Consider the following 55,318-nt stretch of genomic DNA (forward strand, 5'->3'; position numbering starts at 1 on the left):
ATCCGAGATACGCTTCAAGCCGGTAGCCCACTACATCGCCGTTCAACTGATCGTGATGGCAGCGGCCAATCCGATTTCTGCTACCGGAAGGCGATTGACAGAGTTGCGGGCCGGGATCGGCGGGCTGTTTCTGGATCGCCGTCCAAGGCCTACCAGGCCAAGGACGGTGAAGATCTCAAAGACTCGCTACCCGGTGAACCGCAAGGCCGCTCCGCTTAAGTGAACAGTATTACGCCAAACGGCGGGTTTTTTCATTCATGCACAGCGAATCAGAGCGGTTTGCCGCGATTGCCGTGGGCGCTGACGAAGGCCTGAACCTTGGCCAGTTCGTTGGGCAGCACGGTGCAACGCTCTTCGCGCTGGAACAGGTCGGTCAGGTGCGGCGGCAGCGCCGGAACCGCGTCGATGCCAGCCTTCTCCACCGCTTCCGGGAACTTGACCGGATGCGCGGTACCCAGGGTGACCATGGGCACGGCCAGGCTGCGGCGGCATTCGCGGGCAGCGCGCACGCCGATGGCGGTGTGCGGGTCGAGCAGTTCGCCACACTCGGCGTAGACCTCGGCGATGGTCTCGCAGGTCTGCTCGTCATCCACGGCCAGCGAGTCGAACAGGCGGCGGGCTTCGGTCCAGCGGTCATCCTCGACGGCCAGCTTGCCGGTGGCCTTGAAGTTGTCCATCAGCTCGGCGACGGCCTTGCCGTTGCGGCCGTGCAGGTCGAACAGCAGGCGCTCGAAGTTGGATGAGACCATGATGTCCATCGACGGCGACAGCGACGCGTGCAGGGTGTCCTTGTCGTAGCGGTTGCCGGACATGAAGCGGTGCAGGATGTCGTTGCGGTTGGTCGCGACGATCAGCTGGCTGACCGGCAGGCCCATGTTGCGCGCCAGGTAGCCGGCGAAGATGTCGCCGAAGTTGCCGGTGGGCACCGAGAAGGCCACGGAACGGGCCGGCGCGCCCAGCTGGATGGCGGCGTGGAAGTAGTAGACGATCTGGGCCATGATCCGCGCCCAGTTGATCGAGTTGACTGCCACCAGACGGGTGCCCTTGAGGAAGCCCTGGTCGGCGAAGCTGGCCTTGACCATCTCCTGGCAGTCGTCGAAGTTGCCTTCGATGGCGATGTTGTGGATGTTCTCGCCGAGGATGGTGGTCATCTGCCGGCGCTGCACCTCGGACACACGGTTGTGCGGGTGCATGATGAAGATGTCGACGTTCTCGCAGGAACGGCAGCCTTCGATGGCGGCCGAACCGGTGTCGCCGGAGGTGGCGCCCATGATCACCACGCGCTCGCCGCGCCTGGTCAGCACGTGGTCGAGCAGGCGGCCGAGCAGTTGCAGGGCGAAGTCCTTGAAGGCCAGGGTCGGGCCGTGGAACAGCTCCAGCACCCACTCGTTGCCGTTCAGCTGGCGCAGCGGCGCCACGGCGTTGTGGTCGAAGACGCCGTAGGTTTCCTCGAGGATCTTCTTGAAGTCGGCATCGGCGATGCTGCCGGCGACGAACGGGCGCATCACGCGGAAGGCCAGTTCGTGGTACGGCAGGCCGGCCCAGGAGGCGATCTCCTCGACGGTGAAGCGCGGCAGGTTTTCCGGCACGTAGAGGCCGCCATCGCTGGCCAGGCCGGCGAGCAGCACGTCTTCGAAGTTCAGCGCGGGCGCCTGGCCGCGGGTACTGATGTAGCGCATTTTAGAAACCTTTCATGAAAGCCGATAAAAGCGCTGGAGGCCGGAGGCTGGACGCAAAAGCGATCTCGTCCAGCCTTCAGCCTGCAGCCTCAAGCGAGCTGCTCTACGCGGATGCGTACGACGCTGCCGACCACGTCATCCAGCGCTTCCAGCGCGGCGATCGCTTCGATGATGCGGGACTCGAGCACCCGGTGGGTAACCAGGATCATCGGCACCAGGCCGTCATGCTCTTCGACTTCCATCTGCATGATCGACTCGATGTTGATGCCGCGCTCGGAGAGGATGGTCGCCACCTGGGCCAGTACGCCCGGATGGTCCTTGGCCTGGATGCGCAGGTAGTAGGCGCTTTCGCAGGCTTCGATCGGCAGGATCGGGTGGTCGGAGAGCGAGTCCGGCTGGAAGGCCAGGTGCGGTACGCGGTTCTCCGGGTCGGTGGTGAGCACGCGGACAACATCGACCAGGTCGGCGACCACCGACGAGGCGGTCGGGTCCATGCCGGCGCCGGCGCCGTAGAACAGGGTGCTGCCGGCGGCGTCGCCGTTGACCATCACCGCGTTCATCACGCCGTTGACGTTGGCGATCAGGCGGTCGGCCGGAATCAGGGTCGGGTGCACGCGCAGCTCGATACCGGCATCGGTACGGCGCGCCACGCCCAGGTGCTTGATGCGGTAGCCCAGCGCCTCGGCGTAGTTGACGTCGGCGGTGGTCAGTCTGGTGATGCCTTCGGTGTAGGCCTTGTCGAACTGCAGCGGGATGCCGAAGGCGATGGACGCCAGGATGGTCAGCTTGTGCGCGGCGTCGATGCCTTCCACGTCAAAGGTCGGGTCGGCTTCGGCGTAGCCCAGGGCCTGGGCTTCCTTCAACACGTCGTCGAAGGCGCGGCCTTTCTCGCGCATCTCGGTGAGGATGAAGTTGCCGGTGCCGTTGATGATGCCGGCCAGCCAGTTGATGCGGTTGCCGGCCAGGCCCTCGCGGATCGCCTTGATCACCGGGATGCCGCCGGCCACCGCGGCCTCGAAGGCGACGATCACGCCCTTCTCGCGGGCCTTGGCGAAGATCTCGTTTCCGTGCACGGCGATCAGCGCCTTGTTCGCGGTGACCACGTGCTTGCCGTTCTCGATGGCCTTCATCACCAGCTCGTAGGCCTGGGTGTAGCCGCCGATCAGTTCGATGACGATGTCGATTTCCGGGTTGTTCGCCACTTCGAAGATGTCGGCAGTGATGGGGGTGCTGCCGGTATCGGACTTCGGATTGGGACGACGGGCGGCAATCTGCGCAACCTCGATACCACGCCCGGCACGGCGGGCAATCTCCTCGGCGTTGCGTTTGAGTACATTGAAGGTACCGCCACCGACGGTACCCAACCCGCAGATTCCCACTTTGACCGGTTTCACGCTGAAACTCCCCATCATCACAGCAATAAAAGCCGGGCATTGAGCCCGGCCACTTGAAGGAACCGCACCTTACGAAGCGGTGCTTTATTAGTCAATCTGGGCGGAACGCCCGTCTCACTTGGTGTCCAGGGCCAGCTTGGCGATCTGGCCGGCCGACTGGTAGCCCGGCAGCATCTGGCCGTTGGCGAGGATGATCGCTGGAGTGCCCTGCACGCCGACCATCTGTCCCAGCTCGAACTGCTTGTCCACGGGGTTGTCGCACTTGGCCGACTTCACTTCCTTCTCGTGGAACATGTCGTTGATCGCCGCCTGGCGGTCCTTGGCGCACCAGATCGACTGCAGCTGCTGGTCGCCCGACGAGCCCGGCCCCTGGCGCGGGAAGGCCAGGTAGCGCACTTCGATGCCGCGCTTGTTCAGCTCCGGGACTTCGGCATGCAGCTTCTGGCAGTACGGGCAGGTGGTGTCGGTGAACACGGTGATGTGCGCCCTGGTTTCGCCCTTGGCCGGGAACACCACCATCTCCTTGGCCGGGATGGCGTTGATGGTCCTGGCGATCGAGGCGCTTTCGGCCTGCTCGGTGAGGTTGACCGGCTGGCCGTCCTTCACCTGGTAGATGTTGCCCTGCACGACGAACTGGCCGTCGGCGCTGGCATAGAGGACGCGGCCGCCCTTCAGCTGGACCTGGTAGATGCCTTGCAGCGGGCTGGCGGAGATCGACTCGATGGGCAGGTCGGGCTGCAGGGAATGCAGGGTACTGCGGATCGCCTGGTCCGGCTCGGCGGCCAGTGCGAGGGTGCTGGCGAGGCCGAGGGCCGCGGCAGTCAGAAATCGGTACAGACGCATGAAAAACTCCCGTGATCGATCGATGAAGACTACCACAGCCGGCCCTGCGGGCCGAGCCGCCAGCTTGTAGCCGGAAGCTTCCGGGGCTGGTCGTTCGTCGGGGCGAGGCGCTTTCGGGCGACAGACTCGTAGGGCGGGTGCAACCCGCCATGTCGGCACAGGAGATATCGGCGGGCTTCACCCGCCCTACGCGCCTTTTCTCCAGGCATGAAAAAAGCAGCCCGTGGGCTGCTTTTTTCCGGATCGACTGGTAAGCGCGAGGCTTAGACCAGTTTTTCCTTGATGCGCGCTGCCTTGCCGGACAGTTCGCGGAGGTAGTACAGCTTGGCCTTGCGCACGTCGCCGCGGCGCTTGACGGAAACGCTGTCGACCAACGGGCTGTAGGTCTGGAAGGTACGCTCCACGCCTACGCCGTTGGAGATCTTGCGAACGGTGAAAGCGCTGTTCAGGCCGCGGTTGCGCTTGCCGATCACGACGCCTTCGAAGGCCTGCAGACGCTGACGGTCGCCTTCCTTCACTTTAACCTGGACGATTACGGTGTCGCCGGGGGCGAACGCCGGAATCTCTTTGCTCATCTGTTCAGCTTCGATCTGCTGAATGATCTTGTTGGTCATGCTGTGCTCCTAAGGCAGGCTTCTGGCCGGCCATCGATACGTTAACTATCGTCCCGCTGGCGGATGTACTCCTCCAGCAGCTTCTTCTCTTCTCCAGAAAGCGAGCGGCAATCCAGAAGATCGGTGCGTCGTTCCCAGGTCCTTCCAAGGGACTGCTGCAAACGCCAGCGCCGGATGTGTTCGTGGTTGCCGCTGAGCAGCACCTCGGGAACACGTTTGTCGGCATACACCTCGGGTCGGGTGTAGTGCGGACAATCGAGCAGGCCATCCGTGAAGGAGTCCTCCTCTGCGGAATCCGCGTGTCCCAGCGCGCCGGGCAACAACCGCGTCACCGCGTCGATCAGCACCATCGCCGGCAGCTCACCGCCGGACAACACGTAATCGCCAACCGACCATTCCTCATCGACATGCTCTTCAATGAAGCGCTCGTCGATGCCTTCGTAGCGCCCGGCGATCAGGATCAGTCGTTCCTCTTTCGCCAGTTCGCGTACCGCCGCCTGCGTCAGCTTGCGGCCTTGCGGCGACAGGTAGATCACCTTCGCCGGTCCGCCTGCGGCTTGCCGGGCATCGCCCAGTGCGCCTTCCAGCGGCTTGATTTTCATCACCATTCCCGGACCACCGCCGAAAGGCCGGTCATCCACCGTCTGGTGACGGTCCTCGGTATTGCTTCGCGGGTTGAAACACTGGAGCTGGATCAGCTCCTGCTTGACCGCACGACTGGTGATGCCGTAGTCGCTGATGGCGCGGAACATCTCCGGAAAGATGCTGATGACTCCTATCCACACGGGCTGTTACCTCCACCCACAGGGCTAGAAATCCGCGTCCCAGTCCACCCGCATTTCGCCGGCTGCCAGGTCCACCGCCTGCACGCACTGCTCCGTATAGGGGAGAAGGCGCTCACGCTCGTCCAGGCTGCCCGCACAGGGCTTGACCACCATCACATCGTTGGCGCCGGTCTCCAGCATGTGGTCGATCATTCCGAGCAGCTGCCCGTTCTGGTCGATCACCTTGAGACCTTCCAGCTGGCTCCAGTAATACTCGCCGTCGTCCAGCTCCGGGAGCTCGCTGCGCGGTACCAGGATCTCGAAATCCGCATAGGTGCGGGCGACTTCGCGATCATCCAGTCCCTTCAGCTTCGCTACCAGGACATTGCCCTGTACGCGGCCTTGAACCAGCTCAGCCTGTCGAACCTCGGTGCCACGCCGTAGCGTCCAGCGCCGGTAGTCCAGCAGGTTGTCCAACGGGTCGGTAAAGGAATACACCTTCACCTCGCCACGAATGCCGTGCACCGAAACTATCTTGCCGAGAACGATCATCTCCTCGGCGGGAGCAGGCATCGTGTTCATCGATCTCAGGCAGCCTTGGCGGCTTCCTTGATCAGCTGAGCAACGCGCTCGGACGGTTGAGCGCCCTGGCCCAGCCAGTAGTTCAGACGCTCCTGGTTGACCGAGAAACGAACTTCGGCGCCAGTAGCGACAGGGTTGAAGAAGCCGACGCGCTCGACGAAACGGCCGTCACGAGCGTTGCGGCTGTTGGTCACGGTCAGGTGATAGAACGGGCGCTTCTTGGAGCCGCCACGAGCCAGACGAATGGTTACCATGCGTACGTTGTTCCTATGGTTTGCTTGCAAAAAAGAAATGCAGCCCTCGAGCACGGGGCTCGAAAGGCCGCATATTCTATGAGCTAAAGCCCCGCGCTGCAAGCCGCAGCTGGTCGGCACGCCGCTCCCGGCGGGGCCTGTGAATCACATCTTCGGCATGCCGCCGCCCGGGAACATGCTTCCCATGCCGCGCATCATCTTGGCCATGCCGCCCTTGGCGGTGACCTTCTTCATCATCTTCTGCATCTGCTTGTGCTGCTTGATGAGGCGGCCGACGTCCTGCACCTGGGTGCCGGAGCCCATCGCGATGCGGCGCTTGCGCGAGCCGCTGATCACTTCCGGGTCGCGACGTTCGGCGGGCGTCATGGAGTTGATGATCGCCTCCATCTGCTTGAACTGCTTTTCCGCTGCGTTCTGCGCGCCGCCCATCTGCGACAGGTTGACGCCGCCGAGCATCGGCAACTTGTCCATCAGGCTGCCGAGGCCGCCCATGTTCTTCATCTGCTGCAGCTGGTCGCGGAAGTCCTCGAGATCGAAGCCCTTGCCCTTCTTGATCTTCTTCGCGAGCTTCTCGGCCTTGGCCCGGTCCATGCTCTGCTCGGCCTGCTCGATCAGGCTGAGCACGTCGCCCATGCCGAGGATGCGCGAGGCCACGCGGTCCGGATGGAAGGGATCGAGCGCTTCGGTCTTCTCGCCCATGCCGAGGAACTTGATCGGCTTGCCGGTGATGGCGCGCACGGACAGCGCGGCACCGCCACGGGCGTCGCCGTCGACCTTGGTCAGCACCACGCCAGTCAGCGGCAGCGCCTCGTTGAAGGCCTTGGCGGTGTTGGCGGCGTCCTGGCCGGTCATGGCGTCGACCACGAACAGGGTCTCGGCCGGCTTGATCGCCGCGTGGACCTGCTTGATCTCGTCCATCATCTCGGCGTCGATGTGCAGGCGACCGGCGGTATCGACGATGACCACGTCGATGAACTTCAGCTTCGCCTCGCGGATCGCCGCCTCGGCGATGGCTACCGGCTTCTGGCTGGTGTCGGAGGGGAAGAAGGTCACGCCGACGTCATGGGCGAGGGTTTCCAGTTGCTTGATCGCCGCCGGACGGTAGACGTCCGCGGAAACCACCAGCACCGACTTCTTCTTGCGCTCCTTGAGGAAGCGCGCCAGCTTGCCCACCGTGGTGGTCTTGCCCGCGCCCTGCAGGCCGGCCATCAGGATCACCGCCGGCGGCGCGACGCTCAGCGCCAGGTCCTCGTTGGCCGCGCCCATCAGCTCGACCAGCTCGGCCTGGACGATCTTCACGAAGGCCTGGCCCGGAGTCAGGCTCTTGGATACTTCGGTGCCGACCGCGCGCTCCTTGATCCTGGCGACGAAGTCCTTGACCACCGGCAGGGCCACGTCAGCCTCGAGCAGGGCCATCCGCACTTCGCGGAGCGTATCCTTGATGTTGTCCTCGGTCAGCTTGGCCTTGCCGGTGACATTGCGCAGCGTTTGCGAGAGGCGGTCTGTAAGGTTTTCGAACATGCGCTTTCCTATCGGGCTCGTCCGAGCCGGGGGTGGGCGTGGCAGCAAGCGCGGGATTATAGCGAAGAGCCGTGGCGGCCAACACCGCCGATGATCCCTCCGCCGGCACCAGCGGGCCGGATGCAAAGGAGAAGCCTTCCCAGGCGCTTTCTAGGGGGACCGGAATGTGCCACACTCTCGGCCTTTCGGACCCTGTTCCAAGGACTTATGCACTCTCTGCTGCCCAGTCTGATCGCTGCCGTTCTCTATCTCGGCACCACGGCCTACCACGCCGTGAGCCTGGCCCGCCGGACTCCGCCGTACAAGCCCCTGCTGCTTCTGCTCGGCCTGCTGGCCTTCCTCGCCCAGGCCTACAGCCTCTACCACCAGCTGCTGACGCCGGCCGGCCTGGTGCTGGACTTCTTCAATGCCGCCAGTCTGATTTCCGCGGCCATCACCCTGCTGACGGTGCTGGCCTGCCTGCGCATCCCGGTGGAGAACCTGCTGCTGCTGCTCTACCCGATCGGCGCACTGGCCACCCTGATGGCGCAGTTCGTCCCCCACGGCACCGTCGAGTCGATCAACGAGCAGGCGGGCATCCTCGCGCACATCCTGCTGTCGATTCTGGCCTACGGCGTCCTGACCATCGCCGCGCTGCAGGCGCTGTTGCTGCTGGTGCAGGACCATCAGCTCAAGCACAAGCATCCCTCCGGGCTGATCCGCAACTTCCCGCCGCTGCAGACCATGGAAAGCCTGCTGTTCGGCTTCCTCCTGGGTGGCTGGGTGCTGCTGTCGCTGTCGCTGATCTCCGGCTGGCTGTTCGTCGAGAACCTGTTCGCCCAGCACCTGGCGCACAAGACGCTGCTTTCCTGCCTCGCCTGGGTGGTGTTCGGCGTCCTGCTGTGGGGACGCCACCAGCTCGGCTGGCGCGGGCACAAGGCGATCCGCTGGACCCTCGCCGGCTTCCTGCTGTTGATGCTGGCCTACTTCGGCAGCAAGCTGGTGCGCGAGTTCATCCTGCACATCTGAGGAGGCGGGGCACGTGGGTGAGATCCATCCTGGCTACCTCATCGGCCTCCTGATCCTGCTCATCCTCTGTTCGGCGTTCTTCGCCAGCGCCGAGACCGGCATGCTCGGCCTCGACCGCTACCGCCTGCGCCACCAGGCCAAGCAGGGCAACCGCGCGGCGCGGCGCACCAGCTGGCTGCTGCTGCGCACCGACCGCCTGCTCGGCACCATCCTGATCGGCAACAACTTCGTCAACATCGTCGCCTCGGCGCTGGCCACCCTGCTCGCCCTGCGCCTGTGGGGCGAGGCCGGGGTGGCCGTGGCGACGGTGGTACTGACCCTGGTCCTGCTGGTCTTCGGCGAGATAACCCCGAAGACCTACGCCGCCCTGCGCCCGGAAAAGGTCGCGCTGCCCGCCAGCCTGCCGCTGTACGTGCTGCAGAAGCTGTTCGCCCCGCTGCTCTGGCTGATGAACGGCTTCAGCAACGCCCTGCTGCGCCTGTTCGGACTGGACCCACGTCAGGGCAGCCGCAAGCCGCTGAACAGCGACGAGCTGCGCAGCGTGGTCAGCGAGTCCAGCGAACAGCTCAGCGCCAACCGGCAAGGCATGCTGCTGAGCATCCTCGACCTGGAAAAGGTCACGGTGAACGACCTGATGGTCCCGCGCACCGAGATCCAGGGCATCGACCTCGACGACGAGCTGGAAACCATCATCGGCCAGCTGCGCAACACCACCCACACGCGCCTGCCGGTGTACCACGGCGACATCAACCAGGTCGAAGGCATCGTCCACATGCGCCAGATCGCGCGCCTGCTGACGCACAACCAGTTGACCAAGGAAGGCCTGCGCGCCGCCTGCCTGGAGCCCTACTTCGTCCCGGAAAGCACGCCACTGTCGACCCAGCTGATCAACTTCCAGAAGCAGAAGCGGCGCATCGGCATCGTCGTCGACGAGTACGGCGAGGTGATCGGCATCATCACCCTGGAGGACATCCTCGAGGAGATCGTCGGCGAGTTCAGCAACCAGGACGCCCTGCGCAACCCGGACATCCATCCGCAGGCCGACGGCACCTACGTGATCGACGGCTCGGCCAACCTGCGCGACATCAACCGCTCGCTCGGCTGGCAACTGCCCAGCGACGGGCCGAAGACCCTCAACGGCCTGGTCACCGAGGCGCTGGAGCAGATTCCCGATTGCGCCGTGTGCCTGAAGATCGGCCGCTACCGCCTGGAAATCCTCCAGTCCGGCGAGAACCGGGTGAAGAGCGTGCGCATCTGGCTGGCCGGCGGCGCGCCGGGCGCTGGCGGCCACCAGCAGGACGGGTTTGCCTGAGGACCGCGCCTGCCAGCCCCCATCTGCGCGCCTCGCTGGAGGACGAGTCGCGGGCATGGCCCGCTTACAAGGGTTCGCATTACACCGAGCCGACCTGTAGGGCGCATGACGCGCCAGCGTCATCCGCCGGCCTTATCGGAAGCGCTGCGCTCTGTGCAGGAGCGGGCCATGCCCGCGACCTCCAGCTGCTCCGCCAGCCGCTCGCCCCACACCCGGTAACCCAGCGCCGAGGGATGGTAGCCATCCACCGCCAGATAGCGTGGCTGCATCTCGATGGTCGCCGTGCAGTGGCGGGCGCCGGTGCGCCGGGCGAGGCCGTGCATCTGCCGGTCCAGCAATGCGGCGCGCCAGCCGAGGAGCACCCGCAGCAGCCAGGGCAGCGCGGAGAAATGCTGCAGCGGAGGAACCGCAGCGCAGGCCACTTCGGCGCCCTGCCCGCGGAAATGCCCGATCAGGCAGCGCAGGGAATCCTGCCAGCGGCGCGATGAGCTGAAATGCGTGGTGTCGTTGACGCCGAATACCAGCAGCACGAGGTCGTACGCCTGCCCGGCGCTCAGCGGCAACAGACGCTCGCAGGCCTCGCCGACGGTGATGCCGTTCTCGCCCAGCGCGCGCCAGGCAACCGGACGCTGCAGGCGGATAGCCAGGGCCTCGGCCACCCGGCCGGCCAGGGCCAGGTGCAGGCAGGAAGCGCCGACACCCGCCACCGTCGACTCGCCAAGCAGCAGCAGACGCAGCGGCGCGCCGGGAAGGTCCGCGCCGGCCAGTCCCTCGCAGGCACCCGCCGCCGGCGCCAGGCGCAGCGCCGTGCGGCGGGTGTGCATCGCCATCGGCAGGACCAGCGGCAGCAGCGGCAAGGCCACCGCCCACCATGCCAGTCCCGCCCAGCGGCTCACAGCTCGATGCTGACCGCCTGCGCCGAACGGGTCGCCTTGGCCCGCGCGGCGTCGGTCGATTCGTCGCGCGCCAGGGCCACGCCCATGCGCCGCTGGCCGTCGACTTCCGGCTTGCCGAACAGGCGCAGCGCGGTGTCCGGCTCGGCCAGCGCGGCGCCGAGGTTACCGAAGGCGACCTGTTGCGAGGTGCCCTCGACGAGGATCACCGCCGAGGCCGACGGGCCGGCCTGGCGGATCACCGGGATCGGCAGGCCGAGGATGGCCCGCGCGTGCAGGGCGAATTCGGAGAGATCCTGGGAAATCAGCGTCACCAGCCCGGTGTCGTGCGGCCGCGGCGATACCTCGCTGAACCATACATCGTCGCCCTTGATGAACAGCTCGACACCGAACAGCCCGCGGCCGCCCAGCGCCTCGGTCACCGCGCGGGCGACGCGTTCGGATTCGGCCAGCGCCTTCGGGCTCATCGCCTGCGGCTGCCAGGATTCGTGGTAGTCGCCCTTCACCTGGCGGTGACCGATCGGCGCGCAGAAGCTGGTGCCGCCGGCATGGCGCACGGTGAGCAGGGTGATCTCGTAGTCGAAGTCGATGAAGCCCTCGACTATCACCCGGCCCTTGCCGGCGCGGCCGCCTTCCTGGGCGTAGTCCCAGGCGGCCTGCAGGTCGGCGTCGCTCTTCAGCACGCTCTGGCCCTTGCCGGAGGAACTCATGATCGGCTTGACCACGCAGGGATAGCCGACCGCGGCCACACCCGCGCGATAGTCCTCGAAACTGTCGGCGAAATGGTAGGGCGAGGTCGGCAGCCCCAGTTCCTCGGCGGCCAGCCGGCGGATGCCCTCGCGGTTCATGGTCAGCTGCGCTGCGCGGGCGGTGGGCACCACGGTGTAGCCCTCGGCTTCCAGCTCGACCAGGGTGGCGGTGGCGATCGCCTCGATTTCCGGGACGATGTAGTGCGGCTTCTCCTGCTCGATCACCGCGCGCAGGGCGGTGCCGTCGAGCATGCTGATCACGTGGCTGCGGTGCGCCACCTGCATGGCCGGGGCGTTGGCATAGCGGTCGACGGCGATCACTTCGCAGCCCAGGCGCTGCAGCTCGATCGCCACTTCCTTGCCCAGTTCGCCGGAGCCGCACAGCAGCACGCGGGTCGCGCTCGGCGACAGGGGGGTTCCGATACGGGTCATGACTTGAACCTCGAAAGGGGTGGGAAAAGGCCTGTCAGTGCAGCAGGCCCTGGGCCTTGGCCCGTTCATGACAGCGGGCCAGGACGGCCCGCCGCTCGCTGTTGTCCATTCGACCCCAGCGGGTGATCTCGTCGGCGCTGCGCTGGCAGCCCAGGCACAGGTCGTCGTCATCCAGCGCGCAGACGTGCACGCAGGGCGACGCGACCGGGCGTTCGTCGCTCATCAGTCTTCCTGTACCGCCAGGTCGCGGGCGAAACGCCGCGAGTTCTGCACGTAGTGGGCGGCGCTGAGCTCGAGGGTCTTCTTCTGCTGCTCGGTCAGCTCGCGCACCACCTTGCCGGGCGAGCCCATCACCAGCGAGCCGTCGGGAATTTCCTTGCCCGGCGGGATCAGGGTGTTGGCGCCGATCAGGCAGTGCCTGCCGATCTTCGCGCCGTCGAGCACCACGGCGTTGATGCCGATGAGGCTGTTGTCGCCCACTGTGCAGCCGTGCAGCATGGCGTTGTGGCCGATGGTGACATTCCTGCCGATGACCAGCGGCGTGCCGCTGTCGGCGTGCATCACGGTACCGTCCTGGACGTTGCTGTTCTCGCCGATGTGGATCCACTCGGTGTCGCCGCGCAGCACGGCGCCGAACCAGACGCTGGAGCCGGCCTCCAGGCGCACCTTGCCGATCACCGCGGCATTCGGCGCGACCCAGCTGTCGGGGTGGGCTTGCACACGGTCATCGCCCAGACGGTATTTCATTGCACACTCCTCGTTATTGTCGTCAGCCGAGCCGGACGAACTGTTCCGGCGGCCGATGCAGGTCGATCTGCTCGTCGAACAGCAGGTTCAGCAGCTCGACCAGCATGATCGCCGACAGGCCCCAGATCTTGTAGTCGCCGAACTGGTAGCTGGGCACGAACCAGCTGCGCCCGGAATAGTCGATGCGGTGGGTGGTCTGCCGCGGATCGGAGCGGAAGAACTCCAGCGGGACGTTGAACACCGCGGCGATCTCGCCGTCGTTGGGCCTGTACGGCACCGAATCGGGAACGAAACCGACGAACGGCGTCACCTTGATGCCGTGCCGCGAAACCAGCGGGCTCAGGGGCGTCACCACCTCGACCAGGCCGGGCGGCAGGGCGATTTCCTCCTCCGCCTCGCGCAGCGCGGTATGCACCAGGTCGAGGTCCTCGGGATCGCGCCGTCCGCCGGGAAAGGCGACTTCGCCGCTATGGGTGGAAAGGCCGGTGGCGCGCAGGGTCAGTACCAGTTCTTCGCTGCGGGTGATCGGCAGCAGCACCGCGGCCTCGGGGAAACTGCGGTCGTCGTAGAGGTCGCGTGGGGTGTGCGCCGCAAGGCGTTGGCGCAGTTCATCCAGCATGCAGTCGGTCCTGCGAGAAAATTCTGATCCTTCCAGTTCGGGAATCATGGCACGAAAGTCCTCCGCCGCCCAAGCCCAGCCCCTTGCTGGCGGTCCCTTGCCGCGAGCAAGATTGATCATCATCGGACAAGGAATCAGCATGAAATACTGCAGCCAGTGCGGCGCCAGCGTGACCCTGCGCATCCCCAGCGGCGACAATCGGCCTCGCTACGTCTGCGACAGTTGCCGGACCGTGCATTACCAGAACCCGCGGATCGTCGCCGGCTGCCTGCCGGTGTGGGAAGGCCGCATCCTCCTCTGCCGCCGCGCCATCGCCCCGCGCCAGGGCTTCTGGACGCTGCCGGCCGGTTTCATGGAGAACGGCGAGACCCTGGAACAGGCCGCCGCCCGCGAGACCCTGGAAGAAGCCTGCGCGCGGGTCACCGACCTGCACCTCTACACCCTCTTCGACCTGCCGCACATCAGCCAGATCTACCTGTTCTTCCGCGCCAACCTGGCGGACCCGGAGTTCGCCGCCGGCGAGGAAAGCCTGGAGGTGAAACTCTTCGCCGAATCGGACATACCGTGGGGCGAGCTGGCTTTCCCGACCGTGGGCCGTACCTTAGAATGCTACTTCGCGGACCGCATCCGGCAGGACTTCCCGGTGCGCAACGAGGCCATCGCACCCATGCAGGCCAACTATAAGAAAGAGTGAACCGGAACACTGCCACCGGGTCTTTCGTTTGAATCTGGGGATTCCACTTCGATGCGCTGGCTGCTAGCCCTACTCTGCTTGACCTTTGCCACCCTGACGCAGGCGAACGCCACGCCGACGCTGGAGGGCTCCATCGACAAGGTGCTGGTGCTCAAGGGCGAGCACAGGCTGCACCTGCTTAGCAAGGGCAAGATTCTCAAGAGCTACCGGATTTCCCTCGGCAAATCCCCGCGCGGGCCGAAACTGCGCGAGGGCGACAACCGCACGCCGGAAGGCTTCTACTGGATCGACTGGCGCAAGACCAGCGAGAACTTCAACCTGTCGATGCACATCTCCTACCCCAACGCCCGCGACGTGTCGCGCGCCCGCGAGCAAGGGCTGCCGGCGGGGGGGATGATCATGATCCACGGCACTCCGCTGGATGACGAATACCCGGAGTGGTACTTCTCGACCCTGGACTGGACCAACGGCTGCATCGCCATGACCAACTCGGACATGCGCGAAGTCTGGAACCTGGTGAAGGACGGGACGCTGATCGAGATTCGTCCCTGATGCGAAAAGGCCGCTGAAAAGCGGCCTTCCTGTTTCCGATCGCTGTTCGGCGAATGAAGCGGAGATAAGGAAGGCGGATAACACCGAAGCGTCATCCGCCCCACATAAAGAACGTCTCAGAACACCATGTCGGACAGCCGCCAGACCTCGAAGGCCGGCGTTTCGTAGGGATGGGCGATCTTCAGCGCCTTGACCGCATCGTGGATGCGCTCGTCGGCCACCACCATCTCGACCTTCCACTCCGCCACCTGCTCGACCGAGCCGGCCTGGCCGATGAACGGGTTGCTGCCGTCCAGCGGACGGAACTGGCCCTGGCCGAGAACCTGCCAGCAGCAGCTGTCGTAAGCCCCGATGCGCCCCGCACCAGCCGAGAAAACCGCATTCTTCACCGGCTCCAGATGGCTTTCGGGAACATAGAAGCAGAGTTTGTACATCAAGGCTCTCCGTCGAGAATCGTTTTTTCAGCGCAGAGGCGAGTGCCATCCAATAGTGGCACTTCGCCAATGAACCATCATTAGACACGCACGGCGGTTGGACTGCTGGAAGCCCGTCACGTTCTCCACAGCAGCGATATTTTCCGGCGCTCAGCGAGCGAAAAAGCCCTTCAGGGAAGCTGCCAGGCCTTTCTCCGGAACATGGCTGCCATCGCACCAGGGCGGCGTGGCGGAGCAGCCGCAGCGGCACAGCAGCAGGTACTGCTCGCGATGGATGTCGAGGAAGCGATCGCTGATGCAATCGGCCGGACAGTCGGGTCCGCAAGGGGAAAACCCGCAGCGACAGAGCGGCAGCCTGTCGCCGGGATGGACATGGACGACTTCGGGCAGGATCGGGGTGGACGGCATGGCTGGCTCACCCTCCCCGCCGTTCGGGCGCCCTCTCCCGTTGCGGGAGAGGGCTATCCGGTTCTCAGCCTACCCAGACGCGGGCGTTGCGGAACATGCGCATCCAGCCGCCGTCCTCTTCCCACTCGTCCGGACGCCAGGAGTTCTGCACGGCGCGGAACACCCGCTCGGGGTGCGGCATCATGATGGTGACGCGGCCGTCGCGGTTCGACAGGCCGGTGATCCCGCGCGGCGAGCCGTTCGGGTTGGCCGGGTAGGTCTCGGTGACCTTGCCGTGGTTGTCGACGAAGCGCATCGCCACGCAGCCGGACAGGTCGGCTTCGAGCAGCGCCTCGGCGCTCTCGAACTCGGCATGCCCTTCGCCGTGGGCGATGGCGATCGGCAGGCGCGAACCAGCCATGCCCTGCAGGAAGATCGAGTGCGACTCCTGCACCTGGACCATCGCCACGCGCGCTTCGAACTGCTCGGAGCGGTTGCGCACGAAGTGCGGCCAGAACTCGGTGCCGGGGATCAGCTCGTGCAGGTTGGAGAGCATCTGGCAGCCGTTGCACACGCCGAGGGCGAAGCTGTCCTTGCGCTCGAAGAAGCCCTGGAAGGCATCGCGGGCGCGGGCGTTGAACAGGATCGACTTGGCCCAGCCCTCGCCGGCGCCGAGCACGTCGCCGTAGGAGAAGCCGCCGCAGGCGACCAGCCCCTTGAACTCTTCGAGGCTGACGCGGCCGGAGAGGATGTCGCTCATGTGCACGTCGACCGCGGCGAAGCCGGCGCGATCGAAGGCCGCGGCCATTTCCACCTGGCCGTTGACGCCCTGCTCGCGCAGGATCGCCATCTGCGGCCGCACGCCCTTCCTGATGTACGGCGCGGCGATGTCGTCGTTGACGTCGTAGCTGAGCTTGACCGACAGGCCGGGGTTGTCTTCTTCCAGCAGGCCGTCGAATTCCTGGGTGGCGCAGTCAGCGTTGTCGCGCAGACGCTGGATCTGGTAACTGGTCTCGCTCCAGATGCGCTGCAGCAGGCGGCGCTGGGCGTTGTAGACGCGCTCGCCGTTGAAGCCGATGTCGATCTCGTCGCCGTTGACCGGCTGGCCGATGACGGCGACGCAATCGTCGAGGCCGGCGGCGCTGAACTGCGCCAGGACTTCCGGGGTGGCGCCTTCGTGGACCTGGATCACCGCGCCCAGCTCCTCGCTGAACAGCACGGCAGCCAGTTCCTCGCGGCTGTCGGCCAGCGCGTCGAGGTGCAGGTCGAGGCCGCAATGGCCGGCGAAGGCCATTTCCACCACGGTGGCCAGCAGGCCGCCGTCGGAACGGTCGTGGTAGGCCAGCAGGTGGCCGTCGGCGTTCAGGCCCTGGATCACGGCGAAGAAGGCCTTGAGGTCCTCGGCGTCGTCGACGTCCGGCACCTGCTGGCCGATGCGGCCGTAGGTCTGGGCGAGGATCGAGCCGCCCAGGCGGTTCTTGCCGCGGCCGAGGTCGATCAGGATCAGGTCGGTCTCGCCCTTGTCCAGGCGCAGCTGCGGGGTCAGGGTCCCGCGGATGTCGGCGACCGGAGCGAAGCCGGAGATGATCAGCGACATCGGCGCGGTCACGCTCTTCTCGGCGCCGTCGTCCTGCCAGCGGGTCTTCATGGACATGGAGTCCTTGCCCACCGGAATGGTGATGCCCAGCGCCGGGCACAGCTCCATGCCGACCGCCTTGACGGTGTCGTACAGGCGCGCGTCCTCGCCCGGGTGACCGGCGGCGGCCATCCAGTTGGCGGACAGCTTGATCTCGGAAATCTTCTCGATGCGCGCGGCGGCCAGGTTGGTGATGGTCTCGCCGATGGCCATGCGCCCGGAAGCCGGGGCATCCAGCAGCGCCAACGGGGTGCGCTCGCCCATCGCCATGGCTTCGCCGGTGTAGACGTCGAAGCTGGTGGCGGTGACGGCGCAGTCGGCCACCGGCACCTGCCACGGGCCGACCATCTGGTCGCGGGCCACGAGACCGGTGATGGTGCGGTCGCCGATGGTGATCAGGAAGTTCTTGCTGGCCACGGCCGGGTGGCGCAGGACGCGCTCGGTGGCTTCGCCCAGGTCGATGGCGGAGGCGTCGAAATCATCGCCCAGCTCGGCCTCGCGGGTCACCGAACGGTGCATGCGCGGCGGCTTGCCGAGCAGCACGTCGAGCGGCATGTCCACCGGCTTGTTGCCGAAGTGGCTGTCGGCGACGGTCAGGTGCTTCTCCTCGGTGGCCTCGCCGACCACGGCGAACGGGCAGCGCTCGCGCTCGCAGATGGCCTTGAAAGTTTCGAAGTCGGCGGCGTCCACCGACATGACATAGCGTTCCTGCGACTCGTTGCACCAGATTTCCAGCGGGCTCATGCCCGGCTCGTCGTTCGGTACCGCACGCAGCTCGAAGCGGCCGCCGCGGCCGCCGTCGTTGATCAGTTCCGGCAGGGCGTTGGAGATGCCGCCGGCGCCGACGTCGTGGATGAACTTGATCGGGTTGTTCTCGCCCATCTGCCAGCAGCGGTCGATGACCTCCTGGCAGCGGCGCTCCATTTCCGGGTTCTCGCGCTGCACCGAGGCGAAGTCGAGGTCGGCGGCGCTGGCGCCGGTCGCCATCGAGGATGCGGCACCGCCGCCGAGGCCGATCAGCATGGCCGGGCCGCCCAGCACGATGAGCTTGGCGCCGACGCTGATCTCGCCCTTCTGCACGTGCTCGGCGCGGATGTTGCCCATGCCGCCGGCGATCATGATCGGCTTGTGGTAGCCGCGCACTTCCTCGCCGCGCGGGGTGGGAACGGCCTGCTCGAAGGTACGGAAGTAGCCGGCCAGGTTCGGACGGCCGAATTCGTTGTTGAACGCGGCGCCGCCCAGCGGGCCCTCGATCATGATGTCCAGCGCGGTGACGATGCGCTCGGGCTTGCCGTACGGGACTTCCCAGGGCTGCTCGAAACCGGGGATCTGCAGGTTGGAGACGGTGAAGCCGACCAGGCCGGCCTTCGGCTTGGCGCCACGGCCGGTTGCGCCTTCGTCACGGATTTCGCCGCCGGAGCCGGTGGAGGCGCCGGGGAACGGAGCGATGGCGGTCGGGTGGTTGTGCGTCTCCACCTTCATCAGGATGTGCACCGGCTCGTCGCTGGCACCGTACTGGCGGTCTTCCGGATTGGGGTAGAAGCGGCCGGCGACGAAGCCCTTCATCACCGCGGCGTTGTCCTTGTAGGCGGACAGCACGCCGTCGCTGTGCATTTCATAGGTGTTCTTGATCATGCCGAACAGGCTCTTTTCCTGAGCCTCGCCGTCGATGTCCCAACTGGCGTTGAAGATCTTGTGGCGGCAGTGTTCGGAGTTGGCCTGGGCAAACATCATCAGCTCGACGTCGTGCGGGTTGCGGCCCAGCTCGGCGAAGCTCTTCACCAGGTAGTCGATCTCGTCCTCGGCCAGCGCCAGGCCCAGTTCGACGTTGGCCTTCTCCAGCGCCGGGCGGCCGCCGCCGAGCACGTCGACGACGGTGAGCGGCTTGGGCTGGGCGTGGCTGAACAGGCCGGAAGCCTCTTCCAGATCCTCAAGCACAAGCTGGGTCATGCGGTCGTGCAGGCGCGCCGCGACGAGCTGCGCATCGGCTTCGGAAAGTTCGCCACTGACGTAGTAGGCGATGCCGCGCTCGATCCGCTCGATCTTCGCCAGGCCGCAGTTGGCGGCGATGTCCGAAGCCTTGCTCGACCACGGCGAAATGGTGCCGAAGCGCGGCACCACCAGGAACAGGCGGCCGCTGGGCTCCTGCACCGGGACGCTCGGACCGTACTTGAGCAGGCGACCGAGGACCTGTTCCTCCTCGGCGGTCAGTACGCCGCTGACCTCGGCGAAGTGCGCAAACTCGGCGTACAGCCCGGTGACAGCGGGTACCTGCTGGGTCAGCAGGTCGAGCAGTTTGCCGTGGCGGAAGGCGGAAAGGGCGGGAGCGCCGCGCAGGATCAGCATTGTCGGAACAGCCTCTGGAGACGGGGGAGTATGGGAGCCGGACGAGCCGGCTCGCAGAGGCCGTGCATTCTAGCGCAAACCGAGCCCCGGCGGCACCCGCAGCGCAGCCCGTTCGCCGCCTGCCGACGGTCCGTTGACGCCGCCCGCCGCGCTTTGCCGACCTGCGGTTGCAGGCCCCGCGCAGCCGCCGCGACCGGCCGTATGCCAGGCACGCCGCGGGACCGGCTAGCAGAGATGGGCTAGGCTGTCGAGATATGGCGCCGTCCGGCCTTTGCGTATACTCCCCCGATGCTTGCCCTGACTATGTCCCGTGTGCGTCGCACCGCCTGGATCTTGGCGACCTGTATCTTTCTGCTGCTGGCCGGTTGTAGCGAGGCGAAAACCCCTACCGCCCTCGAGCGCGTGCAGAAGGAGGGGGTACTGCGCGTGGTCACCCGCAACAGCCCGGCCACCTATTTCCAGGACCGCAACGGCGATACCGGCTTCGAGTACGAGCTGGCCAAGCGCTTCGCCGACAAGCTCGGCGTGCGCCTGCAGATCGAGACCGCCGACAACCTCGACGATCTCTACAGCCGCCTGGACAGCGACAAGGGCCCCGAACTGGCCGCCGCCGGCCTGACGCCCGTCGCCGCCCGCGAAAGCCAGGTGCGCTTTTCCCATTCCTACCTGGAAGTCACCCCGCAGGTCGTCTACCGCAACGGCGAGCAGCGCCCGACCCGCCCGGAAGACCTGGTCGGCAAGCGCATCGTCGTACTCAAGGGCAGCAGCCACGCCGAGCAGCTGGCGGAGCTGAAGAAGCGCCTGCCCAAGCTGAACTACGAGGAATCGGATGCCGACGAGATGGTCGACCTGCTGCGCATGGTCGACGTCGGCGACATCGACCTGACCCTGGTCGACTCCAACGAACTGGCGATGAACCAGGTCTACTTCTCCAAGGTCCGCGTCGGCTTCGACCTGGGCGACGAACGGGGCCTGTCCTGGGCGGTGCGCGCCGGGGACGACAACAGCCTGCTCGACGCGGTCAACGCCTTCCTCGACAGCTCGAAGAAGGACGGCCTGCTGCAGCGCCTGAAGGATCGCTACTACGGCCACGTCGACGTGCTCGGCTACGTCGGCGCCTATACCTTCGCCCAGCACCTGCAGCAGCGCCTGCCGCGCTACGAGCCGCACTTCCACCAGGCCGCCGACAAGCTCGAAGCCGACTGGCGCCTGCTCGCCGCCATCGGCTACCAGGAATCCCTGTGGCAGCCCGACGCCACTTCCAAGACCGGCGTGCGCGGCCTGATGATGCTGACCAGCCGCACCGCCCGGGCGATGGGCGTATCCAACCGCCTCGACCCGCGGCAGAGCATCCAGGGCGGCAGCAAGTATTTCGTGCAGATCAAGGGCGAGCTGCCCGAGAGCATCCAGGAACCCGATCGCACCTGGCTCGCCCTGGCCGCCTACAACGTAGGCGGCGCCCACCTCGAAGATGCACGCAAGCTGACCCAGCAGGCCGGACTCAATCCGAACAAGTGGCTGGACGTAAAGAAGATGCTGCCGCGCCTGGCGCAGAAGCAGTGGTACCGCAAGACCCGCTACGGCTACGCGCGTGGCGGCGAGACAGTCCATTTCGTACAGAACGTACGCCGCTACTACGACATTCTCACCTGGGTGACCCAGCCGCAGATGGAAGGCGGCCAACTGGCCGAAAGCGGCCTGCACCTGCCCGGGGTGAACAAGAACAAGCCGGAAGACGACGGCGACAAGCCGCTCTGAATTCTCCCGCACCAGCCGTGGCGATCGGCGTGGCAATTCGCGGGCATGGCCCGCTCCTACACTCGCCTGAACCTGTAGGAGCGGGCCATGCCCGCGAAAAAACGCAGGGTGGATCGCGTCCTACGACTTCTTCCGCCGCGCCTTGAAGAACGCCGACAGCACCGCACCGCACTCCTCCGCCATCACCCCGCCCTCGAACACCACCTTGTGGTTGAGGAACTCCTGGGCGAAGAAGCGGCCGTGGCTTTCCACCACGCCGGACTTGGGCTCAGTCGCGCCGTACACCAGGCGCTGGATGCGCGAGTGGACGATGAGGCCGGAGCACATGCTGCAGGGTTCGAGGGTCACGTAGAGGGTGCTGCCGGGCAGCCGGTAGTTGGCGGCGGCCGCCGCGGCCATGCGGATGGCGACCATCTCGGCATGGGCGCTGGGGTCGTGGCTGGTGATCGGCTGGTTGAAGCCGCGGCCGATGATCTCGCCGTCGCGCACCAGCACCGCGCCCACCGGCACTTCGCCGAGGGCCGCGGCCTTTTCCGCCTCGACCAGGGCTTCCTGCATGAAATGCCGGTCCCGGCTGCGGTCGACGATGAAGCGCACGCCCTTGACCGTCCGGTGCCCCTTGGCGTTGGTCTGGACGCTCAACTGCACCATGCCTCGCCGACCGCGATGGTGCCCATCAGGCCGGTTTCCATATGGTCGATCACGTGGCAGTGGAACATCCACAGCCCCGGGTTGTCCGCCACCAGCGCGATGCGGGCGGTCTCGTTCTTGCCCAGCAGATAGGTGTCGGTGAAGTACGGAATGATCTCGCGGCGGTCGGAATCCAGCACCTTGAACGCCAGCCCGTGCAGGTGGATCGGATGCTGGTACTGGGTCATGTTGCGCAGCACGAAGATGTAGCTCTGCCCTTCCTTCAGCTTGGCCAGCGGCGGCGCGGCGTGCTTGTGCTCCTCGCCGCCTTCCCAGGCCTTGCCGTTGATCTGCCACAGCGACGGGGTCGACTGCCCCTTCGAGTAGTCCGACACCGCGCCGACCCATTCGAACTTGAAGCCGATGGTTTCGGCATTGGCCAGGTCCGGCTCGCTCACCGGATTCGCCGGCAGCGGCGCCGGCCAGCGTTCGGCCGGGGCCTTCGCCGAGGCCACGCCACGGATGGTCGCCAGGCGCAGTGGACCGTTGCGCAGGGACAGCTCGGTGCCCTCGGCGGGCCCGCGCAGCGCCAGCTCCAGGCGCATGCCGGGACCGATCCAGTACTGGTCCCTGAACTCCCTCGGCGCCACCGGATGGCCGTCGATGGCATAGATTTTCGCCTCGCCACCCGGCAGGTTGAGACGGTAGGTCACGGTATTGTCGACGTTGAGGATGCGCACCCGGACGATCTGCCCGGCCGGCAACTCGATCACCGGCAGGTGCCGGCCATTGACGGTCGACAGGCGCCCGCGGGTGCCCTCCCGCGCCGCCTCGCGCGGCACGCTGAAGCGGGTGAAAGCGCCCTGCTCGTCCACGTGCCAGGTCTTCAGGCAGAGCACCCGCTCCTCGGTGAATTCGCTGGGCTCGCGCTCCTCGATGATCAGCGGACCGACCAGGCCGCGGCCGAGCTGCTCGCTGCTCATCAGGTGCGGGTGGTACCAGTAGCTGCCGGCGTCCGGCATCCGGAAGCGGTAGATGAAACTCTCGCCCGGCTGCACCGGCGGCTGCGAGATGTAGGGCACGCCGTCCATCTCGATGGGCAGGCGGATGCCGTGCCAGTGGATGGTGGTCGGCTGGTCCAGTTTGTTGCTGAAGCGCACCCGCAGCCAGTCGCCCTGGCGGCCGCGGAGCTCCACGCCCGGGGCCTGTCCGCCGTAGGCCAGCGCGGGACTCTTGAAGCCCGGCACCAGTTCCAGGTCGAGCGGCGCGGCGATCAGCTCGTAGTCATGCTCGGCGGCCACTTCCGGGCGCGCCAGCCAGATGCGCGCGCCAGCGGCGCCGAGGCCGAGCACTGCCAGGCCGGCGATGCCGCCGAGGACTTGTCTGCGGGTGAAACTCATGGAATCTCCAACGAGGGCTGGAAATGATAGATTTTCTCATTTCCAGCCCGACATGACGAGTCGCGGTGCGATCCAGAATGCCGCACCCCGGATACGACAAGGGCAGCCGAGGCTGCCCTTGTCGCTCACATCATTCCCACTCGATCGTCGCCGGCGGCTTGCTCGACACGTCGTAGGTAACGCGGGAGATGCCTTCGATCTCGTTGATGATGCGGTTGCTCACCTTCTCCAGCAGCTCGTAGGGCAGGTGCGCCCAGCGAGCGGTCATGAAGTCGATGGTTTCCACCGCGCGCAGGGCGACGACCCAGGCATAGCGGCGGCCGTCGCCGACCACGCCGACCGACTTCACCGGCTGGAACACCACGAAGGCCTGGCTGGTCTTGTGGTACCAGTCGAAGTTGCGCAGTTCCTCGATGAAGATGTGGTCGGCCTGGCGCAGCAGGTCGGCGTATTCCTTCTTCACTTCGCCGAGGATGCGCACGCCCAGGCCCGGGCCCGGGAACGGGTGGCGGTAGACCATGTCGTAGGGCAGGCCGAGTTCCAGGCCGATCTTGCGCACTTCGTCCTTGAACAGCTCGCGCAGCGGCTCGACCAGTTCGAACTGCATGTCTTCCGGCAGGCCGCCGACGTTGTGGTGCGACTTGATCACGTGGGCCTTGCCGGTCTTGGCGCCGGCCGACTCGATCACGTCGGGGTAGATGGTGCCCTGGGCGAGGAACTTCACGTCCTGCAGCCTGGTGGCTTCTTCATCGAAGACCTCGATGAAGGTGCGGCCGATGATCTTGCGCTTCTCTTCCGGGTCGCTGACGCCGGCGAGACGGCCGAGGAACTTGTCTTCCGCGTCGGCGCGGATGACCTTGACGCCCATGTTCTCGGCGAACATCGCCATCACCTGATCGCCCTCGTGCAGGCGCAGCAGGCCGTTGTCGACGAACACGCAGGTCAGCTGGTCGCCGATGGCGCGGTGCAGCAGCGCGGCGACCACAGAGGAATCCACGCCGCCGGACAGGCCGAGCAGGACCTTGGAGGAACCGACCTGGGCGCGCACGGTGGCGATGGCGTCCTCGACGATGTTCGACGGAGTCCACAGCGCGGCGCAGCCGCAGATGTCCAGCACGAAGCGCGAGAGGATGCGGCCGCCCTGCTTGGTGTGGGTCACTTCCGGGTGGAACTGCACGCCGTAGTAGCCGCGGGCGTCGTCGGCCATGGCGGCGATCGGGCAGCTCGGGGTGCTGGCGAGGATATGGAAGCCGGTGGGGAGGTCGGTGACCTTGTCGCCGTGGCTCATCCACACGTCGAGGCCGAACACGCCGTCGTCGTCCACGTGGTCCTCGATGCCGTCGAGCAGACGGGCCTTGCCGACCACGTCGACGCGGGCGTAGCCGAACTCGCGCAGGTCGGAACCCTGCACCTTGCCGCCGAGCTGCTCGGCCATGGTCTGCATGCCGTAGCAGATGCCCAGCAGCGGCACCTTCAGGTCGAACACGGCGTTGCGCGCGCGCGGGCTGTCGGCGGCGTGCACGGATTCCGGGCCGCCGGCGAGGATGATGCCGCGCGGGGCGAAATCGATGATCGCCTGCTCGCTCATGTCGAACGGATGGATTTCGCAGTACACGCCGATCTCGCGCACGCGGCGGGCGATCAGTTGGGTGTACTGGGAGCCGAAGTCGAGGATCAGGATCCGGTGAGCGTGGATATCTTGGTGGGCCATCTTCTTCCCCTGGAAAAATGGCTGAAGGCTGAAGGCCGGAGGCTGAACGAAAGAGCTATCTCGTCCAGCCTCCAGCCTCCAGCCTCCAGCGAAAGATCGGTTTAGCCGACGCGGTAGTTCGGCGCTTCCTTGGTGATCTGCACGTCGTGGACGTGGGACTCAGCCATGCCGGCGCCGGTGATGCGCACGAACTGCGGACGGGTGCGCATGTCCTGGATGTCGGCGCTGCCGGTGTAGCCCATCGCCGCGCGCAGGCCGCCCATCAGTTGGTGGACGATCGCGCTCAGGGTGCCCTTGTACGGCACGCGGCCTTCGATGCCTTCCGGAACCAGCTTCTCGGCGCCGGCCGAGGCGTCCTGGAAGTAGCGGTCGGAGGAACCGGTGGCGCCGGCCATGGCGCCCAGCGAGCCCATGCCACGGTAGGACTTGTAGGAACGGCCCTGGAACAGTTCGATCTCGCCCGGCGCCTCTTCGGTACCGGCGAACATCGAGCCCATCATCACGCAGTAGGCGCCGGCCACCATGGCCTTGGCCAGGTCGCCGGAGAAGCGGATGCCGCCGTCGGCGATCAGCGGGACGCCGGTGCCTTCGAGGGCGGCGGCGACGTTGGCGATGGCGGAGATCTGCGGTACGCCGACACCGGCGACGATGCGGGTGGTGCAGATCGAGCCCGGGCCGATGCCGACCTTGACCGCGTCGGCGCCGGCCTCGGCCAGGGCGCGGGCGGCTTCGCCGGTGGCGATGTTGCCGCCGATCACCTGCACCTGCGGGAAGTTCTCCTTGACCCAGCGCACGCGCTCGATCACGCCCTTGGAATGGCCGTGGGCGGTATCCACCACCACCACGTCCACGCCGGCGGCGACCAGCGCGGCAACGCGCTCGCCGGTATCGGCACCGGTGCCGACGGCGGCGCCGACGCGCAGGCGGCCATGCTCGTCCTTCGAGGCCAGCGGGTAGGTCTTGGCCTTCTCGATGTCACGGAAGGTCACCAGGCCGGTGAGGTGGAACTGCTCGTCGACCACCAGCATCTTCTCGATGCGGCACTCGTAGAGCCTGGCCTTCATCTCTTCCAGCGGAGTGCCTTCGCGGGCGGTAATCAGCTTTTCCTTGGGCGTCATGATCGCCGCAACGGTGTCGCCGACGTTCGGCTTCACGCGCAGGTCGCGGCCGGTGACGATGCCGACCAGTTCACCTTCATCCACCACCGGGAAGCCGGAGAAGCCGTATTCGCGGGCGATCTGCAGCAGTTCGATGATCTTGGTCGAGGGGGTCACGGTGACCGGGTCGCGAACGATGACGGTCTCGTGCTTCTTGACCTTGCGCACCTCGGCAGCCTGCTGCTCGATGGGCATGTTCTTGTGGATGATGCCGATGCCGCCTTCCTGGGCCATGGCGATGGCGAGGCGGGATTCGGTCACGGTGTCCATCGCGGCGGACACCAGCGGGATATTCAGTTCGATGCCACGGGTCAGTCGGGTTTTCAGGCTCACGTCCTTCGGCAGGACTTCCGAATAACCGGGGATCAGGAGGACGTCGTCGAAAGTGAGGGCTTCTTGGCTGATACGCAGCATGGCGGGGGCTCCCAGGCGGGAAAAATGGAAGCGCGGCATTATACCCCAGCAGCATGCTCGGGCTCAACGCAGCCGAAGCTCGAGGAATGCCGTGGCCGCAACAGCCCCGCGCTGGCCCCTGGAAGCGCTGCGGCTTATCATCCTCCGCCATGCTCAACGATCCCTTCCAACGGCTCGGCCTCGACCGCGAGGTGCTGACCGTCAGCCAGCTCAACCAGCGCGCCCGCCATCTCCTGGAGGACGTGTTCCCGCAGGTCTGGGTCGAAGGCGAGATCTCCAACCTCGCCCGCCCCGCATCCGGCCACCTCTATTTCACCCTCAAGGACAGCAACGCCCAGGTGCGCTGCGCGCTGTTCCGGCAGAACGCCCTGCGCGTGCGCCAGGCGCTGCGCGACGGCCTGGCGGTGCGGGTGCGCGGCAAGGTCTCGCTGTTCGAAGGGCGCGGCGACTACCAGTTGATCGCCGACGCCGTCGAACCGGCCGGCGACGGCGCGCTGCGCCTGGCCTTCGAGGCGCTGAAGGAAAAGCTCGCCGCCGAGGGCCTGTTCGCCGCCGAAGGCAAGCGCGAGTTGCCGGCCCATCCGCGGCGCATCGGCATCGTCAGCTCACCCACCGGCGCGGTGATCCGCGACATCATCAGCGTGTTCCGCCGCCGCGCGCCGCAGGTCGAGCTGACCCTGGTCCCCACCGCCGTGCAGGGCCGCGAGGCCACCGGGCAGATCGTCCGCGCCCTGCAGTTGGCCGACGCGCAGGGCTTCGACGCGCTGATCCTGGCCCGTGGCGGCGGCTCGCTGGAAGACCTCTGGTGCTTCAACGAGGAAGCCGTGGCGCGCGCCATCGCCGCCTGCGCGACGCCCATCGTCAGCGCGGTCGGCCACGAGACCGACGTGTCGATCAGCGATTTCGTCGCCGACGTGCGCGCGCCGACGCCCTCCGCCGCCGCCGAGCTGCTGGCGCCGCATTCCAACGAACTGCAGCAGCGCCTGGACAGCCTGCGCCGCCGCCTGATCCTGCGCATCCAGGACCGCCTGGCCCGCGAACGCCTGCGTCTGGAAGGCTGCGCCCGGCGCCTGCGCCACCCCGGCGAACGCCTGCGCCAGCAGGCCCAGCGCCTGGACGACCTGGACATGCGCCTGCGCCGCGCCTTCGAACGGCAGATGCAGGTGCGCCACGAGCGACTCGCACGCCTCGATACCCGCCTCGCCGCCCAGCATCCGGGCCGTGCGCTCGCGCTGCTGCGGCAGAAGCTCGACAGCCTGGCCCAGCGCCTGCCCCGCGCCACCCATGCCCTGCTCCGCCAGCAGCGCCAGCGCCTCGACGGCCTGGCGCAGAGCCTGCACATCGTCAGCCCGCTGGCGACCCTCGGCCGCGGCTACAGCATCCTCCTCGACGAGCGCGGCCAGGCCGTGCGCAGCGCCGCGCAGGCCCGCGTCGGCCAGCGCCTGAAGGCGAAGCTGGCGGAAGGCGAACTGGACGTGCGCGTCGAGGACAATCACCAGACGCCGGTAAACCTTTCCCTGCTGGACTGAGCATGACCGACCTCCACGCCCCGATTCCCGAAGCGCCGGAACCCGACTGGGCCGCCGCCTTCCGCATGCCCATCGTCGAATGCGGCGAGCCGCTGGAGCCGCTCGGCACCAGCCAGGGCTTCCTGGTCTGGCCGGCCTACCACCGCCTCGGCATTCCCAATGCGCTGCCGGAGTGCCATGCGCGCAGCGGTGTGTTCGAGCGCCTGCTGCAGGTCTCCCGCCTGCTGCCCGACGGCATGCGCCTGGTGGTGCTGGATGCCTGGCGGCCATTCGCCGTGCAGCAGCATCTCTACGACACGCTCTACGACATCCTCCGCCAGCACCAACCGGATGCCGACCCGGCCGAACTGGCCCGGCGCACCCGCGAATTCGTCGCCCCGCCGAGCACCCGCGCCACCTCGCCCAGCCCGCACCTGACCGGCGGCGCGGTGGACGTCACCCTGTGCGACCGCGACGGCCGCTGGCTGGACATGGGCAGCCAGTTCGACGAAGCCACCCCGCGCTCCTACACCCGCCACTACGAAGACGCCAGCGACGACCACGGCCGCGCCATCCGCGAGCGCCGCCGCCTGCTGTTCAACGCCATGCGCAGCGTCGGCTTCAGCAACCTGTCCAGCGAGTGGTGGCACTACGACTACGGCGACCAGCTGTGGGCCTGGCACACCGGCGCGGAAACGGCGGTCTACGGCCCGGCGCAGGTCCTGCCGCTGGAACAGCTGTGGCGCCAGCAGCTGCAAAGCCACAGCGTGAATCCGTAGGAGCGAGCTTGCTCGCGAACAGATTTACCGACGACGACGGTGCAAGGCATGTTCGCGAGCAAGCTCGCCCCTACAGTCGTAACCCGTCGCCAGCCATATAGACTGCGCCATTCACCCGTCGCCCCACGGAAAGCCCCATGCTCCGAGTCTTCTGCCTGCTGTTCGCCGCCCTCCTCGCCCTCCCCGCCCACGCCGAGGGCTTCATCAGCCGCACCCTGAACAAGCCGGTACCCGGCGGTGTCGCCGTGATCCAGCTGGGCAATGGCAACGAAACGCCAAAGGCCAGCTACCAGGGCAAGCCGGTCATGGTGATAAAGGAAGAAGGCCGCGACTGGATCGCCATCGTCGGCATCCCGCTGACGGTGAAACCCGGCACGCAGCAGGTGCAGGTGCGCCAGGGCGCCGCCAGCCGCAGCCAGAACTTCACGGTGGGCGCCAAGCACTACAAGGAGCAGCGCATCACCCTGAAGAACACCCGCCAGGTCAACCCGCTGCCGCAGGACCTGAAGCGCATCGAGCGTGAACTGGCCGAGCAGACCACCGCCTACCGCACCTTCAGCCCCGGCACGCCGAGCAACCTGGTGCTCGACAAGCCGGTGAGCGGCCCGCTATCCAGCCCGTTCGGCCTGCGCCGCTTCTTCAACGGCGAGGAACGCAACCCGCACTCGGGCCTGGACTTCGCCGTGCCCGCCGGCACGCCGATCAAGACCCCGGCCGCCGGCAAGGTGATCCTGATCGGCGACTACTTCTTCAACGGCAGGACGGTGTTCGTCGACCACGGCCAGGGCTTCATCAGCATGTTCTGCCACATGTCGAAGGTCGAGGTGCAGCTCGGCCAGCAGCTGCCGCGCGGCGGCGTGGTCGGGCGCGTCGGCGCCACCGGCCGCGCCACCGGGCCGCACATGCACTGGAACGTCAGCCTGAACGATGCCCGGGTGGACCCGGCCATATTCATCGGCGCATTCAAACCCTAATAGCCTTCGTGCACCGGCCTGGACTTGGCCTTCGGCACCCGCTCCAGCTTGTACAGATCGCCGATCAGGCAGGGTTCGGGGATGCCGGCGAAATCGACGGAGATGATCCGGTCCAGCTTGGTCAGCGACCCCACCGTGGTGCTGGTGCTGATGCGGTTGCTGTTACCCAGGTTGTTGCACGGCGCGGAAAACTCCACCAGGTACACCGGCCCCGGTCCCTGGCCGATGGTGATGTGGCTCTTGTCCAAGTACTGCCAGCCATCGAAATTCCAGTACGGGATCGACTGCACCGCCTCGCCCTGGCGGTAGCCCAGCTTGGCGAGATGCTGGTCGAGCGGCAGCTGGTCGCTCGGTGGGGAACTGCTGCAGGCGGTGAACAGCGGAATCGCCATCAGCAGCAGGAAGGCTCTTGGCTTGCGCATCGTGCACCTCCCGGCGATAGCCAGTGAGCGGAAAGCCCGGCCGAGCGAAGGCACAGCCGTTCATGGATTTTCGCACCGGGCCCGCGTTACGCCAATCCGCGGCACGGGCCCGGCGTCCCTCGCCGTCACTGCATGGCCTGCAGCCGTTCGAGGCGGTACATGCGCTTGATCGTGCAATCGTCGTGGATATCGCCGAACTGCATCCCGTAGAACTTGTCCAGCGGCGACAGCCAGCCGGCGGTGGTGGCGGTGGTGGCGACGTCCTGGTTATCCAGCCGGTAGCAGTCCTTGTTGAGCTCGCTCAGGTAGCTCCGCCCCTGGCCGGCGCCCAGGATCATGTGGCGCGAGTCGACCAGCCTCCAGCCGTCGATCGCCAGCCGCGGGACCTTGCCGACCTCGCTGCCCTGCCGGTAACCGAGCTGGGCCAGTTGCTCGTCCAGGGGCGGCGATTCTTCGGGGGAAAGGACAGTGCTGCAGGATGCGACGAACGGCAACGCTGCGCACAGCAGGAAAAGGGAGTGGGGCTTGTGCATGGTGTACCTCCCGGCCACTGGAAATGGCCGCTGTCCGGATGCCGGAGGTGCAACATTGCACGGGAGTCTCACCTCGACGACACCCGCCGGACAGTTTGGCACAGCTTCCGCCCACCCGGCGCAAAGTCACGCCGGGCGGGCGTTTCGGCTTACTGGTGGTCCATGTTCATGTCGTGCATGTTGTGCATGTTGTGCATGTCATGGGTCTGCCCGGCGGCGGGCGCGTCCCTCTGCACGGCGATGTCGACCTTCACGTCGCCGGCCTTCTGGAAGTGCAGCGTGAGCGGGAAGCGCTCGCCATCGGCCAGCGGCTTCTTCAGCCCCATCAGCATCAGGTGGTAGCCACCCGGGGCGAAGGCCAGGGTGCCGCCAGCCGGGATGTCCGCGCCGTCGACCTTCTGCATCTTCATCATCCCGTCCTTCTCGACGTGCTGGTGGATCTCGGTGGTGGCGGCACGCTCGGTGTCGGCGCCGAGCAGGCGGTCGGCCTCCTTGCCCTTGTTGTGCACCACGAAATAGGCCGCGCCGTTGGCCGAGTTGGCCGGCAGCAGCAGCGACCAGGGATGCTCGATATGCAGGCTCCCGGCATCGTACTCATGGGCGAACGCCACGCCCGAAAGCGACAGCAGCGCGACCAGTGAAAGCAGGGATTTACGCATGGTGAAAACTCCTTGTGGATAACTTCGATGCCCACTGAACGGGCGAATTGATGCGCCGGCGCAACCGCGCCGGCGACGAACGGAAAACCACGGGCCTCAACCCAGCGCCGGGCGGCTGCGCACGAAACGCGACAGCACCAGCCAGTCGAACCCCCAGACCAGCAGCAGCGACAGGCCGACCAGCGGGAAGGCGATGCCCAGGGCGATGACGATGACCACGCCGCCCTTCCACACCGGCAGCGCGTGCGGCAGCGGCGGAACGCCGATGCGTCCCTTCGGCCGGCGCTTCCACCAGATCACGATGCCGCTGGCGGCGCTGAACATGATCATCAGGCACACCGCGAGCATCAGCAGCTGGTTGGCCAGGCCGAACATCTTGCCCTCATGCAGCGAGACGCCCATCTCGACGCTCTTCGCCACCGCACCGTAATCCTGCCAGCGGATATCGGCGAGCACCTGGCCGCTGTACTGGTCGACATGCAGCGTGGCGTCCTGGTGCGGATCGTCGGCGAACACCGAGACGGTGTAGACGCCTTCCGCGCCCTTCGGCAGGGCGATCGCGTAGCCGGGCGCCACGCCCCGGCTCTCGGCCAGCTCGACCACCTGCTGCAGGCCGATCTGCGGATTGGCCACGCCGCCCGCCGCATGCCCCATGTGCTCGGCGTGGCCGCCGGAGGCCGGCATGGGCGTGTTCTCCACCGCCCAGGGCACCATCTGCCGGTGCGCCTCGTTCAGCTCGCCGGTCAGCGCGGTGGATTTCGGCACCTCGTTCCACATCGCCGCCGGGAAGCGGTTCCACACATCGGCGAAGCTCTTGCCCCAGTAACCGGTCCAGGTCATGCCGCTGAGCAGCATGAACAGCAGCAGCAGCGAGCCCCAGAAACCGAGCACCGCATGCAGCTCCCGCCATAGCGGCCGGCCCCGCTGGCCCAGACGCGGCAGCAGGATTCCCCGCCCCGCCCTACCGCGCGGCCACCAGAGATAAACGCCGGACACCACCAGGACGATGCCCCAGCCGGCGGCCAGTTCCACCAGCCGGTCGCCGACGGTGCCGATCATCAGCTCGCCGTGCAGCGCGCGGGCGATGGCCTGCAGGTTGTCCCTGGCATCCTGGCTGCCGAGCAGCTTGCCGCTGTAGGGATCGAGGTACAGGTTGACCTCGCGGCCGGCATGCACGCCGACGAACTGCGCGCTGCGGTCGGGAGCGCTGGGCGGCAGGTACTTGCTGATTTCCAGCTGCGGATAGGACGCGCGCAGGCGCTCCATCTGCTGGTCGGCACCGAGGGCCGTGGCACCGGGCGGCACCCGCAGCAGGTCGTGGTACATCAGCTGGTCGAGCTGCGGCTTGAACAGGTAGATGATCCCGGTCAGCGCCAGCAGGATCATGAAAGGTGCGACGAACAGCCCGGCGTAGAAATGCCAGCGCCAGGCCAGGTTGTAGAAATCGAGAGGTTTCTTGTCCATTTGTCTTATCTCCACTCAAGACCACTCACCGGTCCCCGTCCCGGAACCGGCATCGACCGGAAATCGCAGTCCAGCCCCCTGCATCGGTCATCCACGTTCCGTGCCTGGCGCGGCCCGTGCGCCAGGCAGGGGCGTCAGGCCCTCTCGGCGAGCCGGATGGCCCGCAATTGGGGGACAGGCTTCCCAACAGTCGGGGGGAACACCACGGCTGGCGGGTACCGACACTCCACAGCGGGGAAATGCTGGACATAGGGTTTCCATGGTCGGATCGAAGCTTCACCACCGTCGCCGGCTAGCGGGATTGCGTCAGGCGCATCGGTGCAGGCGGCGGTGTATCGCGGGTGATCAGGCGAGCATGGCGGGCGGGGCGCGGGAGCGGGCTCCGGGGAATACCGGCGAATCGGGCACCGGCAGGCTGGCGACGAGCGGCGCGGAACGGCCGACGGCCATCGGGCAGGCCGGTTCCGGCAGCATCGGCGGGACCAGCGGCGGGCTGTGGATCAGCAGGCCGCAGTAGCCGCACTTCTCCATGAAGCGGTCGGCGGAAAAGCCGTGCTGCGCGCTTTCATCCGGGGAATGCGTGGCGGCGCGCTGGCCATCGGAGCAGGCCATCTCCTGCATGCCGGCGAGCATGGGCATGGCGTGCCCCGCCGACATCGACTGCGAAACCAGCGGGCCGAGATAGATCATCAGCATGGCGAAGAACGCCAGCCAGGTACCGATACCTTGTCGTTGATGACCTGTCACGAGGAGTCCCTGTGCTATCGACCGGGGCCGGGCGGCGCCGGCGGCAGTGCGGGGGCGCGATGATCGCATGGCGCCCCGCGCGGTCCGTGCGGCATGGCGCCGCACACAGATGAGTTAAGCACAAAAAGATTCGGAGAAATCAATTGCGGAAAAACTAGAAAAATGAAAATTCATGAAACGAAAAACCAGCTCATGCGATGTTTTCTACCAATTTTTCCACAATGCTTGCCACCGGAAGCGCATCGCACTAGGGTGGCAGTCATGAAGACTGCACACACCCTCATTCTGCTTCGCCAACACGCCTGCCTGCGCCTGGTCAGCCCACGACTGCGTGGCTGAATCCACACTCGCCGTTTCAGCCTTTATTACAGTCATTGCGCGCAGGCCACCTGGCCCCGGAAACAAAAGGATTCCCGTTCATGAGCATGTTGAAAGACCCGTCCCAGAAATACCGCGCCTTCCCCGCGATCAACCTGCCTGACCGTACCTGGCCGTCGAAGACCATCACCGAAGTGCCGATCTGGTGCAGCTCCGACCTGCGCGACGGCAACCAGTCGCTGATCGAGCCGATGGACCCGGCGAAGAAGCTGCGCTTCTTCGAAACCCTGGTGAAAGTGGGCCTGAAAGAGATCGAGGTGGCCTTCCCGTCCGCTTCGCAGACCGATTTCGACTTCGTCCGCGACCTGATCGAGAACAACCGAATTCCGGATGACGTGACCATCCAGGTGCTGACCCAGGCCCGCGAAGACCTGATCACCCGTACCTTCGAAGCCGTGCGCGGCGCGAAGAAGGTCATCGTGCACGTCTACAACGCCACCGCCCCGTCGTTCCGCCGCATCGTCTTCAACCAGGACAAGCAGGGCGTGATCGACATCGCGGTGAACGCCGCCACCCTGATCAGGAAGCTGGCCGCCGAGCAGCCGGAAACCGACTGGACCTTCCAGTATTCGCCGGAGATCTTCACCTCCACCGAGCTGGAATTCGCCGTGCAGGTCTGCGACGCCGTGATCGACGTATGGCAGCCGACCCCGGAGAAGAAGATCATCCTCAACCTGCCGGCCACCGTGGAAGTCTCCACGCCGAACATCTACGCCGACCAGATCGAGTGGTTCGGCCGCCATGTCAGCCGCCGCGACAGCGTGATCATCAGCCTGCACACCCATAACGACCGTGGCACCGGCGTGGCCGCCACCGAGCTGGGCCTGATGGCCGGCGCCGACCGCGTGGAAGGCTGCCTGTTCGGCAACGGCGAGCGCACCGGCAACGTCGACCTGGTGACCCTGGCTCTGAACATGTACACCCAGGGCCTGCACCCGCAGCTGGACTTCTCCGACATCGACGCGGTGCGCAAGGTGGTCGAGGAGTGCAACCAGTTGCCGGTTCACCCGCGTCATCCGTACGTCGGCGACCTGGTCCACACCGCGTTCTCCGGCTCCCACCAGGACGCCATCCGCAAGGGCTTCGCCCAGCAGAAATCGGACGCCATCTGGGAAGTGCCGTACCTGCCGATCGACCCGGCGGACATCGGCCGCAGCTACGAGGCGGTGATCCGCGTGAACAGCCAGTCCGGCAAGGGTGGCATCACCTTCCTGCTGGAACAGGAATACGGCATCAGCCTGCCGCGCCGCATGCAGATCGAGTTCAGCCAGGTGGTCCAGGCGGAAACCGACCGTCTCGGCCTGGAGATGAGCGCCCAGCAGATCTACGGCCTGCTGGAGAACGAGTACCTGAAGGCCACCGCGCCCTTCGCCCTGAAGGGCCATCGCCTGCAGGAAGAGAACAACGTCTGCACCGTCGACATCGAAGTCGCCGCCAAGGGCGAAACCCAGCACTGGCGCGGCAAGGGCAACGGCCCGCTGGAAGCGCTGGTGGCCTCGCTGCCGGTATCCGTGGAGATCATGGACTACAACGAGCACGCCATCGGCTCCGGCACCAACGCCAGGGCGGCGGCCTACATCGAGCTGCGCGTCGAGGGCGGCCGTTCGCTGTACGGCATCGGCATCGACGAGAACATCACCACCGCCAGCTTCCGCGCCCTGTTCAGCGCGCTGAACCGCGCGGTCAACCTCGCCCAGGCGAAAGCCGCCTGAGCCTGGTGCGGCATTGAAAAGGGGCCTTCTGGCCCCTTCTTCTTTTTATTCGTCGTCGCCGCTGGCGGATATCGCGCCGAGGCAGCGCAGGCGGTGTTCCTTCTCCCCGGACTTCAGCGTCCAGGTGTCCTCGCCTTCGGCATACGCCGCCTCCATCACCTCGTTGTAGGTGAAACTCCACACGCGCCGGTCGCGGCCGTCCATCAGCTCGATGCGCAGGACCTCCTCCTCGCTGGCGAACGGCTGGTCGAGTTCGGCCGCCGCCTCGGCATCGTCCAGCAGCTCGTCGTTCAGCGTGAATTCGAAGGCGTGCAGGCCGTCGATTTCCAGCATGTCGGCGGTTTCCAGTTGGTCCAGCAGGTAGGTGTCGCTGTGCATGTCGGCCATCCATCGGGGCGAAAAGCATGATGATACGACGACGAACCGCCGCCGGCTCCCCTCTCCCGCCCGTCTATGCTGGATGGGCTGTGCAATCCAAAGATGGGAGAAAGACAGGTGATCCTACGCGAGCTCGGCCAATCGGGCCTGAAGATTCCGCCGCTGGTGTTCGGTGGCAACGTGTTCGGCTGGACGGCGGACGAGGCCACGTCCTTCCGCCTGCTCGACGCGCTGCTGGACGCCGGCCTGAACTGCATCGACACCGCGGACGTCTACGCGCGCTGGCTGCCGCCGCATACCGGCGGCGAGTCGGAAACCATCATCGGCAAGTGGCTGCGGAAGACCGGCAAGCGCGACCGGGTGATCATCGCCACCAAGGTCGGCATGGACATGGGCGGCGGCCACAAGGGGCTCTCCGCCGCCTATATCGAACAGGCCGTGGAAGCCTCGCTGAAGCGCCTGCAGACCGACCATATCGACCTCTACCAGTCGCACAGCGACGACACCCATACCGCGCTGGAGGAAACCCTGGGCGCCTACGCCCGGCTGATCGAGAAGGGCAAGGTCCGCGCCATCGGCGCCTCCAACCACGACGCGCGGCGCCTGCGCGAGGCCCACGCCCTGTGTGAGCGCCTCAACCTGCCGAGCTACCAGAGCCTGCAGCCGAACTACAACCTCTACGACCGCGCCGACTACGAAACCCGCCTGGAACCGACGGTGCGCGAACTCGGCATGGGCGTGATTCCCTACTACTCCCTGGCCGGCGGCTTCCTCAGCGGCAAGTACCGCGAGCAGACCGACCTGGAAAGGAGCCCGGCGCGCGCCGACAAGGTGAAGGGTTATCTGAACGACCGCGGCGTGATCATCCTCGCCGCGCTGGACGAGGTGGCGGAGCAGTACGACGTGACGCCCGCCCAGGTCGCCCTGGCCTGGCTGATCGCCCGCCCGGGCATCACCGCGCCGATCGCCAGCGCGTCGAATCTGGAGCAGTTGCCGGACCTGATCGGCGCCACGCGGCTGAAGCTGGACGAGGATTCGATCAGGCGGCTGGATTCGGCCAGCGCCTATTGAGGAGCGGACCGCTCCGGGTAGGGCGCATTCGTTGGTCGCGGGCATGGCCCGCTCCTACAGGAACTCCAAGCTCAGGGTGTAGGAGCGGGCCATGCCCGCGACCCTGGATCAGGGCTTCAGCTCGAACCGATCCGCATCCAGATTCGCCGGGAAGCGCGCCCGATAGGCCGCCAGCGCCGCGGCCGACAGGCTGACATGGAACACCCCATCGCCCTCCCCCGCCTCCAGCAGCGCATCGCCCTGGAAGTCCAGCACCTGGCTGTCGCCGGAATAGGCATGGCCCTTGCCATCCTGACCCACGCGGTTCACCGCCGCGACGTAGCACAGGTTCTCGATGGCGCGGGCCGGCAGCAGGCGGTTCCAGTGCAGGCGGCGCGCCGCCGGCCAGTTGGCGGTGTAGAGCAGCAGGTCGGTGTCCTGGGCGTCGCGGCTCCACACCGGGAAGCGCAGGTCGTAGCAGACCAGCGGGCGAATCCGCCAGCCTTTCCACTCCAGCAGCACCTGATGCTCGCCCGGCGTGTAGTGCTTGTGCTCACCGGCCATGCGGAACAGGTGGCGCTTGTCGTAGTGCAGGATTTCGCCGTCCGGGCGCGCCCACAGCAGGCGGTTGCGGTGGCTGCCGTCGGCGGCGCGGACGATCACGCTGCCGGTGACCACCGCGTCCAGTCGCGCCGCCTGCTCGCGCAGCCAGGCGTAGGTGGCGCCCTCCTCCGGCTCGCAGAGGCTCTCCGAATCCATGGAGAAGCCGGTGGTGAACATCTCCGGCAGGATCACCAGGTCCGCACCGCGCGCCTGCTCCAGCAGTCCGGCGAAGCGCGCGCGGTTGGCCTCGGCGTCATGCCAGGCCAGGGTGGTCTGCACCAGGGCGAGCTTGAGGTCAGGCAACTGGCTCAGATCGCGCATAGTTTTTCCGCCGCCTGACGCAGCGTCTCCTCTCGTTTGGCGAAGCAGAAGCGCACCAGGCGCATGTCGGCCGGCGCCTGCTGGTAGAACACCGAGACCGGGATCGCCGCCACGCCGTGCTCGCGGGTCAGCCATTCGGCCATGGCCACGTCGTCGAGGTCGGGACGGATCGCCGAGTAGTCGACCAGCTGGAAGTAGGTGCCGGCGGCGCGGGTGAAGCTGAAGCGCGAACCGGCCAGCAGGTCGCAGAACAGGTCGCGCTTGGACTGGTAGAAGCCCGGCAGTTCGCGCAGGTGCTCGGGATGCGCGGCCATGAAGTCGGCCAGCGCCCACTGCAGCGGGGTGACGCCGCAGAAATTCACGTACTGGTGGATCTTGCGCAGTTCGGCGGACAGCGCCGGCGGCGCCACCACGTAGCCGGTCTTCCAGCCGGTGACGTGGTAGGTCTTGCCGAACGAGCTGACCACGAAGGCGCGCTGGTACAGCTCCTCGTGGGCCAGCACGCTGTCATGCTGCACACCGTCGTAGATCAGGTGCTCGTAGACCTCGTCGCTGATCACGTAGATCTCGCGGTCGCGGATCAGCGCAGCCAGGCGATCCAGGTCGGCGCGGTCGATCAGCGCGCCGCTGGGGTTGTGCGGGCTGTTGAGGAAGACCAGGCGGGTGCGCGGGGTGATGGCGTCGGCGAGGCGCTGCCAGTCGATGCGGAAGTCCGGCAGGTTCAGCGGCACATGCACGCAGCGGCCGCCGGCCAGTTCCACCGAGGGCTCGTAGCTGTCGTAGCAGGGATCGAGGACGATGGCCTCGTCGCCGGGGCGGATCACCGCCTGCACCGCGCAGAAGATCGCCTCGGTGGCGCCGGGGGTGATGGTCACTTCGCTGTCGGCGCTGACCTTTCGGCCGTAGAAATCGGCAACCTTGGCCGCCACCTGCTCGCGCAGCGCCGGCAGGCCGGTCATCGGCGCGTACTGGTTATGCCCCTGCATGACGTGCCGGCCGATCGCCTCGCGCAACGCGAGCGGGCCGTCGAAGTCGGGGAAACCCTGGGACAGGTTGAGCGCACCGCACTCGGCGGCGAGCTGGGACATGCGGGTGAAGATGGTGGTGCCGACATTCGGCAACTTGCTGGCGAGCATACGGCGCTCCTGCTGACTGACGCGAGCAGCGAGGATAGCCGATCCCTTGTCAAAAGCCGATCAAGAGCGCTGGAGGCTTGAGGCTGGACGAAGTATCGAGCGCCGGAGAATTCCTGCTCGTCCAGCTTTCCAGCCTCCAGCGCTCTTTTCGGCTTTTCGGCTTTTCGCTTTTCAGCGCTTGTCTTTTTTCTTCTTCTCGGCCTTCTTGTGGTGCGACATGAGCCGGCGCTTCTTGTTGACCTGGCGTTCGGTGAGCTGGGTCTTCTTGCCTTCGAACGGGTTGTCGCCGCCCTTGTACTCGATGCGGATCGGCGTGCCGACCAGCTTCAGCACGCGCCGGTAGGTCTTCTCCAGGTAGCGCGTGTAGGCCTTGGGCACCGCGTCCACCTGGTTGCCGTGGATCACGATCAGCGGCGGGTTGGCGCCGCCGAGGTGGGCATAGCGCAGCTTGATGCGGCGGCCGTTGACCATAGGCGGCTGGTGCACCTGCACCGCGTCCTCGAGGATCTGCGTGAGCTTGCTGGTCGGCCAGCGGGTCACGGCGGAGCGGAACGACTCCTGCACCGACTTGTACAGGTGGCCGACGCCGGTGCCGTGCAGCGCGGAGATGAAGTGGATGTCGGCGAAATCGACGAACAGCAGGCGGCGCTCCAGCTCGGTCTTCACGTACTCGCGCTCGCCCGAATCCATGCCGTCCCACTTGTTCAGCGCGATCACCAGCGCGCGGCCGGTTTCCAGCACGAAGCCGAGCAGGTTGAGGTCGTGCTCGACCACGCCTTCGCGGGCGTCCATGACGAAGATCACCACGTTGGCGTCCTGGATCGCCTGCAGCGTCTTCACCACCGAGAACTTTTCCACGGCCTCGAAGATCTTGCCGCGACGACGCACGCCGGCGGTGTCGATCAGGGTGTACTTCTCCTCGTTGCGCTCGAAGGGGATGTAGATGCTGTCGCGGGTAGTGCCGGCCTGGTCATAGACGATCACCCGCTCCTCGCCGAGCATGCGGTTGACCAGGGTCGACTTGCCGACGTTGGGGCGGCCGATGATGGCGATCTTGATGCCGTCCTTCTCGCTCGGGCCAGGGATGCGCTTGGCTTCCTGGCCTTCGGCAACTTCTTCCAGCTCGTCCGGCAGGTCGTTGTCTTCCGGCGCCTCGGGCTCGGGGACGAACAGGTCGCCCAGGGCTTCCTGGAGCATCTGGGTGATGCCGCGGCCGTGGGCCGCGGCGATCGGCAGCGCGTCGCCCAGGCCCAGCGGGCTGAACTCGGCGCGGGCGAGGTCCGGGTCTACCGTGTCGACCTTGTTCGCCACCAGGAAGCTGCGCTTGTTCCGCTTGCGCAGGTGCTCGGCGATCATCTGGTCGGCGGCGGTCATGCCGGCGCGCGAGTCGACCATGAACAGCACCGCATCGGCCTCTTCGATGGCCTGCAGCGACTGCTCGGCCATCTTCGCGTCGATGCCTTCCTCATCGCCGGAGATACCCCCGGTGTCGATGACGATGAATTTCTTGCCCTGCCACTTGGCCTCGCCGTACTGGCGATCGCGGGTCAGACCGGCGTACTCCGCCACGATGGCGTCGCGGGTCCTGGTCAGGCGGTTGAACAGGGTGGACTTGCCGACGTTCGGGCGGCCCACCAGGGCTATTACGGGAACCATGCGGCTCTCCAGAAAATTTCAGAATTTCAGAAAACGCGACGGCCGCTACCGTGTGAGGGCAGCGGCCGGCGTGCAACACACAGCTTAGCGAATCGTGTAGGCGACCAGCTTGCCGCTGTTGCCGAACACGTACATCCAGTTGCCGACCACCAGCGGGCGCACGCGCACGCCGTCGCCATCGACCTTCTCGCGGCCGACGAAGCGACCATCCACCTGGCTGAGCAGGTGCACGTAGCCTTCCACGTCGCCGACCACCACATTGCTCGACAGGATCGCCGGAGCGGACAGCTGGCGGCGGGCCAGCGCGTCGTTGCTCCACAGCGACGAGGCGCCGCGCGCATCGAGGCCTTCCACGGTGCCGCTGGCCTGGCTGAGGTAGACGTTGCCGAAGCCTTCGGCGACGCCGACGTAGCTGGACGCCTCGCGCTGCCACAGCGCACGGCCACTGTTCAGGTCCAGCGCAGCCGCGCGGCCCTGGTAGGTGGTGACGTAGAGGACGTTGTCGACCAGCAGCAGGCCACCGTCGATGTCCACCACGCGCTCCAGTTCGGAACGGCCCTGGGGAATCGCCACGCGCTGCTCCCATACCGGCAGGCCGCGCTGCAGATCCACCGCGACCACCTTGCCGCTGGCCAGCCCGGCCACGGCCAGGCGTCCGGCGATCAGCGGCGCGCCGGTGCCGCGCAGGGTCAGCACCGGCACGCTGCCTTCGTAGATCCAGCGCTGGTTGCCGCTGGCGGCGTCGAAGGCGATCAGCTTGTCGTCCTGGGTCTGCACCAGCACCACGTCGCCATCGGTGACCGGCGCCGACAGCACCTCGCTGCTCACCCGGGCGCGCCATTTCTGTTCGCCGCTGGTTTCGTCGAGAGCGATGACGTCGCCGCGCAGGGTGCCGATCAGCACCAGGCCGTGACCGGCGCCGACACCACCGGAAACCGGCAGGTCGAGGTCCTGCTTCCACAGCACGTCGCCGGTTTCGCGCTGCATGGCCATTACCCGGCCTTCGGCGGAAGCGGCGTAGATCGCCGAGCCGTCCACCGATGGTTCCAGCAGGTTGTACAGGTCACCCTGGCCGTCGCCGACCGAGCGGCTCCACTGCTTGTCCAGGCGGACTTCTTCATTGATGTCGGTAAGCTCGGCCGGCGGCAGCTCCTTCTTCGAGTTGCTGCTGCAACCCACGGCCAGCACGGTCAGCGCCAGCAGCGCGACATGTTTCCAGCGCAGCATGTCAGGCTTCTCCCTTGGCCAGATCGTCGAGCTTGATCTGCAGGGCGCCCAGCGCGGCGTCTTCCGGCAGTGCGGCCTTGGCCTTCTCGTAGGCCGCGCGCGCCTCGTCGGTGCGCTTGAGCTGCACCAGCAGGTCGCCGCGGACTTCCTCGCGGGTAGCGACGAAGGCCTTTTCGGCCTCGCCGTCGAGCAGTTTGAGGCCTTCCTCGACCTTGCCCTGGGCCGCCAGCACGCGCGCCAGGCGCTGAAGCGCCAGCTCGCCGAGGGTGGCGTCCACCGGCTTGTCGATGATGGTCCTGAGTTCCAGCACCGCGTCGTCGAGCTTGCCGCTGTCCACCGCCACCTTGGCGACGAACAGGCGGCCGTACTGGGAATAGGCGCTGCCGGCATATTCGCTGGTCAGCTTGCCGGCCAGTTCCGCGACCCTGGCGGTATCCGGCTGGCCGGACGGGTTCAGGGCAGTCTCCAGCAGTTGCTGGTAGAGGATCGAGGCGCCCTGCGCCTGGTTGGTCTGGTACTTCTTCCAGGCCTGCCAGCCGAACACCACCACCAGGGCCAGCGCCGCGCCGGTGAGCAGGGGCATGCCGTTGCGCTGCCACCAGTCCTTGATGTCCGCCAGTTGTTCTTCTTCGGTACGCGAAGTCACCCCAATACTCCTATTCGGTCTGTTTTCAAGCCCGCACGAGGCGGGCCTTCAGGTGCTCGGACAGAGCATCCCAGGCAATGGTCTGCTGCTCGCCGTCGCTGCGCAGCGGCTTGCAACCTATCACGCGGTTGGTCAGTTCGTCGTCACCCAGGATGAGGGCGAACTGCGCACCGCTCTTGTCGGCCTTCTTGAACTGGCTCTTGAAGCTGCCGCCACCGGCGTTCACCAGCAGGCGCAGCCCCGGAATCTCGTCACGCAGGCGCTCGGCCAGGGTCAGGGCGGCCAGTTCGGCCGGCTCGCCGAAGGCGCAGATGTAGAGGTCGGCCGGACGGTTCAGTTCGGCGGGCACCACGCCCAGGGTCTCCAGCAGCAGCACCAGGCGCTCCACGCCCATGGCGAAGCCCACGCCCGGGGTCGGCTTGCCGCCGAACTGGCTGACCAGGCCGTCGTAGCGGCCACCGCCGCAGACTGTGCCCTGGGCGCCGAGCTTGTCGGTGACCCACTCGAAGGCGGTGCGGCAGTAGTAGTCGAGGCCGCGCACCAGCTTCTGGTTGATCTCGTAGCGCAGGCCGACCGCGTCCAGGCGCGCCTTCAGGCCCTCGAAGTGGGCGATCGACTCCTCGTCGAGGTAGTCGTGCAGGGTCGGCGCGTCGGCCAGCAGCGCCTGGGTGCTTTCCACCTTGCTGTCGAGGATGCGCAGCGGGTTGGTGGTCATGCGCCGCTGGCTGTCCTCGTCGAGCTGCTCGAAGCGCTCCTGCAGGTAGGCCACCAGCGCCTCGCGATAGCGCGCGCGGGCCTCGCTGGAGCCGAGGGTGTTGAGCTGCAGGGTCACCGCGTCGGCCATGCCGAGCTTCTGCCACAGGCGCCAGGTGAGGATGATCAGCTCGGCGTCGATGTCCGGTCCGGGCAGGTTGAAGACTTCCACGCCGATCTGGTGGAACTGGCGGTAACGGCCCTTCTGCGGCTTCTCGTAGCGGAACATCGGGCCGGTATACCACAGCTTCTGCACCTGGCCGCCGCCGGTCAGACCGTGCTCGAGCACGGCGCGCACGCAGCCCGCGGTACCCTCGGGACGCATGGTCAGGGATTCGCCGTTGCGGTCGGGGAAGGTGTACATCTCCTTGTCGACCACGTCGGTGCCTTCACCGATGCCGCGGGCGAAGAGTTCGGTGAACTCCAGGATCGGCAGGCGGATCTCGCTGTAGCCATAGCCGTCCAGCAGATCGGCGAAGGTACGTTCCAGATAGCGCCAGGCCGGGGTCTGTTCCGGCAGGATGTCGTTCATGCCACGGATGGCTTGCAGGGACTTGCTCACTTGATGTCCTTGAAATGCGTTCAGCCGCGCGCGATCAGCGCTGCGTCGGCTTCGGCCTTTTCGGCCGCTTTCTCGCGGATCAGCCGTTCCAGCTCATCCACCAGGTTTTCGTTTTGCAGCTTCTGCGCCGGCTTGCCGTCGATGTAGACCAGGTTGTTCGGCGTGCCGCCGGTGAGGCCGATGTGCGCCTCCTTGGCTTCGCCCGGGCCGTTGACCACGCAGCCGATGACGGCCACGTCCAGCGGCACCAGCAGGTCCTCCAGGCGGCCTTCCAGCTCGTTCATGGTCTTGACCACGTCGAAGTTCTGCCGCGAGCAGCTCGGGCAGGCGATGAAGTTGATGCCGCGGGAGCGCAGGTGCAGAGACTTGAGGATGTCGAAGCCGACCTTGATCTCCTCGACCGGATCGGCGGCCAGGGAAATGCGGATGGTGTCGCCGATGCCCTCGGCCAGCAGCATGCCCAGGCCGACCGCCGACTTCACGGTGCCCGAACGCAGGCCGCCGGCCTCGGTGATGCCCAGGTGCAGCGGCTGCTCGATCTCCTTCGCCAGCAGGCGATAGGCGGCGACCGCCATGAACACGTCGGAGGCCTTCACGCTGACCTTGAAGTTCTGGAAGTCCAGCTTGTCGAGATGATCGACATGGCGCATGGCCGATTCCAGCAGCGCTTCCGGGGTCGGCTCGCCGTACTTCTTCTGCAGGTCCTTCTCCAGCGAGCCGGCGTTGACGCCGATGCGGATCGGGATGTTCTTGTCGCGGGCGGCATCGACCACCGCCTTGACGCGGTCCTCGCGGCCGATGTTGCCCGGGTTGATGCGCAGGCAGTCGACGCCCAGTTCGGCGACGCGCAGGGCGATCTTGTAGTCGAAGTGGATATCGGCGACCAGCGGCACCTTCACCTGCTGCTTGATCCTGCCGAACGCCTCGGCGGCGTCCATGTCCGGCACGGAGACGCGGACGATGTCGGCGCCGGCGTCTTCCAGGCGGCGGATCTGCGCGACGGTGGCGGCCACGTCCAGGGTGTCCGTGTTGGTCATGCTCTGCACGGCGATGGGCGCGTCACCGCCCACCGGCACGTTGCCGACCCAGATCTTGCGGGAGGGGCGGCGGATAATCGGGGAAGCGCAATGCATATTACTGTCCACCCAGTTTCAGGCGTGCGGTTTCGCCACGGGAAGCCGTCACATTGACCGGCTGGCCGTTGTAGCTGACCTGGGCGCCACGGGCGAAGCCCAGGCGCAGTTCCAGCGGCGGCTTGCCGGCGAGTTCCAGGGAGTCGCCCTTGCGTTTCAGGGCGCTGACCAGCACCTTGCCGTTGGCGTCGGTGATCTGGGTCCAGCAATCAGCGGTGAACTGCACCTTGACCACGGCCTGTCCTTCCGGCGCCACGACCGGCGCGGATTCGGCCGGCACCTGCGGCGCGGCGACACTTTCCACCGGAGCCTGGACCGGAGCCGCGGGGCTGGCCGGCTGGATCGGCACGGGCGCGCCCACCACGGGAGCGGCCGGGCTGGTCGCGGCCGGAGCCGGCGCGATGGCGGCCTCGGCGGGCGGAGTGGCGCTGTCGGCGGCGGCAGGGGCATCGGCCCGGGCTTCGGGCTGCGCCATCTCCGTCTCGGCGGAGACGACCGGCTGCGGCGCGCTGGCCTGGTCTTCGGCGACCGCCTGGTCTTCCGGCTCGTCCAGGGTATGGATTTCCGTGGTGCCGTCGGCGCTTTCGACCTCGACGTGCTCCATGGTCAGGCTGTTGGTCTCGGCGACCCGGTCGGTGCGTTCCTGCCAGAGGAAGTAGCCGATGCCGATCAGCAGGGCGAGCAGCAACAGGCTGAAGATCCGCAGCAGGTTGCGCGACAGCCGCACCGGCTCGGACACCCGGCCGAGGCTGTGCACCGTGCTGCCGGTGGCATCGGTCCCGGTGTACTGGTCGAATGCCTGGACCAGTTGCGCCTGGTCCATGCCCAGCAGCTTGGCATAGGCACGCACGTAACCGCGGGCGAAGGTGTGCCCGGGAAGCCGGTCGAACGCGCCTTCTTCGAGATGGCGCAGCGAGGTCTCGGTCAGGTTCAGCTGGCCCGCTACCTGGGCGGACGACCACCCCTTGCTCTCGCGCGCCTGCCGCAGCATTTCACCTGGGTTGGCGCGGGTCGCTGCAATGCCTTCGGGCTGCGACGTCATCATCATTTTTCTGCCTGGTATGCCTGATATTCGGGAGACGCGGGATACAGGCGCTTCAGTTGCAGTCCGTAACTGGCGGCCGTGTCCCGATCATCAAAGACTTTCGCTAGACGAATCCCCAGCAGCAGGCTGCGGGCATTCTGCCCACCCTGGCGGAGGAATTCCTGGTAGTAACCCCGGGCCGGCACGTACTCGCGATCCTGGTAGGACAGATCGGCCATTTCCAGCAGCGCCGCGGGCTGGTTGCGGTTCAGGCGCAGGGATTTCTCGAAGAACTGCTTGGCTTCCGCCGGACGGTTCAGCCTCAGGCTGACCAGCCCCAGGTTCTCGAAAATCCGCGAACGTTCGGGATAGAGGCCGTCTTCCGTGGCCTTCAGGTAGGTATCGTAGGCATCCTGGTAGCGCTTCTGTTCGAACAGGAAGCTGCCGTAGTTGTTGAGAATCCGCGCATCGCCGGAGCGCGAGGAAAGCGCCTTGCGATACTCGGTCTCGGCCATCTTCGGTTCCATTTCCGACTGGTAGACCAGCGCCAGGGCGGCATGGGCATCCGCGCTGGACGAATCGATCTCCAGCGCCTGGCGCAGCGGGACCTTGGCCTGCTCGGTATTGCCCATCTGCAGGTAGCCGATGCCCAGCTGGATATAGGCGTCGCGCGCCTCGGCGCGACCCTTCTCGGTCTTGAGGGGTTCCGGTTTGCCGGTCGTCACGCAGGCCGTCAGCACGGAGGCCAACAGGAAAAGCAGCGCGGCGCGCAAGGTCATCGGAATCCTCCCTCGATCAGTTTCGATTGGCAGTGCCCGGCACCGGTTCGGCTTCGGCAGCCAACTGGCGAACGGCGATGTAGCGCTCGCTGCGGCGGGTGCGGTCCATGACCTGGCCGACCAGTTGCCCGCAGGCGGCGTCGATGTCCTCGCCACGGGTGGTGCGCACGGTGACGTTGAAACCGCCCTTGTGCAGCATGTCCTGGAAGCGCCGGATCGCATTGTTGCTCGGCCGCTCGTACCCCGAATGCGGGAAGGGGTTGAACGGGATCAGGTTGATCTTGCAGGGGAAGTCGCGCAGCAGCTCGATCAGCTGGGTGGCATGCTCGGGCTGGTCGTTGACGTCCTTGAGCAGGGTGTACTCGACGGTGAGCACGCGCTCCTTGCCGAGCCGCGTGATGTAGCGGTAGCAGGCGTCGAGAAGGACGGACAGCGGGTACTTCTTGTTGATCGGCACCAGCTTGTTGCGCAGTTCGTCGTTCGGCGCGTGCAGCGACAGCGCCAGGGACACGTCGGTCACCTCGCCGAGCTTGTCGATCATCGGCGCCACGCCGGAGGTGGACAGGGTCACCTTGCGCTTGGAAATGCCGTAGCCGAAGTCTTCCATCATGATGCTCATGGCGGTCACGACGTTGTCGAAGTTCAGCAGCGGCTCGCCCATGCCCATCATCACCACGTTGGTGATGGCACGGTCGATCTTGCCCGGGACGGTCCCGAAGGATTTGTTGGCGATCCACACTTGGCCGATGATCTCGGCGGAGGTCAGGTCGCTGTTGAAGCCCTGCTTGCCGGTGGAGCAGAAGCTGCAATCCAGCGCGCAGCCGGCCTGCGACGATACGCACAGGGTGCCGCGCCCGGCCTGCGGGATGTACACGGTCTCGACGCAGCTGCCGGACGCCACGCGCACCACCCACTTGCGGGTGCCGTCGGAGGAAATGTCCTGGCTGACGATCTCGGGACCGCGAATCTCGGCACAGGCCTTGAGCTTTTCGCGCAAGGCCTTGCCGACATTGGTCATGGCGTCGAAGTCCTCGGCGCCAAAGTGGTGAATCCATTGCATCACCTGGCCGGCGCGGAAGCGCTTTTCACCGATGGACTCGAAGAATTCCTCGAGCTGGGGCTTGGTCATGCCCAGCAGGTTGGCCTTTACAGCGGTATCAGTCATGGATTCACCCTCGCCCATTCACTTATCAGCGAATGCGCTCGCACACCTCGGTGCTGGAGAAGAAGTAGGCGATTTCGCGGGCAGCGGAAGCTTCCGAGTCGGAACCGTGCACAGCGTTCTCGTCGATGGAAACGGCGAAGTCGGCGCGGATGGTGCCGGCGTCGGCTTTCTTCGGATCGGTGGCGCCCATCAGCTCGCGGTTGCGGGCGATGGCGTCTTCACCTTCCAGAACCTGCAGGACGACCGGGCCGGAGGTCATGAAGGCGACCAGATCCTTGAAGAAGGGGCGCTCCTTGTGCTCGGCGTAGAAGCCACCGGCTTCGCGCGCGGACAGCTGGACCATCTTGGAAGCGACGACGCGCAGGCCGGCCTTCTCGAAACGGGTCAGGATTTCGCCGATGACGTTCTTGGCGACGGCGTCGGGTTTGATGATGGAGAAGGTACGTTGCAGGGCCATGGAAACAACTCCAGAAAGCAAGGTTGGTAAAGCCAGGAAGCCCCTGGCAAGGCCAGGAGCTCCCGAGATACAGGGGTAACCGCACCGCAGTCCGGCGCGGGCCCGGCTCCGGAAGGAGCCGGGGGCTGACGGGCCGTGCAGGAACGCTGGACTCCTGCAGGACTCACCTAAAGATAAAACCCGCGAATTATACGCGGGTTAATCACAAATGGGTACGCGCGCACGGCGCACGGCGCGCATCGCCGGAGGTCAGTCCAGCTCTTCGATCCAGGCGGCCTGGATGGCTTCCAGGACTTTCTCCCCGCCGCGCTGCGGATCGTCGCTGAATTCCGGCAGTTGGAGCACCCAGTTGTGCAGATCGACGAAGTTGACGTAGTGCGGATCGACTTCCGGCTTGCTTTCGGCGAGCTGGATGGCGATTTCCAGAACATCGGTCCATTTCAGGCTCATGATCAATGGCCCTCGGAAACCTGGTTGATGGTGTATTTGGGGATTTCCACCACCAGATCCTCGTCGCCGACCACCGCCTGGCAGGACAGGCGGGATTCCGGCTCCAGCCCCCAGGCCTTGTCCAGCATGTCGTCTTCCAGTTCGTCGGAAGACTCCATCGAATTGAAGCCCTCGCGCACGATCACGTGGCAGGTGGTGCAGGCGCAGGACATCTCGCAGGCGTGTTCGATCTCGATGCCGTTGCGCAGCGCCGCCTTCATGATGGTTTCGCCCGGCTGGGCCTCGATCACCGCGCCCTCGGGGCAGTGCTCGGCGTTCGGCAGAAAAACGATCTGCGGCATCTTCGCTTATTCCTCGATTTCGTTGAGCCGGCGGCCCGCGAGCGCGGCCTTGACGGTGGCATCCATCCGTCGCGCGGCGAAGGCGTCGGTCACCTGGGACAGACGCTTGATCTGCATTTCGATGGCCGCGGTATCGTTGCCGGCAGCCAGTTCGCGCAGGGTTTGCATGTTCGCGTCGATGACCTCGCGCTCCTCGGCGTCGAGCAGGCGCTCGCCGTCGGCATCCAGGGCCGACTGCACCGCCTCGAGCAGACGCTCGGCCTCGACCTGCTGCTCGCGCAGCGCGCGGGCGGCCATGTCGTCGCCGGCGTACTGGAAGGAGTCCTGCAGCATGCGGGCGATCTCGCCGTCGGTCAGGCCGTAGGACGGCTTGACCTGGATGCTCGCCTCGACGCCGGAACCCAGCTCGCGGGCGGACACGCCAAGCAGGCCGTCGGCATCCACCTGGAAGCTGACGCGGATCTTCGCCGCACCCGCCACCATCGGCGGAATGCCGCGCAGCTCGAAGCGCGCCAGGGAACGGCAGTCCTTGACCAGCTCGCGCTCACCCTGCAGCACGTGGATCATCATGGCCGTCTGGCCATCCTTGTAGGTGGTGAAGTCCTGGGCGCGCGCCACCGGGATGGTGGTGTTGCGCGGGATCACCTTCTCCATCAGGCCGCCCATGGTCTCGAGACCGAGGGACAGCGGGATCACGTCGAGCAGCAGCAGCTCCTCGCCGTCGCCGCGCTTGTTGCCGGCCAGGGTGTCGGCCTGGATGGCGGCGCCGATGGCCACCACCTGGTCGGGATCGATGTCGGTCAGCGGCGTCAGGCCGAACAGCTCGCCCACCGCCTGGCGCACGCGCGGCACGCGGGTGGAGCCGCCGACCATGACCACAGCAGTGACTTCCTCCTGCTCGACGGCGGAATCGCGCAACGCACGGCGGCAGGTCTTCAGGCTGCGCGCCACCATCGGCTCGATCAGCGCCTCGAAGGCCTCGCGAGTGAGTTCGCCGGTCCAGCCGGCATGGGTCACATCGACCTGCGCCGCATCGGTCAGCGCTTCCTTGGCCGCGCAGGCGACCTGCAGCAGCTGGCGCTGGGCGCCCGGGTCGAGATCGTCGGAGAGACCGGCCTGCTGGATGATCCAGCCGGCGATGGCATGGTCGAAATCGTCGCCGCCGAGGGCGGTGTCGCCGCCGGTGGCGAGCACTTCGAACACGCCGCGGGTCAGGCGCAGGATGGAGATGTCGAAGGTGCCGCCGCCCAGGTCATAGATGGCGACCACGCCTTCGGCGTTGTTGTCCAGGCCGTAGGCGACCGCCGCGGCGGTCGGCTCGTTGAGCAGGCGCAGCACGTGCAGGCCGGCGAGACGTGCGGCGTCCTTGGTGGCCTGGCGCTGGGCGTCGTCGAAATAGGCCGGAACCGTGATCACCGCACCGACCAGATCGCCGCCGAGCGTCTGCTCGGCGCGCTGGCGCAGGGTGCGGAGGATTTCCGCCGAGACTTCCACCGGGCTCTTGGCGCCCTGGACGGTCTCGATGAACGGCATGTGCGATTCGCCCTGGCTGAAGCGGTACGGCAGTTGCCCGCCGAGCTGCTTCACATCCTCCAGGCCGCGCCCCATCAGGCGCTTGACCGAGATGATGGAGTTCAGCGGGTCTTCGGCTGCGTTCTGCTTCACCGCGTCGCCGACCTCCACATGATCGGCGAGGTAGCGCACCGCGGACGGCAGGATCACGCGGCCCTGTTCGTCGGGCAGGGGTTCGGCGACGCCGCTGCGCACGGCAGCGACCAGCGAATTGGTGGTGCCCAGGTCGATCCCCACGGCCAGACGACGCTGGTGCGGCTGGGGGCTCTGTCCGGGTTCGGCGATCTGCAGTAGGGCCATGCTTTTCTAACTATGAAGCGCGCGACACGGGGCCGCGCGGATTAATCGTCGAGTCGCTCTTCGAGCTGGCGCACTTCCTGCGCCAGCTTGTCGAGAAACTGCATCCGCCGCACCAGGCGCTCTGCCTCCGCACGGCGATCCGCATCGTTCCAGCAATCGGCGAAGGCTTCGTCCAGTCGCTGCTGAGCGCTCTTCAGGTGGCGCTTGAAGGTCGCCACGCCAGCCAGGTCGGCGCTGTCCTGCAGGTCTTCCAGCTCCTCGCGCAGCTCCATCTGCTGCAGGAGGAACTCCGGGTCCTGCACCGTGGCTTCCAGCGGCAGGGCGTGACCCTGCAGGGTCAGCAGATAGAGCGCCCGGCGCGGGGCGCTCTTCAGCGTCTGGTAGGCCTCGTTCAGCTGTGCGGCGTTTTCCAGCGCCAGGCGCTGCTCACGCTCGGAAGCATCGGCGAAGCGGTCCGGATGGACGCTGCGCACCAGTTCCCGGTAGCGACCGGCCAGCTGTTCGAGGTCTATGCGAAAGTCCGGCTTGAGGTCGAACAGCGCGAAATGACAGGGTTTGCCCACGCGCGGCCTCAGACGTTGAAGCTTTCGCCGCAGCCACACTCGCCACGCACGTTCGGGTTGTTGAACTTGAAGCCCTCGTTGAGGCCTTCCTTGGTGAAGTCCAACTCCGTGCCGTCGAGGTAGACCAGGCTCTTCGGGTCGATGATGACCTTCACGCCATGGCTCTCGTAGACCAGGTCTTCCGGCGCCAGCTCGTCGACGAACTCGAGGACGTAGGCAAGACCGGAACAACCGGTGGTGCGCACGCCAAGACGGATGCCCTCACCCTTGCCGCGCCCCTCGAGGGAACGGCGAACATGAGTGGCGGCGGCTTCGGTCATGCTGATGGCCATGGGAACTCCTTGGTCGTCGGAACGGCTTAAAGCAGGCCTTTCTTCTGCTTGTAATCGCGCACGGCCGCCTTGATGGCGTCCTCGGCGAGTACCGAGCAGTGGATTTTCACCGGCGGCAGGGCCAGCTCTTCGGCGATGGTGGTGTTCTTGATCGACTCCGCCTCGTCCAGGGTCTTGCCCTTCATCCACTCGGTGGCGAGGGAACTGGAGGCGATCGCGGAACCGCAGCCGTAGGTCTTGAACTTGGCGTCTTCGATCACGCCCTGTTCGTTGACCTTGATCTGCAGGCGCATGACATCGCCGCAGGCCGGCGCGCCGACCATGCCGGTGCCGACATTCGGGTCCTCGGCGTCGAGCTTGCCGACGTTGCGCGGGTTTTCGTAGTGGTCGATGACCTTTTCACTGTACGACATGGCTAATCCTCACTTCGCGGGGCGGGTCAGTGTGCCTGCCATTCGACCTTGGACAGGTCGACACCCTCTTTGAACATATCCCACAGCGGCGACAGTTCGCGCAGCTTGGAAACGGCATTGACCACCTTGTCGGCGGCATAGTCGACTTCTTCTTCGGTGGTGAAGCGACCGAAGGTGAAGCGGATGGAGCTGTGCGCCAGTTCGTCGTTGCGGCCCAGGGCGCGCAGGACGTAGGACGGCTCGAGGGAGGCGGAGGTGCAGGCCGAACCGGAAGAGACCGCGAGGTCCTTCAGGGCCATGATCAGCGACTCGCCTTCGACGTAGTTGAAGCTGACGTTCAGGTTGTGCGGCACGCGGGCGGTCAGGCTGCCGTTCACGTACAGCTCTTCCAGGCCCTGGATCTGCTCGTAGAAGCGGTCGCGCAGGGCGAGGATGCGCTGGTTTTCCTGGTGCATTTCTTCCTTGGCGATGCGGAATGCCTCGCCCATGCCGACGATCTGGTGGGTCGCCAGGGTGCCCGAACGCATGCCGCGCTCATGGCCACCGCCGTGGGTCTGCGCCTCGAGGCGGACGCGCGGCTTGCGACGCACGTAGAGCGCGCCGATGCCCTTGGGACCGTAGGTCTTGTGGGCGGAGAAGGACATCAGGTCGACCTTGAGCTTCTCCAGGTCGATGTCCACCTTGCCGGTGGACTGGGCAGCGTCGACGTGGAACAGGATGCCGCGGGAGCGGGTCAGCTCGCCGATGGCAGCGATGTCGTTGACGGTGCCGATCTCGTTGTTCACGTGCATGACCGAAACCAGGATGGTGTCGTCACGCAGCGCGGCCTCGACCTGGGCCGGAGTGATCAGGCCGTCTTCGGTCGGGTCGAGATAGGTCACTTCGAAGCCTTCGCGCTCGAGCTGGCGGCAGGTGTCCAGCACCGCCTTGTGCTCGATCTTCGAGGTGACGATGTGCTTGCCCTTGCCGGCGTAGAAGTGCGCGACACCCTTGATCGCCAGGTTGTCGGACTCGGTGGCGCCGGAGGTCCAGACGATCTCGCGCGGATCGGCATTAACCAGTTCGGCGACCTGGCGGCGGGCGTTTTCCACCGCTTCCTCGGCCTTCCAGCCGAACACGTGGGAACGCGAGGCCGGGTTGCCGAAATTGCCGTCCACCAGCAGGCAGTCAGCCATTTTCTGAGCGACACGCGGATCCACCGGGGTCGTGGCGGAGTAGTCGAGGTAAATCGGCAATTTCATCAGGTAACTCCTACAGGCTGGCGTTCGCTCAATCGATGGCGGACGCTTCTATCTTGTCGAGGCGTGGCGTCTTGCTGGAACAGCGGCGCTCGTCCTGGCGCTGGGCGACCTCTTGGACCTCACGGCGCTCGACCAGGTCGGCGAGGCTGATGCCGCTGAGGAACTCATGAATCTGCTGGCTGAGATCGCACCACAGGTGGTGCGTCAGGCAGGTGTCGCCCGAATGGCAATCGCCCTGCCCCTGGCAGCGCGTTGCGTCGACCGACTCGTTGACCGCATCGATCACCTGGGCGACGTGGATGACGGCCATGTCACGGGAAAGCTGGTAGCCACCTCCCGGTCCGCGAACGCTGACGACCAGATTGCCACGGCGCAATTTGGCGAACAGCTGCTCGAGATAGGAAAGGGAGATGCCCTGGCGCTCCGAGATATCCGCAAGAGATACCGGGCCGCGCTGAGCATGCAACGCCAGATCGAGCATGGCGGTTACGGCATAGCGGCCTTTGGTGGTCAATCGCATGGGGAATTCCCGAGAAAATCGCTGGACTGGCGCAAGTATCACTTTTCCCGACTATTTAAGTCAACTATAAGACCTATCAAAATACTCGGAATTAGCCAGCCCACGAACGGCGCGGGATTCTAGCAGACCGCGCCGGGCGGCGCATCACTGCGCCGCCTTGTCCTCGGCATCCTTGACGCCGGCGAAGTCCTCGTCGCGCAGCGCCGGAAGCTCCTTGGCGGAATAGCCGCAGCCCAGGGTGGACAGGGCCTTGCCCATGTCTTCCAGGCGCCCGTCGACGGCCTGCAGGTGGTCGAGCAACTGACCGATGGCACGCGCCACCGGGTCGGGCATGTCCTCGGTCACGCCGTAGGCGTCGAAGCCGATCTTCTCGGCCATGGCCTGGCGCTTGGCCTGCAGCTCGTCGTCGGCCTTCATGATGATGCGTCCCGGAATGCCGACCACGGTCGCCCCCGGGGGAACTTCCTTGGTCACCACGGCGTTCGAGCCGACCTTGGCGCCCGCGCCCACGGTGAACGGGCCGAGCACCTTGGCGCCGGCGCCGACCACCACCCCGTCGTCCAGGGTCGGGTGGCGCTTGCCCTTGTTCCAGCTGGTGCCGCCGAGGGTCACGCCCTGGTAGAGGGTGACGTCGTTGCCGATCTCCGCGGTCTCGCCGATGACGATGCCCATGCCGTGGTCGATGAAGAACCGCCGGCCGATCTTCGCGCCCGGGTGGATCTCGATGCCGGTCAGCCAGCGGCCGAAGTTGGACACCAGGCGCGCCAGCCATTTCCAGCCGGAGGTCCACAGCAGATGGGCCAGGCGGTGCAGCCACACCGCATGCAGGCCCGGATAGCAGGTGAGCACCTCGAAGGCATTGCGCGCTGCCGGGTCGCGATGGAATACGCTCTGGATATCTTCGCGCACACGCTCAAACATCTTCATCACTCCGCTTGTAGGACACACCACGTGCAACTTTCTGCGTTTCGGTAAGGATACCGCGCAGGA

Annotated in this window: 57 protein-coding genes and 1 pseudogene (1 of these 58 cut by a window edge); 11 read left to right on the plus strand and 47 right to left on the minus strand. The window is 66.3% G+C overall.

The window, feature by feature from the left end; genetic code table 11:
• Positions 1-223, plus strand: a pseudogene (locus BLR75_RS25235) (IS4 family transposase); the annotation flags it as partial.
• Between the two features lie 46 nt (positions 224-269).
• Here the strand turns inward: BLR75_RS25235 and thrC are convergent.
• The 8 genes from thrC to ffh form a co-directional block, all read right to left on the minus strand.
• Positions 270-1,679 (minus strand): threonine synthase, encoded by a 1,410-nt coding sequence (gene thrC, locus BLR75_RS25240; protein WP_084315117.1) that lies wholly within the window; start codon positions 1,677-1,679, stop codon positions 270-272.
• An 89-nt stretch (positions 1,680-1,768) separates the two neighbouring features.
• A complete protein-coding gene (locus BLR75_RS25245) occupies positions 1,769-3,073 on the minus strand; it encodes a homoserine dehydrogenase (RefSeq protein ID WP_084315116.1) in 1,305 nt (434 codons plus the stop codon).
• A gap of 114 nt (positions 3,074-3,187) precedes the next feature.
• Positions 3,188-3,916, minus strand: coding sequence for a disulfide isomerase DsbC N-terminal domain-containing protein (locus BLR75_RS25250; protein ID WP_084315115.1), 729 nt, complete (start codon positions 3,914-3,916; stop codon positions 3,188-3,190).
• A gap of 263 nt (positions 3,917-4,179) precedes the next feature.
• Positions 4,180-4,530: a 50S ribosomal protein L19 gene (rplS, locus tag BLR75_RS25255; RefSeq protein ID WP_015478452.1), complete on the minus strand. Its 351-nt coding sequence runs from the start codon at positions 4,528-4,530 to the stop codon at positions 4,180-4,182.
• Between the two features lie 41 nt (positions 4,531-4,571).
• Positions 4,572-5,315: a tRNA (guanosine(37)-N1)-methyltransferase TrmD gene (gene trmD / locus BLR75_RS25260; RefSeq protein ID WP_084315114.1), complete on the minus strand. Its 744-nt coding sequence runs from the start codon at positions 5,313-5,315 to the stop codon at positions 4,572-4,574.
• A gap of 24 nt (positions 5,316-5,339) precedes the next feature.
• Positions 5,340-5,867: a ribosome maturation factor RimM gene (rimM, locus tag BLR75_RS25265; protein WP_169720300.1), complete on the minus strand. Its 528-nt coding sequence runs from the start codon at positions 5,865-5,867 to the stop codon at positions 5,340-5,342.
• 14 nt (positions 5,868-5,881) lie between these two features.
• On the minus strand, positions 5,882-6,130 hold the full coding sequence (rpsP, locus tag BLR75_RS25270; RefSeq protein WP_084315112.1) for a 30S ribosomal protein S16: 249 nt from the start codon (positions 6,128-6,130) through the stop codon (positions 5,882-5,884).
• Positions 6,131-6,274: 144 nt separating this feature from the next.
• Positions 6,275-7,651, minus strand: coding sequence for a signal recognition particle protein (gene ffh / locus BLR75_RS25275; protein ID WP_084315111.1), 1,377 nt, complete (start codon positions 7,649-7,651; stop codon positions 6,275-6,277).
• A 207-nt stretch (positions 7,652-7,858) separates the two neighbouring features.
• On the opposite strand from ffh, the gene BLR75_RS25280 reads away from it, so the two are divergent.
• Positions 7,859-8,659 carry a cytochrome C assembly family protein gene (locus BLR75_RS25280; RefSeq protein WP_084315110.1) on the plus strand — a complete coding sequence of 267 codons (801 nt, stop codon included), beginning with the start codon at positions 7,859-7,861 and terminating at the stop codon, positions 8,657-8,659.
• 13 nt (positions 8,660-8,672) lie between these two features.
• Entirely contained in the window at positions 8,673-9,971 is a 1,299-nt protein-coding gene (locus BLR75_RS25285; RefSeq protein ID WP_084315109.1) for an HlyC/CorC family transporter, read from the plus strand.
• 119 nt (positions 9,972-10,090) lie between these two features.
• Here the strand turns inward: BLR75_RS25285 and BLR75_RS25290 are convergent, their stop codons facing one another.
• The 5 genes from BLR75_RS25290 to BLR75_RS25310 are packed head-to-tail and all read right to left on the minus strand — an operon-like array spanning position 10,091 to position 13,411.
• A complete protein-coding gene (locus BLR75_RS25290; RefSeq protein ID WP_084315108.1) occupies positions 10,091-10,867 on the minus strand; it encodes an SGNH/GDSL hydrolase family protein in 777 nt (258 codons plus the stop codon).
• Positions 10,864-12,045: a formate-dependent phosphoribosylglycinamide formyltransferase gene (purT, locus tag BLR75_RS25295; protein WP_084315107.1), complete on the minus strand. Its 1,182-nt coding sequence runs from the start codon at positions 12,043-12,045 to the stop codon at positions 10,864-10,866. Before purT ends, BLR75_RS25290 begins: the two co-directional genes overlap by 4 nt.
• A gap of 34 nt (positions 12,046-12,079) precedes the next feature.
• Positions 12,080-12,268 carry a DUF1289 domain-containing protein gene (locus BLR75_RS25300; protein WP_084315106.1) on the minus strand — a complete coding sequence of 63 codons (189 nt, stop codon included), beginning with the start codon at positions 12,266-12,268 and terminating at the stop codon, positions 12,080-12,082.
• Positions 12,268-12,792, minus strand: a complete 525-nt coding sequence (locus BLR75_RS25305) for a gamma carbonic anhydrase family protein (protein WP_084315105.1) — start codon at positions 12,790-12,792, stop codon at positions 12,268-12,270. The genes BLR75_RS25300 and BLR75_RS25305 overlap by 1 nt, the downstream gene beginning before the upstream one ends.
• 22 nt (positions 12,793-12,814) lie before the next feature.
• Positions 12,815-13,411, minus strand: coding sequence for a CoA pyrophosphatase (locus BLR75_RS25310; RefSeq protein ID WP_084315104.1), 597 nt, complete (start codon positions 13,409-13,411; stop codon positions 12,815-12,817).
• A 139-nt stretch (positions 13,412-13,550) separates the two neighbouring features.
• Here BLR75_RS25310 and BLR75_RS25315 point away from each other — a divergent pair, with 139 nt between their 5' ends.
• Both BLR75_RS25315 and BLR75_RS25320 read left to right on the plus strand, forming a co-directional pair.
• Positions 13,551-14,105, plus strand: a complete 555-nt coding sequence (locus tag BLR75_RS25315; RefSeq protein WP_084315103.1) for an NUDIX hydrolase — start codon at positions 13,551-13,553, stop codon at positions 14,103-14,105.
• A gap of 51 nt (positions 14,106-14,156) precedes the next feature.
• On the plus strand, positions 14,157-14,657 hold the full coding sequence (locus BLR75_RS25320) for a L,D-transpeptidase family protein (protein ID WP_084315102.1): 501 nt from the start codon (positions 14,157-14,159) through the stop codon (positions 14,655-14,657).
• A 116-nt stretch (positions 14,658-14,773) separates the two neighbouring features.
• Here BLR75_RS25320 and BLR75_RS25325 read toward each other — a convergent pair whose 3' ends face one another.
• From BLR75_RS25325 to purL, 3 genes are all read right to left on the minus strand, one after another.
• Entirely contained in the window at positions 14,774-15,091 is a 318-nt protein-coding gene (locus BLR75_RS25325; RefSeq protein WP_084315101.1) for a YqfO family protein, read from the minus strand.
• A gap of 150 nt (positions 15,092-15,241) precedes the next feature.
• A complete protein-coding gene (locus BLR75_RS25330; protein ID WP_084315100.1) occupies positions 15,242-15,499 on the minus strand; it encodes a CDGSH iron-sulfur domain-containing protein in 258 nt (85 codons plus the stop codon).
• Between the two features lie 64 nt (positions 15,500-15,563).
• Complete coding sequence (gene purL / locus BLR75_RS25335) at positions 15,564-19,460, minus strand: phosphoribosylformylglycinamidine synthase (protein ID WP_084315099.1); 3,897 nt, start codon at positions 19,458-19,460, stop codon at positions 15,564-15,566.
• A 288-nt stretch (positions 19,461-19,748) separates the two neighbouring features.
• On the opposite strand from purL, the gene mltF reads away from it, so the two are divergent.
• A complete protein-coding gene (mltF, locus tag BLR75_RS25340; protein ID WP_084315098.1) occupies positions 19,749-21,218 on the plus strand; it encodes a membrane-bound lytic murein transglycosylase MltF in 1,470 nt (489 codons plus the stop codon).
• 120 nt (positions 21,219-21,338) lie between these two features.
• Here the strand turns inward: mltF and tadA are convergent, their stop codons facing one another.
• From tadA to guaB, 4 genes are all read right to left on the minus strand, one after another.
• On the minus strand, positions 21,339-21,869 hold the full coding sequence (gene tadA / locus BLR75_RS25345; RefSeq protein ID WP_084315097.1) for a tRNA adenosine(34) deaminase TadA: 531 nt from the start codon (positions 21,867-21,869) through the stop codon (positions 21,339-21,341).
• Positions 21,857-23,248, minus strand: coding sequence for a multicopper oxidase family protein (locus tag BLR75_RS25350; RefSeq protein WP_084315096.1), 1,392 nt, complete (start codon positions 23,246-23,248; stop codon positions 21,857-21,859). The genes tadA and BLR75_RS25350 overlap by 13 nt, the downstream gene beginning before the upstream one ends.
• 130 nt (positions 23,249-23,378) lie before the next feature.
• Complete coding sequence (gene guaA, locus BLR75_RS25355) at positions 23,379-24,959, minus strand: glutamine-hydrolyzing GMP synthase (protein ID WP_084315095.1); 1,581 nt, start codon at positions 24,957-24,959, stop codon at positions 23,379-23,381.
• 101 nt (positions 24,960-25,060) lie between these two features.
• Positions 25,061-26,530, minus strand: coding sequence for an IMP dehydrogenase (guaB, locus tag BLR75_RS25360; RefSeq protein WP_084315094.1), 1,470 nt, complete (start codon positions 26,528-26,530; stop codon positions 25,061-25,063).
• A gap of 149 nt (positions 26,531-26,679) precedes the next feature.
• Here guaB and xseA point away from each other — a divergent pair, with 149 nt between their 5' ends.
• The 3 genes from xseA (at position 26,680) to BLR75_RS25375 (ending at position 29,791) form a co-directional block, all read left to right on the plus strand.
• Positions 26,680-28,059 (plus strand): exodeoxyribonuclease VII large subunit, encoded by a 1,380-nt coding sequence (gene xseA / locus BLR75_RS25365; RefSeq protein ID WP_084315093.1) that lies wholly within the window; start codon positions 26,680-26,682, stop codon positions 28,057-28,059.
• 2 nt (positions 28,060-28,061) lie between these two features.
• Positions 28,062-28,817, plus strand: coding sequence for a M15 family metallopeptidase (locus BLR75_RS25370; RefSeq protein ID WP_084315092.1), 756 nt, complete (start codon positions 28,062-28,064; stop codon positions 28,815-28,817).
• Positions 28,818-28,954: 137 nt separating this feature from the next.
• Positions 28,955-29,791: a peptidoglycan DD-metalloendopeptidase family protein gene (locus tag BLR75_RS25375; RefSeq protein ID WP_084315091.1), complete on the plus strand. Its 837-nt coding sequence runs from the start codon at positions 28,955-28,957 to the stop codon at positions 29,789-29,791.
• Here BLR75_RS25375 and BLR75_RS25380 read toward each other — a convergent pair.
• The 5 genes from BLR75_RS25380 to BLR75_RS25400 form a co-directional block, all read right to left on the minus strand.
• Positions 29,788-30,213, minus strand: a complete 426-nt coding sequence (locus BLR75_RS25380; RefSeq protein ID WP_084315090.1) for a DUF6491 family protein — start codon at positions 30,211-30,213, stop codon at positions 29,788-29,790. The two genes, BLR75_RS25375 and BLR75_RS25380, sit on opposite strands and share 4 nt — an antisense overlap.
• A gap of 125 nt (positions 30,214-30,338) precedes the next feature.
• Complete coding sequence (locus BLR75_RS25385; RefSeq protein WP_084315089.1) at positions 30,339-30,746, minus strand: DUF6491 family protein; 408 nt, start codon at positions 30,744-30,746, stop codon at positions 30,339-30,341.
• A 149-nt stretch (positions 30,747-30,895) separates the two neighbouring features.
• Positions 30,896-31,405: a copper chaperone PCu(A)C gene (locus tag BLR75_RS25390; RefSeq protein WP_084315088.1), complete on the minus strand. Its 510-nt coding sequence runs from the start codon at positions 31,403-31,405 to the stop codon at positions 30,896-30,898.
• Between the two features lie 96 nt (positions 31,406-31,501).
• The gene (locus BLR75_RS25395) at positions 31,502-32,878 is read right to left on the minus strand and encodes a PepSY-associated TM helix domain-containing protein (protein ID WP_371858159.1); all 1,377 of its coding nucleotides are present in this window, start codon (positions 32,876-32,878) and stop codon (positions 31,502-31,504) included.
• 336 nt (positions 32,879-33,214) lie between these two features.
• Entirely contained in the window at positions 33,215-33,616 is a 402-nt protein-coding gene (locus BLR75_RS25400) for a DUF2946 domain-containing protein (RefSeq protein ID WP_245726195.1), read from the minus strand.
• 419 nt (positions 33,617-34,035) lie between these two features.
• Here BLR75_RS25400 and leuA point away from each other — a divergent pair, with 419 nt between their 5' ends.
• Positions 34,036-35,706: a 2-isopropylmalate synthase gene (gene leuA, locus BLR75_RS25405; RefSeq protein ID WP_084315084.1), complete on the plus strand. Its 1,671-nt coding sequence runs from the start codon at positions 34,036-34,038 to the stop codon at positions 35,704-35,706.
• Positions 35,707-35,751: 45 nt separating this feature from the next.
• Here leuA and BLR75_RS25410 read toward each other — a convergent pair whose 3' ends face one another.
• Positions 35,752-36,084 carry a DUF5629 family protein gene (locus BLR75_RS25410; protein WP_084315083.1) on the minus strand — a complete coding sequence of 111 codons (333 nt, stop codon included), beginning with the start codon at positions 36,082-36,084 and terminating at the stop codon, positions 35,752-35,754.
• Between the two features lie 117 nt (positions 36,085-36,201).
• Between BLR75_RS25410 and BLR75_RS25415 the strand changes: the two genes are divergently transcribed.
• On the plus strand, positions 36,202-37,155 hold the full coding sequence (locus tag BLR75_RS25415) for an aldo/keto reductase (RefSeq protein WP_090416172.1): 954 nt from the start codon (positions 36,202-36,204) through the stop codon (positions 37,153-37,155).
• A gap of 108 nt (positions 37,156-37,263) precedes the next feature.
• On the opposite strand, the gene BLR75_RS25420 is transcribed toward BLR75_RS25415, so the two are convergent.
• The 21 genes from BLR75_RS25420 to trmJ form a co-directional block, all read right to left on the minus strand.
• Positions 37,264-38,058, minus strand: a complete 795-nt coding sequence (locus BLR75_RS25420) for an amidohydrolase (protein WP_084315081.1) — start codon at positions 38,056-38,058, stop codon at positions 37,264-37,266.
• Positions 38,046-39,194 carry a pyridoxal phosphate-dependent aminotransferase gene (locus BLR75_RS25425; RefSeq protein WP_084315080.1) on the minus strand — a complete coding sequence of 383 codons (1,149 nt, stop codon included), beginning with the start codon at positions 39,192-39,194 and terminating at the stop codon, positions 38,046-38,048. Before BLR75_RS25425 ends, BLR75_RS25420 begins: the two co-directional genes overlap by 13 nt.
• 171 nt (positions 39,195-39,365) lie before the next feature.
• Positions 39,366-40,850, minus strand: coding sequence for a ribosome biogenesis GTPase Der (gene der, locus BLR75_RS25430; protein WP_084315079.1), 1,485 nt, complete (start codon positions 40,848-40,850; stop codon positions 39,366-39,368).
• An 84-nt stretch (positions 40,851-40,934) separates the two neighbouring features.
• Entirely contained in the window at positions 40,935-42,077 is a 1,143-nt protein-coding gene (gene bamB / locus BLR75_RS25435; protein WP_084315078.1) for an outer membrane protein assembly factor BamB, read from the minus strand.
• Between the two features lies 1 nt (position 42,078).
• Positions 42,079-42,723, minus strand: coding sequence for a YfgM family protein (locus BLR75_RS25440; protein ID WP_084315077.1), 645 nt, complete (start codon positions 42,721-42,723; stop codon positions 42,079-42,081).
• 25 nt (positions 42,724-42,748) lie between these two features.
• Positions 42,749-44,038, minus strand: coding sequence for a histidine--tRNA ligase (gene hisS, locus BLR75_RS25445; RefSeq protein WP_084315076.1), 1,290 nt, complete (start codon positions 44,036-44,038; stop codon positions 42,749-42,751).
• Between the two features lie 20 nt (positions 44,039-44,058).
• Positions 44,059-45,171, minus strand: a complete 1,113-nt coding sequence (ispG, locus tag BLR75_RS25450) for a flavodoxin-dependent (E)-4-hydroxy-3-methylbut-2-enyl-diphosphate synthase (protein WP_084315075.1) — start codon at positions 45,169-45,171, stop codon at positions 44,059-44,061.
• Position 45,172: 1 nt separating this feature from the next.
• Entirely contained in the window at positions 45,173-46,219 is a 1,047-nt protein-coding gene (locus tag BLR75_RS25455) for a RodZ domain-containing protein (RefSeq protein ID WP_084315074.1), read from the minus strand.
• Positions 46,216-46,974: a type IV pilus biogenesis/stability protein PilW gene (gene pilW, locus BLR75_RS25460; protein ID WP_084315073.1), complete on the minus strand. Its 759-nt coding sequence runs from the start codon at positions 46,972-46,974 to the stop codon at positions 46,216-46,218. The genes BLR75_RS25455 and pilW overlap by 4 nt, the downstream gene beginning before the upstream one ends.
• Before the next feature lie 16 nt (positions 46,975-46,990).
• A complete protein-coding gene (gene rlmN, locus BLR75_RS25465; protein ID WP_084315119.1) occupies positions 46,991-48,139 on the minus strand; it encodes a dual-specificity RNA methyltransferase RlmN in 1,149 nt (382 codons plus the stop codon).
• A 25-nt stretch (positions 48,140-48,164) separates the two neighbouring features.
• Complete coding sequence (gene ndk / locus BLR75_RS25470; protein WP_084315072.1) at positions 48,165-48,596, minus strand: nucleoside-diphosphate kinase; 432 nt, start codon at positions 48,594-48,596, stop codon at positions 48,165-48,167.
• A gap of 249 nt (positions 48,597-48,845) precedes the next feature.
• On the minus strand, positions 48,846-49,046 hold the full coding sequence (gene iscX / locus BLR75_RS25475; protein WP_084315071.1) for a Fe-S cluster assembly protein IscX: 201 nt from the start codon (positions 49,044-49,046) through the stop codon (positions 48,846-48,848).
• Between the two features lie 2 nt (positions 49,047-49,048).
• A complete protein-coding gene (gene fdx, locus BLR75_RS25480; protein ID WP_084315070.1) occupies positions 49,049-49,387 on the minus strand; it encodes an ISC system 2Fe-2S type ferredoxin in 339 nt (112 codons plus the stop codon).
• 6 nt (positions 49,388-49,393) lie between these two features.
• Entirely contained in the window at positions 49,394-51,259 is a 1,866-nt protein-coding gene (hscA, locus tag BLR75_RS25485; protein WP_084315069.1) for a Fe-S protein assembly chaperone HscA, read from the minus strand.
• Positions 51,260-51,300: 41 nt separating this feature from the next.
• A complete protein-coding gene (gene hscB, locus BLR75_RS25490) occupies positions 51,301-51,822 on the minus strand; it encodes a co-chaperone HscB (RefSeq protein ID WP_084315068.1) in 522 nt (173 codons plus the stop codon).
• A gap of 8 nt (positions 51,823-51,830) precedes the next feature.
• Positions 51,831-52,154 carry an iron-sulfur cluster assembly protein IscA gene (gene iscA / locus BLR75_RS25495; RefSeq protein WP_084315067.1) on the minus strand — a complete coding sequence of 108 codons (324 nt, stop codon included), beginning with the start codon at positions 52,152-52,154 and terminating at the stop codon, positions 51,831-51,833.
• Positions 52,155-52,180: 26 nt separating this feature from the next.
• Positions 52,181-52,567 carry a Fe-S cluster assembly scaffold IscU gene (gene iscU / locus BLR75_RS25500; protein WP_084315066.1) on the minus strand — a complete coding sequence of 129 codons (387 nt, stop codon included), beginning with the start codon at positions 52,565-52,567 and terminating at the stop codon, positions 52,181-52,183.
• A 26-nt stretch (positions 52,568-52,593) separates the two neighbouring features.
• Positions 52,594-53,808: an IscS subfamily cysteine desulfurase gene (locus tag BLR75_RS25505; protein ID WP_084315065.1), complete on the minus strand. Its 1,215-nt coding sequence runs from the start codon at positions 53,806-53,808 to the stop codon at positions 52,594-52,596.
• Between the two features lie 28 nt (positions 53,809-53,836).
• Positions 53,837-54,328 (minus strand): Fe-S cluster assembly transcriptional regulator IscR, encoded by a 492-nt coding sequence (gene iscR / locus BLR75_RS25510; RefSeq protein WP_084315064.1) that lies wholly within the window; start codon positions 54,326-54,328, stop codon positions 53,837-53,839.
• Between the two features lie 144 nt (positions 54,329-54,472).
• Positions 54,473-55,249, minus strand: a complete 777-nt coding sequence (gene cysE / locus BLR75_RS25515; RefSeq protein ID WP_084315063.1) for a serine O-acetyltransferase — start codon at positions 55,247-55,249, stop codon at positions 54,473-54,475.
• Positions 55,242-55,318: the end of a tRNA (cytosine(32)/uridine(32)-2'-O)-methyltransferase TrmJ gene (gene trmJ, locus BLR75_RS25520; RefSeq protein WP_084315062.1), read on the minus strand. 703 nt of this gene lie beyond the right edge of the window; 77 of the gene's 780 nt are visible here — the last part of the coding sequence; its start codon lies beyond the right edge, outside the window; its stop codon occupies positions 55,242-55,244. Before trmJ ends, cysE begins: the two co-directional genes overlap by 8 nt.

Origin of the sequence: Pseudomonas jinjuensis, assembly GCF_900103845.1 — a bacterium.
Taxonomy (GTDB): Bacteria; Pseudomonadota; Gammaproteobacteria; order Pseudomonadales; family Pseudomonadaceae; genus Pseudomonas; species Pseudomonas jinjuensis.

What these genes read in the sequence shown, in the direction of transcription:
- thrC (WP_084315117.1), bottom strand. Translation starts at nt 1,679, where the DNA reads ATGCGCTACATCAGTACCCGCGGCCAGGCGCCCGCGCTGAACTTCGAA.
- BLR75_RS25250 (WP_084315115.1), bottom strand. Translation starts at nt 3,916, where the DNA reads ATGCGTCTGTACCGATTTCTGACTGCCGCGGCCCTCGGCCTCGCCAGC.
- rplS (WP_015478452.1), bottom strand. Translation starts at nt 4,530, where the DNA reads ATGACCAACAAGATCATTCAGCAGATCGAAGCTGAACAGATGAGCAAA.
- rimM (WP_169720300.1), bottom strand. Translation starts at nt 5,867, where the DNA reads ATGCCTGCTCCCGCCGAGGAGATGATCGTTCTCGGCAAGATAGTTTCG.
- rpsP (WP_084315112.1), bottom strand. Translation starts at nt 6,130, where the DNA reads ATGGTAACCATTCGTCTGGCTCGTGGCGGCTCCAAGAAGCGCCCGTTC.
- ffh (WP_084315111.1), bottom strand. Translation starts at nt 7,651, where the DNA reads ATGTTCGAAAACCTTACAGACCGCCTCTCGCAAACGCTGCGCAATGTC.
- BLR75_RS25280 (WP_084315110.1), top strand. Translation starts at nt 7,859, where the DNA reads ATGCACTCTCTGCTGCCCAGTCTGATCGCTGCCGTTCTCTATCTCGGC.
- purT (WP_084315107.1), bottom strand. Translation starts at nt 12,045, where the DNA reads ATGACCCGTATCGGAACCCCCCTGTCGCCGAGCGCGACCCGCGTGCTG.
- BLR75_RS25300 (WP_084315106.1), bottom strand. Translation starts at nt 12,268, where the DNA reads ATGAGCGACGAACGCCCGGTCGCGTCGCCCTGCGTGCACGTCTGCGCG.
- BLR75_RS25305 (WP_084315105.1), bottom strand. Translation starts at nt 12,792, where the DNA reads ATGAAATACCGTCTGGGCGATGACCGTGTGCAAGCCCACCCCGACAGC.
- BLR75_RS25310 (WP_084315104.1), bottom strand. Translation starts at nt 13,411, where the DNA reads ATGCTGGATGAACTGCGCCAACGCCTTGCGGCGCACACCCCACGCGAC.
- BLR75_RS25315 (WP_084315103.1), top strand. Translation starts at nt 13,551, where the DNA reads ATGAAATACTGCAGCCAGTGCGGCGCCAGCGTGACCCTGCGCATCCCC.
- BLR75_RS25320 (WP_084315102.1), top strand. Translation starts at nt 14,157, where the DNA reads ATGCGCTGGCTGCTAGCCCTACTCTGCTTGACCTTTGCCACCCTGACG.
- BLR75_RS25325 (WP_084315101.1), bottom strand. Translation starts at nt 15,091, where the DNA reads ATGTACAAACTCTGCTTCTATGTTCCCGAAAGCCATCTGGAGCCGGTG.
- BLR75_RS25330 (WP_084315100.1), bottom strand. Translation starts at nt 15,499, where the DNA reads ATGCCGTCCACCCCGATCCTGCCCGAAGTCGTCCATGTCCATCCCGGC.
- purL (WP_084315099.1), bottom strand. Translation starts at nt 19,460, where the DNA reads ATGCTGATCCTGCGCGGCGCTCCCGCCCTTTCCGCCTTCCGCCACGGC.
- mltF (WP_084315098.1), top strand. Translation starts at nt 19,749, where the DNA reads ATGCTTGCCCTGACTATGTCCCGTGTGCGTCGCACCGCCTGGATCTTG.
- tadA (WP_084315097.1), bottom strand. Translation starts at nt 21,869, where the DNA reads ATGGTGCAGTTGAGCGTCCAGACCAACGCCAAGGGGCACCGGACGGTC.
- BLR75_RS25350 (WP_084315096.1), bottom strand. Translation starts at nt 23,248, where the DNA reads ATGAGTTTCACCCGCAGACAAGTCCTCGGCGGCATCGCCGGCCTGGCA.
- guaA (WP_084315095.1), bottom strand. Translation starts at nt 24,959, where the DNA reads ATGGCCCACCAAGATATCCACGCTCACCGGATCCTGATCCTCGACTTC.
- guaB (WP_084315094.1), bottom strand. Translation starts at nt 26,530, where the DNA reads ATGCTGCGTATCAGCCAAGAAGCCCTCACTTTCGACGACGTCCTCCTG.
- xseA (WP_084315093.1), top strand. Translation starts at nt 26,680, where the DNA reads ATGCTCAACGATCCCTTCCAACGGCTCGGCCTCGACCGCGAGGTGCTG.
- BLR75_RS25370 (WP_084315092.1), top strand. Translation starts at nt 28,062, where the DNA reads ATGACCGACCTCCACGCCCCGATTCCCGAAGCGCCGGAACCCGACTGG.
- BLR75_RS25375 (WP_084315091.1), top strand. Translation starts at nt 28,955, where the DNA reads ATGCTCCGAGTCTTCTGCCTGCTGTTCGCCGCCCTCCTCGCCCTCCCC.
- BLR75_RS25380 (WP_084315090.1), bottom strand. Translation starts at nt 30,213, where the DNA reads ATGCGCAAGCCAAGAGCCTTCCTGCTGCTGATGGCGATTCCGCTGTTC.
- BLR75_RS25385 (WP_084315089.1), bottom strand. Translation starts at nt 30,746, where the DNA reads ATGCACAAGCCCCACTCCCTTTTCCTGCTGTGCGCAGCGTTGCCGTTC.
- BLR75_RS25390 (WP_084315088.1), bottom strand. Translation starts at nt 31,405, where the DNA reads ATGCGTAAATCCCTGCTTTCACTGGTCGCGCTGCTGTCGCTTTCGGGC.
- leuA (WP_084315084.1), top strand. Translation starts at nt 34,036, where the DNA reads ATGAGCATGTTGAAAGACCCGTCCCAGAAATACCGCGCCTTCCCCGCG.
- BLR75_RS25410 (WP_084315083.1), bottom strand. Translation starts at nt 36,084, where the DNA reads ATGCACAGCGACACCTACCTGCTGGACCAACTGGAAACCGCCGACATG.
- BLR75_RS25420 (WP_084315081.1), bottom strand. Translation starts at nt 38,058, where the DNA reads ATGCGCGATCTGAGCCAGTTGCCTGACCTCAAGCTCGCCCTGGTGCAG.
- BLR75_RS25425 (WP_084315080.1), bottom strand. Translation starts at nt 39,194, where the DNA reads ATGCTCGCCAGCAAGTTGCCGAATGTCGGCACCACCATCTTCACCCGC.
- der (WP_084315079.1), bottom strand. Translation starts at nt 40,850, where the DNA reads ATGGTTCCCGTAATAGCCCTGGTGGGCCGCCCGAACGTCGGCAAGTCC.
- bamB (WP_084315078.1), bottom strand. Translation starts at nt 42,077, where the DNA reads ATGCTGCGCTGGAAACATGTCGCGCTGCTGGCGCTGACCGTGCTGGCC.
- ispG (WP_084315075.1), bottom strand. Translation starts at nt 45,171, where the DNA reads ATGCATTGCGCTTCCCCGATTATCCGCCGCCCCTCCCGCAAGATCTGG.
- BLR75_RS25455 (WP_084315074.1), bottom strand. Translation starts at nt 46,219, where the DNA reads ATGATGATGACGTCGCAGCCCGAAGGCATTGCAGCGACCCGCGCCAAC.
- pilW (WP_084315073.1), bottom strand. Translation starts at nt 46,974, where the DNA reads ATGACCTTGCGCGCCGCGCTGCTTTTCCTGTTGGCCTCCGTGCTGACG.
- rlmN (WP_084315119.1), bottom strand. Translation starts at nt 48,139, where the DNA reads ATGACTGATACCGCTGTAAAGGCCAACCTGCTGGGCATGACCAAGCCC.
- ndk (WP_084315072.1), bottom strand. Translation starts at nt 48,596, where the DNA reads ATGGCCCTGCAACGTACCTTCTCCATCATCAAACCCGACGCCGTCGCC.
- iscX (WP_084315071.1), bottom strand. Translation starts at nt 49,046, where the DNA reads ATGAGCCTGAAATGGACCGATGTTCTGGAAATCGCCATCCAGCTCGCC.
- fdx (WP_084315070.1), bottom strand. Translation starts at nt 49,387, where the DNA reads ATGCCGCAGATCGTTTTTCTGCCGAACGCCGAGCACTGCCCCGAGGGC.
- hscA (WP_084315069.1), bottom strand. Translation starts at nt 51,259, where the DNA reads ATGGCCCTACTGCAGATCGCCGAACCCGGACAGAGCCCCCAGCCGCAC.
- iscA (WP_084315067.1), bottom strand. Translation starts at nt 52,154, where the DNA reads ATGGCCATCAGCATGACCGAAGCCGCCGCCACTCATGTTCGCCGTTCC.
- iscU (WP_084315066.1), bottom strand. Translation starts at nt 52,567, where the DNA reads ATGTCGTACAGTGAAAAGGTCATCGACCACTACGAAAACCCGCGCAAC.
- BLR75_RS25505 (WP_084315065.1), bottom strand. Translation starts at nt 53,808, where the DNA reads ATGAAATTGCCGATTTACCTCGACTACTCCGCCACGACCCCGGTGGAT.
- iscR (WP_084315064.1), bottom strand. Translation starts at nt 54,328, where the DNA reads ATGCGATTGACCACCAAAGGCCGCTATGCCGTAACCGCCATGCTCGAT.
- cysE (WP_084315063.1), bottom strand. Translation starts at nt 55,249, where the DNA reads ATGTTTGAGCGTGTGCGCGAAGATATCCAGAGCGTATTCCATCGCGAC.